Origin of the sequence: Streptomyces sp. SKN60 (genome assembly GCF_026236535.1) — a bacterium.
GTDB lineage: Bacteria > Actinomycetota > Actinomycetes > Streptomycetales > Streptomycetaceae > Streptomyces.
Genome location: NZ_JAHTMW010000001.1, coordinates 113,605 through 168,841, shown reverse-complemented (window position 1 = coordinate 168,841; position 55,237 = coordinate 113,605). Strand labels below are relative to the sequence as shown.

At 72.7% G+C, this 55,237-nt stretch carries 55 protein-coding genes and 4 tRNA genes (2 of these 59 running past the window's edge); 32 read left to right on the top strand and 27 right to left on the bottom strand.

Annotation, left to right across the window (positions count from 1 at the left end):
• Both KV205_RS00830 and KV205_RS00825 read left to right on the top strand, forming a co-directional pair.
• Window positions 1–96 carry the end of a S1C family serine protease gene (locus KV205_RS00830; RefSeq protein ID WP_265861294.1) on the top strand. The gene continues 1,374 nt to the left of window position 1, outside the view, so 96 of the gene's 1,470 nt are visible here — the last part of the coding sequence; its start codon lies beyond the left edge, outside the window; it ends in the stop codon at window positions 94–96.
• 91 nt (window positions 97–187) lie between these two features.
• Window positions 188–274: transfer RNA gene (locus KV205_RS00825), tRNA-Ser, on the top strand.
• An 84-nt stretch (window positions 275–358) separates the two neighbouring features.
• On the opposite strand, the gene KV205_RS00820 is transcribed toward KV205_RS00825, so the two are convergent.
• Window positions 359–1,231, bottom strand: coding sequence for a bifunctional DNA primase/polymerase (locus KV205_RS00820; protein WP_265861293.1), 873 nt, complete (start codon window positions 1,229–1,231; stop codon window positions 359–361).
• A 374-nt stretch (window positions 1,232–1,605) separates the two neighbouring features.
• On the opposite strand from KV205_RS00820, the gene KV205_RS00815 reads away from it, so the two are divergent.
• The 9 genes from KV205_RS00815 to KV205_RS00775 all read left to right on the top strand — a co-directional run bounded on the left by KV205_RS00815 (window position 1,606) and on the right by KV205_RS00775 (window position 10,518).
• Window positions 1,606–1,911, top strand: a complete 306-nt coding sequence (locus KV205_RS00815; protein WP_265861292.1) for a hypothetical protein — start codon at window positions 1,606–1,608, stop codon at window positions 1,909–1,911.
• Window positions 1,912–2,133: 222 nt separating this feature from the next.
• Window positions 2,134–3,309, top strand: a complete 1,176-nt coding sequence (locus tag KV205_RS00810; protein ID WP_265861290.1) for an acyl-CoA dehydrogenase family protein — start codon at window positions 2,134–2,136, stop codon at window positions 3,307–3,309.
• Window positions 3,306–4,268, top strand: a complete 963-nt coding sequence (locus KV205_RS00805; protein WP_265861289.1) for a bifunctional MaoC family dehydratase N-terminal/OB-fold nucleic acid binding domain-containing protein — start codon at window positions 3,306–3,308, stop codon at window positions 4,266–4,268. The genes KV205_RS00810 and KV205_RS00805 overlap by 4 nt, the downstream gene beginning before the upstream one ends.
• Before the next feature lie 8 nt (window positions 4,269–4,276).
• Complete coding sequence (locus KV205_RS00800) at window positions 4,277–5,284, top strand: acyl-CoA dehydrogenase family protein (RefSeq protein ID WP_265861288.1); 1,008 nt, start codon at window positions 4,277–4,279, stop codon at window positions 5,282–5,284.
• The gene (locus tag KV205_RS00795) at window positions 5,281–5,688 is read left to right on the top strand and encodes a MaoC family dehydratase (protein WP_265861287.1); all 408 of its coding nucleotides are present in this window, start codon (window positions 5,281–5,283) and stop codon (window positions 5,686–5,688) included. Before KV205_RS00800 ends, KV205_RS00795 begins: the two co-directional genes overlap by 4 nt.
• Window positions 5,685–6,851, top strand: coding sequence for a lipid-transfer protein (locus tag KV205_RS00790; protein WP_265861286.1), 1,167 nt, complete (start codon window positions 5,685–5,687; stop codon window positions 6,849–6,851). Before KV205_RS00795 ends, KV205_RS00790 begins: the two co-directional genes overlap by 4 nt.
• A gap of 52 nt (window positions 6,852–6,903) precedes the next feature.
• Window positions 6,904–7,791, top strand: a complete 888-nt coding sequence (locus tag KV205_RS00785) for a DUF1906 domain-containing protein (protein ID WP_265861284.1) — start codon at window positions 6,904–6,906, stop codon at window positions 7,789–7,791.
• A 341-nt stretch (window positions 7,792–8,132) separates the two neighbouring features.
• A complete protein-coding gene (locus KV205_RS00780; protein WP_265861282.1) occupies window positions 8,133–8,717 on the top strand; it encodes a SigE family RNA polymerase sigma factor in 585 nt (194 codons plus the stop codon).
• Window positions 8,718–8,865: 148 nt separating this feature from the next.
• Window positions 8,866–10,518, top strand: coding sequence for a long-chain fatty acid--CoA ligase (locus KV205_RS00775; RefSeq protein WP_265861878.1), 1,653 nt, complete (start codon window positions 8,866–8,868; stop codon window positions 10,516–10,518).
• A gap of 33 nt (window positions 10,519–10,551) precedes the next feature.
• Here the strand turns inward: KV205_RS00775 and KV205_RS00770 are convergent, their stop codons facing one another.
• Together KV205_RS00770 and KV205_RS00765 are read right to left on the bottom strand one after the other, a co-directional pair.
• Window positions 10,552–14,406: a PAS domain-containing protein gene (locus tag KV205_RS00770; RefSeq protein ID WP_265861281.1), complete on the bottom strand. Its 3,855-nt coding sequence runs from the start codon at window positions 14,404–14,406 to the stop codon at window positions 10,552–10,554.
• A gap of 165 nt (window positions 14,407–14,571) precedes the next feature.
• Window positions 14,572–15,009: an SSI family serine proteinase inhibitor gene (locus KV205_RS00765; RefSeq protein WP_265861280.1), complete on the bottom strand. Its 438-nt coding sequence runs from the start codon at window positions 15,007–15,009 to the stop codon at window positions 14,572–14,574.
• Window positions 15,010–15,227: 218 nt separating this feature from the next.
• Between KV205_RS00765 and KV205_RS00760 the strand changes: the two genes are divergently transcribed.
• Together KV205_RS00760 and KV205_RS00755 are read left to right on the top strand one after the other, a co-directional pair.
• Window positions 15,228–15,318: transfer RNA gene (locus tag KV205_RS00760), tRNA-Ser, on the top strand.
• 290 nt (window positions 15,319–15,608) lie between these two features.
• Window positions 15,609–15,681: transfer RNA gene (locus KV205_RS00755), tRNA-Arg, on the top strand.
• Between the two features lie 100 nt (window positions 15,682–15,781).
• On the opposite strand, the gene KV205_RS00750 is transcribed toward KV205_RS00755, so the two are convergent.
• Entirely contained in the window at window positions 15,782–15,946 is a 165-nt protein-coding gene (locus tag KV205_RS00750; RefSeq protein WP_265861279.1) for a hypothetical protein, read from the bottom strand.
• Window positions 15,947–15,990: 44 nt separating this feature from the next.
• Here KV205_RS00750 and KV205_RS00745 point away from each other — a divergent pair, with 44 nt between their 5' ends.
• From KV205_RS00745 to KV205_RS00695, 11 genes are all read left to right on the top strand, one after another.
• Window positions 15,991–16,572: a histone deacetylase gene (locus KV205_RS00745; protein WP_265861278.1), complete on the top strand. Its 582-nt coding sequence runs from the start codon at window positions 15,991–15,993 to the stop codon at window positions 16,570–16,572.
• Between the two features lie 187 nt (window positions 16,573–16,759).
• On the top strand, window positions 16,760–17,641 hold the full coding sequence (locus tag KV205_RS00740; RefSeq protein WP_265861277.1) for a BRO family protein: 882 nt from the start codon (window positions 16,760–16,762) through the stop codon (window positions 17,639–17,641).
• A 47-nt stretch (window positions 17,642–17,688) separates the two neighbouring features.
• Window positions 17,689–18,561 carry a DUF2797 domain-containing protein gene (locus KV205_RS00735; protein WP_265861275.1) on the top strand — a complete coding sequence of 291 codons (873 nt, stop codon included), beginning with the start codon at window positions 17,689–17,691 and terminating at the stop codon, window positions 18,559–18,561.
• A 91-nt stretch (window positions 18,562–18,652) separates the two neighbouring features.
• Window positions 18,653–18,988, top strand: coding sequence for an antibiotic biosynthesis monooxygenase (locus KV205_RS00730; RefSeq protein WP_265861274.1), 336 nt, complete (start codon window positions 18,653–18,655; stop codon window positions 18,986–18,988).
• Entirely contained in the window at window positions 18,969–19,931 is a 963-nt protein-coding gene (locus KV205_RS00725) for an amidohydrolase family protein (protein ID WP_265861273.1), read from the top strand. The genes KV205_RS00730 and KV205_RS00725 overlap by 20 nt, the downstream gene beginning before the upstream one ends.
• Window positions 19,932–20,003: 72 nt before the next feature.
• On the top strand, window positions 20,004–20,741 hold the full coding sequence (locus KV205_RS00720; protein ID WP_274709927.1) for a response regulator transcription factor: 738 nt from the start codon (window positions 20,004–20,006) through the stop codon (window positions 20,739–20,741).
• Window positions 20,738–22,240, top strand: coding sequence for a cell wall metabolism sensor histidine kinase WalK (locus tag KV205_RS00715; RefSeq protein ID WP_274709926.1), 1,503 nt, complete (start codon window positions 20,738–20,740; stop codon window positions 22,238–22,240). Before KV205_RS00720 ends, KV205_RS00715 begins: the two co-directional genes overlap by 4 nt.
• A gap of 77 nt (window positions 22,241–22,317) precedes the next feature.
• The gene (locus KV205_RS00710; RefSeq protein WP_306806226.1) at window positions 22,318–23,703 is read left to right on the top strand and encodes a bifunctional glycosyltransferase family 2/GtrA family protein; all 1,386 of its coding nucleotides are present in this window, start codon (window positions 22,318–22,320) and stop codon (window positions 23,701–23,703) included.
• A 137-nt stretch (window positions 23,704–23,840) separates the two neighbouring features.
• Window positions 23,841–25,718: an ArnT family glycosyltransferase gene (locus KV205_RS00705; protein WP_374214605.1), complete on the top strand. Its 1,878-nt coding sequence runs from the start codon at window positions 23,841–23,843 to the stop codon at window positions 25,716–25,718.
• An 88-nt stretch (window positions 25,719–25,806) separates the two neighbouring features.
• A complete protein-coding gene (locus KV205_RS00700) occupies window positions 25,807–27,366 on the top strand; it encodes an MFS transporter (protein WP_265861271.1) in 1,560 nt (519 codons plus the stop codon).
• Window positions 27,367–27,400: 34 nt separating this feature from the next.
• Window positions 27,401–28,186, top strand: coding sequence for a TetR/AcrR family transcriptional regulator (locus KV205_RS00695; protein WP_265861270.1), 786 nt, complete (start codon window positions 27,401–27,403; stop codon window positions 28,184–28,186).
• Between the two features lie 87 nt (window positions 28,187–28,273).
• On the opposite strand, the gene KV205_RS00690 is transcribed toward KV205_RS00695, so the two are convergent.
• Together KV205_RS00690 and KV205_RS00685 are read right to left on the bottom strand one after the other, a co-directional pair.
• Entirely contained in the window at window positions 28,274–29,872 is a 1,599-nt protein-coding gene (locus KV205_RS00690; RefSeq protein ID WP_265861268.1) for an MDR family MFS transporter, read from the bottom strand.
• 67 nt (window positions 29,873–29,939) lie between these two features.
• Complete coding sequence (locus tag KV205_RS00685; protein ID WP_265861267.1) at window positions 29,940–30,389, bottom strand: MarR family transcriptional regulator; 450 nt, start codon at window positions 30,387–30,389, stop codon at window positions 29,940–29,942.
• A gap of 213 nt (window positions 30,390–30,602) precedes the next feature.
• Between KV205_RS00685 and KV205_RS00680 the strand changes: the two genes are divergently transcribed.
• Window positions 30,603–30,833, top strand: a complete 231-nt coding sequence (locus KV205_RS00680; protein ID WP_265861266.1) for a hypothetical protein — start codon at window positions 30,603–30,605, stop codon at window positions 30,831–30,833.
• 54 nt (window positions 30,834–30,887) lie between these two features.
• Here KV205_RS00680 and KV205_RS00675 read toward each other — a convergent pair whose 3' ends face one another.
• The gene (locus KV205_RS00675; RefSeq protein WP_265861265.1) at window positions 30,888–32,114 is read right to left on the bottom strand and encodes a glycosyltransferase; all 1,227 of its coding nucleotides are present in this window, start codon (window positions 32,112–32,114) and stop codon (window positions 30,888–30,890) included.
• Between the two features lie 142 nt (window positions 32,115–32,256).
• Complete coding sequence (locus KV205_RS00670) at window positions 32,257–33,285, bottom strand: HEAT repeat domain-containing protein (RefSeq protein WP_265861264.1); 1,029 nt, start codon at window positions 33,283–33,285, stop codon at window positions 32,257–32,259.
• A 649-nt stretch (window positions 33,286–33,934) separates the two neighbouring features.
• Between KV205_RS00670 and KV205_RS00665 the strand changes: the two genes are divergently transcribed.
• Window positions 33,935–34,276, top strand: coding sequence for a DoxX family protein (locus KV205_RS00665; RefSeq protein ID WP_265861263.1), 342 nt, complete (start codon window positions 33,935–33,937; stop codon window positions 34,274–34,276).
• A 4-nt stretch (window positions 34,277–34,280) separates the two neighbouring features.
• Here KV205_RS00665 and KV205_RS00660 read toward each other — a convergent pair whose 3' ends face one another.
• From KV205_RS00660 to KV205_RS00650, 3 genes are read right to left on the bottom strand one after another with little or no spacing between them, the layout of a single operon-like run.
• Window positions 34,281–34,448 carry a DUF397 domain-containing protein gene (locus tag KV205_RS00660; RefSeq protein ID WP_265861262.1) on the bottom strand — a complete coding sequence of 56 codons (168 nt, stop codon included), beginning with the start codon at window positions 34,446–34,448 and terminating at the stop codon, window positions 34,281–34,283.
• Between the two features lie 12 nt (window positions 34,449–34,460).
• The gene (locus KV205_RS00655) at window positions 34,461–34,583 is read right to left on the bottom strand and encodes a DUF397 domain-containing protein (RefSeq protein ID WP_265861873.1); all 123 of its coding nucleotides are present in this window, start codon (window positions 34,581–34,583) and stop codon (window positions 34,461–34,463) included.
• Window positions 34,540–35,439: a helix-turn-helix transcriptional regulator gene (locus tag KV205_RS00650; protein WP_265861871.1), complete on the bottom strand. Its 900-nt coding sequence runs from the start codon at window positions 35,437–35,439 to the stop codon at window positions 34,540–34,542. Before KV205_RS00650 ends, KV205_RS00655 begins: the two co-directional genes overlap by 44 nt.
• Window positions 35,440–35,634: 195 nt before the next feature.
• On the opposite strand from KV205_RS00650, the gene KV205_RS00645 reads away from it, so the two are divergent.
• From KV205_RS00645 to KV205_RS00635, 3 genes are read left to right on the top strand one after another with little or no spacing between them, the layout of a single operon-like run.
• Window positions 35,635–36,060 carry a hypothetical protein gene (locus tag KV205_RS00645; protein WP_265861260.1) on the top strand — a complete coding sequence of 142 codons (426 nt, stop codon included), beginning with the start codon at window positions 35,635–35,637 and terminating at the stop codon, window positions 36,058–36,060.
• Window positions 36,061–36,109: 49 nt separating this feature from the next.
• Window positions 36,110–36,685, top strand: a complete 576-nt coding sequence (locus tag KV205_RS00640) for a TetR/AcrR family transcriptional regulator (RefSeq protein ID WP_265861258.1) — start codon at window positions 36,110–36,112, stop codon at window positions 36,683–36,685.
• Window positions 36,682–37,515: an alpha/beta fold hydrolase gene (locus KV205_RS00635; RefSeq protein WP_265861257.1), complete on the top strand. Its 834-nt coding sequence runs from the start codon at window positions 36,682–36,684 to the stop codon at window positions 37,513–37,515. Before KV205_RS00640 ends, KV205_RS00635 begins: the two co-directional genes overlap by 4 nt.
• On the opposite strand, the gene KV205_RS00630 is transcribed toward KV205_RS00635, so the two are convergent.
• From KV205_RS00630 to KV205_RS00610, 5 genes are all read right to left on the bottom strand, one after another.
• Entirely contained in the window at window positions 37,496–38,245 is a 750-nt protein-coding gene (locus KV205_RS00630; protein ID WP_265861256.1) for a hypothetical protein, read from the bottom strand. The two genes, KV205_RS00635 and KV205_RS00630, sit on opposite strands and share 20 nt — an antisense overlap.
• 61 nt (window positions 38,246–38,306) lie before the next feature.
• On the bottom strand, window positions 38,307–39,353 hold the full coding sequence (locus KV205_RS00625; RefSeq protein WP_265861255.1) for an RNA polymerase sigma factor SigF: 1,047 nt from the start codon (window positions 39,351–39,353) through the stop codon (window positions 38,307–38,309).
• Between the two features lie 236 nt (window positions 39,354–39,589).
• Window positions 39,590–40,462 (bottom strand): RNA polymerase sigma factor SigF, encoded by an 873-nt coding sequence (locus KV205_RS00620; RefSeq protein WP_374214592.1) that lies wholly within the window; start codon window positions 40,460–40,462, stop codon window positions 39,590–39,592.
• 192 nt (window positions 40,463–40,654) lie between these two features.
• Window positions 40,655–40,954 (bottom strand): Dabb family protein, encoded by a 300-nt coding sequence (locus tag KV205_RS00615; protein WP_265861253.1) that lies wholly within the window; start codon window positions 40,952–40,954, stop codon window positions 40,655–40,657.
• 9 nt (window positions 40,955–40,963) lie between these two features.
• Complete coding sequence (locus KV205_RS00610) at window positions 40,964–41,128, bottom strand: hypothetical protein (protein ID WP_164986384.1); 165 nt, start codon at window positions 41,126–41,128, stop codon at window positions 40,964–40,966.
• 360 nt (window positions 41,129–41,488) lie between these two features.
• Between KV205_RS00610 and KV205_RS36260 the strand changes: the two genes are divergently transcribed.
• Window positions 41,489–45,289 carry an AAA family ATPase gene (locus KV205_RS36260; protein WP_265861252.1) on the top strand — a complete coding sequence of 1,267 codons (3,801 nt, stop codon included), beginning with the start codon at window positions 41,489–41,491 and terminating at the stop codon, window positions 45,287–45,289.
• A 64-nt stretch (window positions 45,290–45,353) separates the two neighbouring features.
• Here the strand turns inward: KV205_RS36260 and KV205_RS00600 are convergent.
• The 4 genes from KV205_RS00600 to KV205_RS00585 form a co-directional block, all read right to left on the bottom strand.
• A tRNA-Ser gene (locus tag KV205_RS00600) sits at window positions 45,354–45,441 on the bottom strand.
• 91 nt (window positions 45,442–45,532) lie between these two features.
• Window positions 45,533–45,961 carry a tRNA adenosine(34) deaminase TadA gene (gene tadA, locus KV205_RS00595; protein WP_265861250.1) on the bottom strand — a complete coding sequence of 143 codons (429 nt, stop codon included), beginning with the start codon at window positions 45,959–45,961 and terminating at the stop codon, window positions 45,533–45,535.
• A gap of 152 nt (window positions 45,962–46,113) precedes the next feature.
• Entirely contained in the window at window positions 46,114–46,647 is a 534-nt protein-coding gene (locus KV205_RS00590) for a hypothetical protein (RefSeq protein ID WP_265861248.1), read from the bottom strand.
• A 283-nt stretch (window positions 46,648–46,930) separates the two neighbouring features.
• On the bottom strand, window positions 46,931–47,137 hold the full coding sequence (locus KV205_RS00585) for a hypothetical protein (RefSeq protein WP_265861247.1): 207 nt from the start codon (window positions 47,135–47,137) through the stop codon (window positions 46,931–46,933).
• A gap of 107 nt (window positions 47,138–47,244) precedes the next feature.
• Between KV205_RS00585 and upp the strand changes: the two genes are divergently transcribed.
• Window positions 47,245–47,880: a uracil phosphoribosyltransferase gene (gene upp, locus KV205_RS00580; RefSeq protein WP_073811943.1), complete on the top strand. Its 636-nt coding sequence runs from the start codon at window positions 47,245–47,247 to the stop codon at window positions 47,878–47,880.
• Window positions 47,881–47,959: 79 nt separating this feature from the next.
• Here the strand turns inward: upp and KV205_RS00575 are convergent, their stop codons facing one another.
• Together KV205_RS00575 and KV205_RS00570 are read right to left on the bottom strand one after the other, a co-directional pair.
• On the bottom strand, window positions 47,960–48,613 hold the full coding sequence (locus KV205_RS00575) for a LytR C-terminal domain-containing protein (protein WP_265861245.1): 654 nt from the start codon (window positions 48,611–48,613) through the stop codon (window positions 47,960–47,962).
• A gap of 180 nt (window positions 48,614–48,793) precedes the next feature.
• Entirely contained in the window at window positions 48,794–49,090 is a 297-nt protein-coding gene (locus KV205_RS00570) for a type II toxin-antitoxin system VapB family antitoxin (RefSeq protein ID WP_009067182.1), read from the bottom strand.
• A gap of 87 nt (window positions 49,091–49,177) precedes the next feature.
• Between KV205_RS00570 and KV205_RS00565 the strand changes: the two genes are divergently transcribed.
• Window positions 49,178–50,794, top strand: coding sequence for a helicase HerA-like domain-containing protein (locus KV205_RS00565; RefSeq protein ID WP_265861243.1), 1,617 nt, complete (start codon window positions 49,178–49,180; stop codon window positions 50,792–50,794).
• A 16-nt stretch (window positions 50,795–50,810) separates the two neighbouring features.
• Here KV205_RS00565 and KV205_RS00560 read toward each other — a convergent pair whose 3' ends face one another.
• The 5 genes from KV205_RS00560 to KV205_RS00540 all read right to left on the bottom strand — a co-directional run.
• A complete protein-coding gene (locus tag KV205_RS00560) occupies window positions 50,811–52,364 on the bottom strand; it encodes a M28 family metallopeptidase (protein ID WP_265861242.1) in 1,554 nt (517 codons plus the stop codon).
• A 115-nt stretch (window positions 52,365–52,479) separates the two neighbouring features.
• Window positions 52,480–53,100 carry an HhH-GPD-type base excision DNA repair protein gene (locus tag KV205_RS00555; protein ID WP_265861241.1) on the bottom strand — a complete coding sequence of 207 codons (621 nt, stop codon included), beginning with the start codon at window positions 53,098–53,100 and terminating at the stop codon, window positions 52,480–52,482.
• 41 nt (window positions 53,101–53,141) lie between these two features.
• Window positions 53,142–54,170, bottom strand: a complete 1,029-nt coding sequence (gene pip / locus KV205_RS00550) for a prolyl aminopeptidase (protein WP_265861240.1) — start codon at window positions 54,168–54,170, stop codon at window positions 53,142–53,144.
• Between the two features lie 10 nt (window positions 54,171–54,180).
• Complete coding sequence (locus KV205_RS00545) at window positions 54,181–54,786, bottom strand: alpha/beta hydrolase (RefSeq protein ID WP_265861239.1); 606 nt, start codon at window positions 54,784–54,786, stop codon at window positions 54,181–54,183.
• Window positions 54,787–54,830: 44 nt separating this feature from the next.
• Window positions 54,831–55,237, bottom strand: partial view of a TetR/AcrR family transcriptional regulator gene (locus tag KV205_RS00540; protein WP_265861237.1) — the 3' portion only. Its footprint extends 271 nt past the window's final position; the window shows 407 of its 678 coding nt (coding positions 272–678); its start codon lies beyond the right edge, outside the window; its stop codon occupies window positions 54,831–54,833.

Here is a 55,237-nt window from a genome sequence, read left to right as displayed (position 1 = left end):
CACAAGCCCGGCGACTCGGTCAAGATCACCTACGAACGCAACGGCAAGCCCACCACGACCACGGTCACCCTGGGCGAACGCACGGGCGACAGCTGACCGGTCTCACACCGCTTACGCCGCTCCTACAGCCCGGCCCCGCACAGCCGGTAGGCTGTAGCCCGCTCCGCGCCTGGTGAGGCGGGGCGAGGGTGGGTTGCCCGAGCGGCCTAAGGGAACGGTCTTGAAAACCGTCGAGGCAGCGATGTCTCCGTGGGTTCAAATCCCACACCCACCGCGCGAGATGCAGAACGGCCCCTGACCGGAAAGTCCCGGTCAGGGGCCGTTCTCCGTGGGGGCTCGACCTCGCGGCGGCGAGGGTTCAAGGGCCGATGGTCGTCCGCGCCGTGATCGAGGCCGCCGACGCGAGCGTCGCGCGGATCTCCGGCTCCGGGAGGCCGGTCGTCAGGGCGGCTGTCGTGAGGGCGGCCAGGATGGGTGAGGGGGACGGGGACTCGTAGGCGCGGCAGGCCGCCCAGAACAGGCGGGTGTTGCGCTGGCCGTGCGGGGAGGCGAGGACGAAGGACGTCAGGGAGGCGGCGGACGCGGTTCCGGTGCGGGCCGGGGGCGAGGGGGCCGGTGGGGACGCCAGGTTCAGGAGGGCCTCCGGGCACGGGGCCGGCGAGAGGTGCTCGGTGCCGGGGGCCAGGCGGTAGGTGCCGTGTGCGCCGAGCGAGCCCGGGCCCACCAGATAGCCGCCCGCGCCCCGGATGTCCACGCCGGGCGCGAGCCGGCTCGCCGAGTTCGGGACCACCGTCTCCGGCGGGCCCGTCAGCCAGAGGTGCCGGCCGCCGCCGGGCGTCAGGACCGTGACCGTGGGCGGGACGGCGAACTCGTGCCGCCGCGCCAGCGCGTCGAGCGCCGCCACCCCGTCCGGGCCGCCCTCCCGCACGTCCAGGTCCACCCCGATCAGCCGGTGCGGCGGGCGCCCGCACGCGATCCCGTACCCGGTCGCCCAGGGAGCCGCCGCGAACAGCGCCCGTACCGCTGCCGGATCCGTCGTCGCGTCGTACACACCGTGGCCCGGCCGCCCGCACTCGCCCCGGCAGGCCACCGACCGGGGTTCGCCCCGGTGCGGCGAGCGGAGCGCCGGGAGCTTGGTGCGGGACAGGGGGATGACGGGGAGCCCGCGCTCCGCCGCCGTCAGGGCGTGCGCGAGAGCCAGGGCGGCGGTCTGCCGGGCAGAAGCGGCCATGGATTCATTTTCGTACACAGGTTCGATAAAGGGAAGGGTGGATCGGCGATTCGGCCCCCGACTTGGAGGGTTGAAAAGCTGAGGGGCGGATTGACTGAAAAGTGCCGAAACGCTTCGCCTCTTGTCCTGCCTGCCCTCTCCGGCCCCACCCGGCTCCGTACCGGCTGAGCTGCGGCTTTCTTCTCCCTGAGGGGGTTTATCGACTTGTCCTCACGCTTGCGAGGGAATCGACCACTCCGGGGTGGTTCGCCGGGGATTCGGTGGGCAACTCTGGTCTCGCGACGTCGAGCACAACGACCGGGGCGGTCGGCCAACTGCCCAGGTCAGCACAGCAGTTGACGCACTTCAAAGCTTCAGTTCCTGGAGGAACAGACATGGCAAGCATCCGTACCGCCCGCGTTCTCGCCGCTGCCGCCGCCCTGCCCCTCGCCGCCGCGCTGTTCACGGGGGTCGCCCAGGCCGACAACGGTGGATTCGCGAACGACGGATCGAATGCGAGCGTCGCCACGATCATCGGCAGCGGTGTCGGTGGCAACAACCACGGCAACTCCACCACCACCCAGCAGGTGGCGACCGGTTCCGGCGCCTCCAACCAGAACAACACCGCCAGCGTGAACGGCTCCGCCTTCACCCACATCGACCAGTCCAACGCGGTGGTCAACTTCTTCCCGTGGTGGTGACCGGCCCGACGGGGGGACGTTCGACGGCAGGATGGACGGGGGAATGACGGCGGGGTGAACGACGGCCCGCACGGCGGTACTTCGGTACCGACCGTGCGGGCCGTTCCTGTTTGTCGCCCCGGTGGGCCGTGTGCGGTGTGCCGCGTGCCGTGTGCTTGACAGTGGGCCTTCGACTGAAGGAATCTGACGGGCAGTCAGAAAACTGGAAGAGAGGTCGTCGCCGTGCACCTCGCCCCGACCGAACGGCAGCTCCGGCTGCGCGCCGAGCTCCGCGTGTACTTCCGCGACGTGATGCCCGACGGGCCCCCGCCCGCCACAGCCACCGCTGACCAGCGCGCCTTGCTGCGCCGCATCGGCGCCGACGGATGGCTCGGACTCGGCTGGCCCGAGGAGTACGGCGGACAGGGCCGCGGGCCCGACGAGCAGTTCGTGTTCTTCGACGAGGCCTACCGGGCCGGCGCCCCCGTCTCCATGGTCACGCTCAACACCGTCGGCCCCACCCTCATGAAGTACGGGACCGAGGACCAGAAGGCCACCCTCCTCCCCCGCATCCTGCGCGGCGAGGCCGTTTTCGCCATCGGCTACAGCGAGCCCGAGGCCGGCACCGACCTCGCCTCGCTCCGTACCAAGGCCGTCCGGGACGGCGACTCCTGGGTGATCGACGGGCAGAAGATCTTCACCTCCAACGCCCAGAACGCCGACTGGATCTGGCTCGCCTGCCGCACCGCGCCCGACCCCGAGACCCCGCGCCACCACGGCATCTCGATCATCCTCGTGCCCACCGACGCGCCGGGCTTCTCCTGGACCCCCATCGAGACCGTCGGCGGGCTGACCACCACGGCTACCTACTACGACTCCGTGCGCGTCCCGGCCGGAAACCTCGTCGGGCCCGAGAACGGCGGCTGGGGGCTGATCACCAACCAGCTCAACCACGAGCGGGTCGCCCTCGCCGCGATCGGCATGCAGGCCGAGGACTTCTACGAGGTCGCGCTCAGCCGGGCCCGCACGCCCGACCCGGACACCGGCCGCCGCCGGATCGACGAGCCCTGGGTACGGCTCCGGGCCGCCGAGGCGCACGCCCGGCTCGCCGCCACCCGGCTGCTCAACTGGCGCCTCGTCGGCGACGTCGGCGCGGGGCGGCTCGCGCCCGGCGACGCGAGCGGCGTGAAGTTCGCCGGCACCGAATCGGCCGTCGAGGTCTACCGCATGTGCCAGGAGATCGCCGGCCCGGCCGCCCTGGTCCGCACCGGCTCGCCGGGCGCCTTCGACGGCGGCGAACTGGAGCGGATGAACCGGGCCGCCCAGATCAACACCTTCGGGGGAGGAGTGAGCGAGGTGCAGCGCGAGATCGTCGCCATGATGCGGCTCGGGATGAAGGGGAGGGGGCGGCGGCGATGAGCACCGACGACGTCGATGCGCTGTACGAGGCGCTCAAGGGCTTCGAAGGGCGTTCCACCTCCGCCGCCTCCATCGGCAAGGACCCGGTCAACGAGCCCATGATCCGGCATTGGTGCGAGGCCATGGGCGACGCCCACCCCGCCTATCGCGGGCCCGACGCCGTCGCGCCGCCCACCATGCTCCAGGCATGGACCATGGGCGGGCTCTCCGGACATCCGGATCGAGCGGGCGCGTACGAGGAGCTGTCCGCCCTCCTCGACGCCGCCGGCTGCACCTCGATCGTCGCCACCGACTGCGAGCAGGAGTACCTCCGCCCCCTCCGCCCCGGCGACACGATTACCTTCGACGCCGTCATCGAGTCGGTCTCGCCGCGCAAGACCACCAAGCTCGGCACCGGGCACTTCATCACCACCCGCATGGACATCCGCGCCGACGGCGAACTCGCCGGCACCCACCGCTTCCGCGTCCTCAAATACGCTCCCGCTCCCGCCCCCACCCCCGCCCAGCAGAAGCGCGAAGCGAAAGCGAAACCCCAACGGCCCCGGCCCGTCGTCAACCGCGACAACGCCGGCTTCTGGGACGGCGTGGCCGAGCATCGCCTCCTGGTCCAGCGCTGCGCCGACTGCGCGACCCTCCGTTTCCCCTGGCTGCCCGGCTGCAACGCGTGCGGCTCGCGCACCTGGGACACCGTCGAGGCGAGCGGCGCGGGGACCGTCTACTCGTACGTCGTCATGCACCACCCGCCCTTCCCGGCCTTCACTGTGTCTGATCATGCCGCTGACGCGGCGGGGCCGTACGCGGTCGCGCTCGTCGAACTCGCCGAGGGCGTACGGATGATCGGCAACGTCGTCGGCGTCCCGTACGACAAGGTGCGCATCGGCATGCCGGTCCGGCTGGAGTTCACGCGGGTGGACGAGGACCTCGAACTGCCCATGTGGCGAACAGAGAGCGGGAGTTGAGGGCGGACATGGACTTCGATCCCACCGAGGAGCAGGCCGCGGCCCGCGACCTGGCCGCCCGCGTCTTCGGCGACCTCGCCACCCCCGAACGGCTCGCCGCCGCCGGCACCGGCTCGGACGCCGAGCTGTGGAAGGCGCTGTGCGCGGCCGGGCTCGTCGAGGCCGTCGAGGAGACCGGACTGCTCGGCCTGGTGCTGCTCGCCGAGGAACAGGGGCGCACGACGGCGCAGGTGCCGTTCACGGCGAGCGCGGTGTACGGGCTGCTCGCCGTCGCCCGGCACGGCACGGACGAGCAGCGCGCCCGGCTGCTGCCCGGGCTGCGGGCCGGTACGACCGTCGTGACCGCGGCCTTTCCGCAGAAGGAGTGGGTCCCCTGGCTGCGGGACGCCACCCATGTCCTCGTACCCGACGAGACCCGTTCCCTCCACCTCGTCCCCGTCCCGGACACCGGCGACGCCGTCGAGCCCGTCGAACTCACCGCGCCCTGGGCCGCCGGACGGGCCGTCCGGGCCGCCGCCCTCGATCCCGGCTCCGGGGAGCGGATCGGCGGGCCCGGCCCGTACGCGTACGAGGACGTGCTCGCCGCCGCCCGGATCGCCTTCGCCGGGCTTCAGGCGGGGGTCTGCGCCGGGTCGCTGGCGCGCGCCGTCGCGTACACCTCCGTGCGCGAGCAGTTCGGGCGCCCGCTCTCCTCGAACCAGGGCGTCCAACTCCGGGCCGCCGACGCGTACATGGACACGGAGTCGATCAGGGTGACGGCGTACGAGGCGGCCTGGCGGTACGACCAGGCCTTGCCGGTCGCCGAGCACGCACTGACCGCCGCCTGGTGGGCCGCCGAGGCGGGCAAGCGGGTCGTGCACGCCGGGCAGCATCTGCACGGCGGCATGGGCGCGGACCTCGACCACCCGGTCCACCGGCATTTCCTCTGGGGGCGGCAGCTCGACGCGTATCTGGGCTGCGGCACCGAACTCCTCGCCGAACTCGGCGACGTGCTCGCGAAGGGGGACCCGGCATGAACGCGGGAGACGAGCTGGAGCCGCTCACCATCCCCATCACCCGCACCCTGATCGTCGCCGGCGCCATGGCCTCCCGCGACTACCAGGATGTGCACCACGACGCCGAACTGGCCAGGGCGAAGGGCTCCCCGGACATCTTCATGAACATCCTCACCACCAACGGCCTGGTCGGCCGCTACATCACCGACCGCCTCGGCCCGACCGCCGTCCTCCGCAAGGTCGCGATCCGGCTCGGCGCGCCCAATTACCCCGGGGACACCATGACGTTGACGGGAACGGTCACCGAGGTCGACGGCGAGATCCTCCACATCCGCGTCGTCGGCGCCAACGGCCTCGGGCACCACGTCACCGGAACCGTCGTGGCGGAGGTCCCTGCGGAGGTCCCTGCGGAGGTCACCCCATGAGCCTCCACTCCCCCGACGCGCTCGGCGGGCGCGCCGCCATCGCCGGTATCGGCGCCACCGAGTTCTCCAAGGACTCCGGCCGCAGCGAGCTCACCCTCGCCGTGGAGGCCGTGCACGCCGCCCTCGACGACGCCGGGCTCGTCCCCGCCGACGTGGACGGCCTGGTCACCTTCACCATGGACACCAGCCCCGAGATCACCGTCGCCCAGGCGGCCGGCATCGGCGAGCTGTCCTTCTTCTCCCGCGTCCATTACGGCGGGGGCGCGGCCTGCGCCACCGTGCAGCAGGCCGCGCTCGCCGTGGCCACCGGGATCGCCGAAGTCGTCGTCTGCTACCGGGCGTTCAACGAGCGCTCGGGCCGCCGCTTCGGCTCCGGCGTGCAGCGGCGCGAGCCGTCCGCCGAGGGTGCGGCGCTCGGCTGGCAGCTGCCGTTCGGGCTGCTCACCCCGGCCTCCTGGGTGGCGATGATCGCCCAGCGCTATCTGTACGCGTACGGGCTGACGCCGGAGGCGTTCGGGCACGTCGCCGTGACCGACCGGCGCCATGCCGCCACGAACCCGGCCGCGTACTTCCACGGGAAGCCGATCACCCTCGCCGAGCACGCCGCCTCGCGCTGGATCGCCGAGCCGCTGCGGCTGCTCGACTGCTGCCAGGAGACCGACGGCGGGCAGGCGATCGTCGTCACCTCCACCGAACGCGCCCGCGACCTGCGCCGCCCGCCGGCCGTGATCGTGGCCGCGGCCCAGGGTGCCGGGCGCAACCAGGAGGCGATGACCAGCTTCTACCGGGACGGGCTCACCGGCCTGCCCGAGATGGGCGTGGTGGCGCGCCAGCTCTGGCGGACCTCGGGGCTCGCGCCCGGCGACATCGACGTCGGCATCCTCTACGACCACTTCACGCCCTTCGTGCTGATGCAGCTGGAGGAGTTCGGCTTCTGCGGGCCGGGCGAGGCGGCCGACTTCGTGGCGGCGGACGCGCTGCCCCTGAACACCCACGGCGGCCAGCTGGGCGAGGCGTATCTGCACGGCATGAACGGCATCGCGGAGGCCGTCCGGCAGGTGCGCGGGACCTCGGTGAACCAGGTGCCGGGGGCGGCCAGGACGCTGGTGACGGCCGGCACCGGGGTTCCCACGTCCGGGTTGATCCTGGGCACGGACGGCTGACGGCAGGGCGTCAGCGGTGGCCGGGCGGGCCGGGGCGATCTTCACTCGCGCCATGAGGAACGTCCTGCCGCGCGCGGCCCGCCTGCCGCTCCGCCCCCGCCACCTCCGCCGGCCCCGCCGCCCGCTCGGCGCCACCGCCGTGGCCCTCCTGGCGGCCGCAGCCCTGCTCGCCGCGCCCGCCCACGGGGCCCCGGCGCGACACGGGGCCGCACCCGCCGCGCCGCGCTACTTCACCGGCCGTGCCTTCGACACCTGCGAGGCGCCGTCCCTCGCCGTGATGCGGGCCTGGCGCTCCTCCCCGTACCGCGCCGTCGGCGTCTACTTCGGGGGCCGCGGCCGGGGCTGCCGCGCGCAGCGGGAGCTGAACCGGGAGTGGGTGGCCGTCGTGCACGCGCAGGGCTGGCGGATGCTGCCGCTGTTCGTCGGCTCGCAGCCGCCGTGCGTGCTCGCCGAGGCCAAGCGGCGGTACGCGATCGGGCGCAGCCCCTGGCTCCAGGGCACCCGGGAGGGCGCGGAGGCGGTGCGGGCCGCCCGGGCCGTCGGCTTCGCGGCCGGCAGCCCGCTCTACCTGGACATCGAGGCGTACCGCCCGGGCGACGCCCGCTGCGCCGCGACGACCGTGCGGTTCGTCCGGGCGTGGAACCGCGAGGTGCGGCGGTTCGGCTACCTGCCCGGCTTCTACAGCAGCGCCGAGACCGGCATCCGGCAGATGGAACGCGAGCGGGCGGCCGGCACGAAGGACCTCCCGGCGGCCGTCTGGTTCGCCCGCTGGCGCGTCCCGCCCGCCCTCGACACCGAACGCACCCTCCACCCACGGGCCTGGCGCCCGCACGGCCGCATCCACCAGTACGCCGGCAACGTCACCGAGACCCACGGCGGCCGGCGCATGCGCGTCGACCGCAGCCTCGTCGACGCGCCGGTCGCACGCGTGGCGCGCTGAGGGCCTTTGGCCCGGCGCCGGCCCGACGGCCGGTGGCTCCGGGCCTCGGCCCGGAGCCCAGCGGCCGGAGCCCCGGCGGCCTTCCGGCCCGCCCCTCAGCCCGTCCTCAACCCCCGACCCCGCCCCCACCCCGCCCCCACCCCGCCCCGAGGGCTACCCCCGCCCCTCAGCCCCGTCCCCGCCCCCCATGCCCGGTCAGGGCACCGAGAGACCCTGACGCCGCCTCCCCGGGGCTCCACCCACAGGAGGTCCAGCCATCCCCACCCCTACAACCTGAGGGGGAGTGCGGTTCGGGACCTGGGGCCGATCCCCGGGCGGGGGGCCGCTCATAGCGTGGAACCATGACTCCGCCGCCTTCCGGCCCCGTCTGCGCCGGCGCCTCCACGGCCGCCGGCCGCCGGGCCGCCACCGGACCCGCGCCGTTCGCCGCGTACCCGTCGTTCACCTCGTACGTCCGGGCCCGCGGGCCCGTCCTCCTGCGTACCGCGCGCTCGCTGACCGCGAACCACTCGGACGCCGAGGACCTGCTGCAGACCGCGCTCGCCAAGACCTTCATGGCCTGGGAGCGGATCGAGGACCACCGCGCCCTGGACGGCTACGTCCGCCGCGCGCTGCTGAACACCCGTACCTCGCAATGGCGCAAGCGCAAGGTCGACGAGTACGCGTGCGGCGACGACCTGCCGGAGCCGGCCGGGCTGCCGGAGGGCGACCCGGCGGAGCGGCAGGTGCTGCACGACGCGATGTGGCGGGCGGTGATGAAGCTCCCGGACCGCCAGCGGGCGATGGTCGTCCTCAGGTACTACGAGGACCTGAGCGAGGCGCAGACCGCCGAGGTGCTCGGGGTCTCGGTCGGGACGGTCAAGAGCGCCGTCTCGCGGGCGCTCGGCAAACTCCGGGAGGACCCGGAACTCTCCCCCGTACGGTGACCCGGATCACCCTCGTCAGGGCGTTACCCTCAGTTACGCCAGTAATCACTGGCAATTTCAGTACTCTCGGGTAGTGACATACCGCACGGTACGGGCGCAGAATCTGGGCACCATTCTTCTGCCACGTAGCGCCCACCGGGAGGACGCCGTGCTGAGCACCATGCAGGACGTACCGCTGACCGTGACCCGCATCCTGGAACACGGGACGAGGATCCACGGAAAGTCCGTCATCACCACCTGGACCGGGGAGGCGGAGCCGCAGCGCCGCACCTTCGCCGAGACGGGCGCCCGCGTCGGACAGCTGGCGAACGCCCTGCGCGACGAACTCGGCGTGACCGCCGACGAGCGGGTCGCCACCCTCATGTGGAACAACGCCGAGCACGTCGAGGCGTACTTCGCGATCCCCGCCATGGGCGCGATCGTCCACACCCTCAACCTACGCCTGCCCGCCGAGCAGTTGACCTTCATCGTCAACCACGCCGCCGACCGCGTCGTCATCGTCAACGGCTCCCTGCTGCCGCTCCTCGCGCCGCTGCTGCCGCACCTGCCGACCGTCGAGCACGTGGTCGTCGCCGGCCCCGGCGACCGCACCGTCCTCGACGGCGCCGCGCCGCGCGTGCACGACTACGAGGAGCTCATCGCCGGCCGCCCGACCACGTACGACTGGCCCGAGCTCGACGAGCGCAGCGCCGCCGCCATGTGCTACACCTCCGGCACCACCGGCGACCCCAAGGGCGTCGTCTACTCCCACCGCTCCATCTACCTGCACTCCATGCAGGTCAACATGACGGAGTCGATGGGTCTCACCGACAAGGACACGACCCTGGTCGTGGTCCCGCAGTTCCACGTGCTCGCCTGGGGCCTGCCGCACGCCACCTTCATGACCGGCATCAACATGCTGATGCCGGACCGTTTCCTCCAGCCCGCCCCGCTCGCCGAGATGATCGAGCGCGAGAAGCCGACCCACGCGGCCGCCGTCCCCACCATCTGGCAGGGCCTGCTCGCCGAGGTCACCGCCAACCCCCGTGACATCAGCTCGATGTCCCAGGTCACCATCGGCGGCGCCGCCTGTCCGCCCTCCCTCATGGAGGCGTACGACAAGCTGGGCGTCCGCCTCTGTCACGCCTGGGGCATGACCGAGACCTCCCCGCTCGGCACCATGGCCCACCCGCCGGCCGGGCTCACCCCGGAGGAGGAGTGGCCCTACCGCGTCACCCAGGGCCGCTTCCCGGCCGGCGTCGAGGCCCGCCTGGTCGGCCCCGGCGGCGAGATCCTGCCCTGGGACGGCGAGTCGGCGGGCGAGCTGGAGGTCCGCGGCAACTGGATCGCCGGCGCCTACTACGGCGGCGCGGACGGCGAACCCTTCCGCCCCGACGACAAGTTCAGCGCGGACGGCTGGCTCAAGACCGGCGACGTCGGCGTCATCAGCACCGACGGCTACCTCACCCTCACCGACCGGGCCAAGGACGTCATCAAGTCCGGCGGCGAGTGGATCTCCTCCGTCGAGCTGGAGAACGCCCTCATGGGCCACCCGGCCGTCGCGGAGGCCGCCGTCGTCGCCGTCCCCGACGAGAAGTGGGGCGAGCGCCCGCTCGCGACCGTCGTCCTCAAGGAGGGCGCCGGCGCCGACTACGAGGAGCTGAAGGCCTTCCTCGCCACCGAGGGCGGCATCGCCAAGTGGCAGCTCCCGGAGCGCTGGGCGATCGTGCCGGCCGTCCCGAAGACGAGCGTCGGCAAGTTCGACAAGAAGGTGATCCGGAAGCAGTACGCGGACGGCGACCTGGACGTCACGCAGCTCTGATGCCGGTACGCGGCACCAACCGGCCCTTCGGGGCTAGTTGGTGCCGATCTTCGCGAGCAGGTCCACGATCCGGGCCTGCACCTCGTCGCTCGTCGAACGCTCGGCGAGGAACAGCACCGTCTCGCCCGAGGACAGCGTCGCCAGCTCCGCCTCGTCGAGGTCGGTCGAGGTGTAGACGACCAGCGGAGTGCGGTTCAACTGCCCGTTCGCACGCAGCCAGTCGATGATCCCGGCCCGGCGGCGGCGTACCTGCATCAGGTCCATCACCACCAGGTTCGGGCGGATCTGCTGGGCCAGCGCGACCGCCTCGGTGTCGGTCGCCGCCCGCGCCACCTGCATCCCGCGCCGCTCAAGGGTCGCCGCGAGCGCCTGCGCGATGTCCTCGTGCTCCTCGATGACCAGGACCCGCGACGGGTGCTGCTCGCTGTCCCGGGGCGCCAGGGCCTTGAGCAGGACGGCCGGATCGGCGCCGTACGCCGCCTCCCGGGTCGCCTGCCCGAGCCCGGCCGCGAGCAGTACGGGCACCTCGGCCGCCACGGCGGCCTGCCGCAGCGACTGCAGCGCGGTCCGGGTGATCGGCCCGGTCAGCGGGTCGACGAAGAGCGCGGCCGGGAAGGCGGCGATCTGCGCGTCGACCTCCTCGCGGGAGTGCACGATCACCGGCCGGTAGCCGCGGTCGCTCAGCGCCTGCTGCGTGGAGACGTCCGGTGCGGGCCAGACGAGCAGCCGGCGCGGGTTGTCCAGCGGCTCCGGGGGCAGTTCGTCGTCGACCGGCTGCGGCAGCGGCTGGTTCGACACCTCCACCGCGCCCCCCGGCCCGTCCAGCGGCTCCGGCCCCTCCGCCGAGCCCTCGGCGGGCGCCTCTATGGCGTACGCGCGCCCCTCGGACGCCTGCGCGGGAGCAGGCACCGGTACGGATACGGGTACGGGTACGGGTACGGGCATGGGTACGGGAGAGGGCACGGGCGGCTCCACCGGCGGGTGGGCCGTCGCCGCCTCGGGCGCGGGCTGCCGGCCCTCCGCCGCCGGGTTGCCGAGCTTGCGCCGCCGGCCCGAGGGCGTGGCGGGCGTGGCACCGGCCGGTACGGGCGGGGTGGCCGGCGCGGGCAGCGGCGCGGCGGGCGTCGGCGCGGCGGAGGTCGGCTTGGCGGGTGTCGGCACGGCGGACGCCGGCTTCGCGGACTGGACGAAGGGCACGCCCTGACCGAGCGTCCGCACGCTGAACGCCCGCCCCTGCGTTCCGCCGTCACGAGTCGTCGGCCCTGCGGGTGCCGCGGGTGCCGCGGGTGCCATGGGCACCTCGGGCGGCAGCGGTACGGAGCCGGTGCCGGTCGCGGAGGGCGCGGGAGGCGCGGTGGGAGCGGTGGGCAGCGGGTGCGGCTGCGGCGGGGTGTGGTCGTCCTCCGGGAGCGTCCGTACGGCCTCGTGCGTGCTGTCCTGCGCATCGCCCGCGTGCGGTTCGGCGCGGTCGGCGTCGGCGGGCGGCAGCGCGAACGGCGTGCGCGGTCCCGCCTCGGCCGCCGCCGCACGCTCCTGCGCCGCCGCGAGCGCCCGGCGGCGCCGGCCGGTCGGCTGCGGGGCGGCCTGCTCGGCCCCGGGCGCCTCCTGCGGCGCGGACGCGACGGCGGGCAGCGCGAGGGCGGCCGGAGCCTGGGCCGGTGCCGGGGCGGGGGCGTCCACCGGGACGCCCTGGGGCGGCACGGCGGCGCCGAGCGCCGGACGGCCCTGCGCGCTCTCGGCGGCGGTCATGACGGCGCCTTCGGCGGGCCGGCCGCGCCGCCGGCCGGTGCCGGAGGCGGCAGCGGCCGCCGGCGGGGCGGGGGCGGGGGTGCTCTGCGCGGGGATCAGCTCGGCCGGGGTGCCGGTGGCGGGGGTGTCCCCGGCGCGGCCGCGCCGACGGCCGGTCGGCTGCGGCACCGGTGCGCCCTCGGGCGCCATCGGGCTCTCCAGGAACGCGTCCGTGGACGCCCGGCGCGCCCGCCGCCGTCCGCCGCCGCCCTGGGTGTCGGTGGGGGCGTCGGCGGGAGCGCCGGTGGGCGCCGGCTGCGCGGGCAGCGCCGGGAGTTCACCGGCTACGTGCTGTTCGGCGACGTGCTGTTCGGCGACGTGCGGGGCCGGTACGGGTACGGGCTGCCCGACCGCCGGCGTGAGCACCGGCTCGGCCTCGTTCGCCTTCGGGCTCTCCGGCCGAAGCTCCGCCGACCGAAGCTCCTCCGGGCGAGGCTCCTCGGGGCGCTCGGACAGGACCGGCGCCTCGGGGACGGTGCCGCGCCCGGCGCCGAGCGGCAGCTCGACGACGTACGCGCCGCCCGTCGTCCCCGGCACCTCGTGGGTCTGCAGCACACCGCCGTGCGCGGCGACGATCCCGCGCACGATCGGCTGGTGGACCGGGTCGCCGCCCGCGTACGGGCCGCGGACCTCGATCCGTACGACGTCACCGCGCGGCGCGGCGGCGACCACGATCGTCGAGTCGGCGTAGCCGCCGCCCTGCGGCGGCGCGGCCTTGCTCTTGCCGGTGGCGCCGACCCCGGCCACGTCGGCGACCAGGTGCGCGAGCGCGGTGGTGAGGCGGGTGGCGTCGACCTCGGCCTCGATCGGCGGCGCGTGGACGGCGAACTGCGCCCGCCCGGGGCCGATCAGATCGACGGCCCCGTCGATGCCGCCGGTGACGATCCCGGAGAGCAGCACGACGTCCTTGTCGAGGTGCTCGGCGCCGGCGTCGAGCCGCTGGTAGCCGAGGACGTTGTCGACGAGGGTGGTCATCCGGCCGTAGCCGGCGGAGAGGTGGTGGAGCAGCTGGTTGGCCTCGGGCCAGAGCTGTCCGGCGTCGTCGGCGGCGAGGCTGCCCAGCTCGGCGCGCAGCTCCTCCAGGGGGCCGCGCAGCGACTCCCCGAGGACCGCCGTCAGCTGCTCGTGCCGGGCGGTCAGCGCGGCGACCCGCCGCTTCTGCTCGGCGAGCTCCTCCTCGTACCGCTGCCGCTGCTCGGCGGCCTCCGCCTCGTACCGCTCCTTCTGTTGTTCGAGCTCGGTGGTGAGCCGCTCGGTGAGGTCGGCGAGCTCGGTGGCGTGCGACTCGACGAGCTGCTCGTGCGGCCGGCGGTCGGAGAAGGTCATGACGGCGCCGACGAGCTGGTCCCCGTCCCGTACCGGCGCGGTGGTCAGGTCGACCGGGACCCGGTCGCCGTTCTTCGCCCACAGCACCTGCCCGCGGACCCGGTGCTTGCGGCCCGACTTGAGGGTGTCGGCGAGCGGGGACTCCTCGTACGGGAAGGGCTGGCCGTCGGCGCGCTTGGGGAGGATGAGCGGGTGCAGCTCGGCGCCGCCGAGCTCGCCGGCCCGGTAGCCGAGGATCTGCGCGAAGGCGGGGTTCACGAGGACGACCCGGCCGTCGGTGTCGGTGCCGACGACGCCCTCGGACGCGGCGCGCAGGATCATCTCGGTCTGGCGCTGGGAGCGGGCGAGTTCGGCCTCGGTGTCGAGGGTGCCGGTGAGGTCGCGGACGACGAGCATGAGGAGCTCGTCGCCGGTGTAGCCGCTGTACGAGTCGTAGGCCTCGCGCCCGTCCTCCAGGCTGGCGCTGGTCACCTCGACGGGGAACTCGCCGCCGTCGGTGCGCCGGGCCATCATCCGGGTCGGCCGGGTCCGGCCGCGGTCGTCGGCCCCCTCGGGGCGGCGCATGGAGCCGGGGATGAGGCGCGAGTCGAAGTCCGGCAGGAGGTCGAGCAGCCCGCGCCCGACGAGGGCGGTGCCGGGCGTCTCGAACATGCCGAGGGCGATGGTGTTGGCGTTGACGACCGTGCCGTTGCAGTTGACCAGCACGAGGCCGTCGGGGAGGGCGTCGAGTATGGCTGCGAGGCGAGCAGCGCCTCGGGACGGCCTGCTGCTCACGAGACGCTTCCTCCCTGAACCCACTGCCACCGCACGTGCCCGTCCATCTTGCCGTTCGGGCCGCGGCCTGTCACGGAGGGAGTCTAAGGGAGGGAGCGCCTCCGCCTCTGGAGACGGGGTGGAGGTTCGGTGACCCGGTCATGCCGCGATCACTCCTTGACGTGCTCACCCCTTGACGTGGGGGAGGACGGGCCGCAGGTTCTCCCAGCGGTCGATCTCGCAGCCGTTGGCGCGGGAGAACCGGGCGTCGACGCTGCGGCCCTGCCACGTCCCGGTGATGTGCGCGGTGGCCGGCCCGCCGTACTGCTGGGTGCAGAACCCGTCGGCGGGCACGGCCGCGAAGGGGTCGGCGCCGGCCTGCGCGAGCTGGTCGAGCCGCTTGCAGGCGTTCGCGGCGGCGGGGTGCGTCCCGCCGGGCGTGCCGTCGCACTCCAGCCGGAAGGTCCCGTCGGCCTCGGCGTGCCCGGTCTTCTCGATGCTCACGGTGAGCGAGTCGGCCCCGGACAGCAGCGGCAGCGGCGGCAGCGGCCCGAGCCCGCCGAGGCCGGTCATGCCGGTGAGGGCGCTGGATGCGACGGTCGCGAGGAGGAGGGGGCGCAGCATGACGGACTCCCGTGGGTGATGCGTGCGGTGGTGGTGCGTGCGGTGGTGTCTCCCTGACTAACGCTCCGGGCCCCGACGCGTTGCGCAACGCGGACTGCGCCGGGCGGGGGCTTTGCCCTGGCCCCCCGGGTCCTAGTACGGTGATAAGCGATTGGTGGCACGCACCTCGTCTGTGTCATCATCTCCACGCAGCACCCGCGCCCGCGCGGGAGTGTGAAGGAGGCGTCGCCTAGTCCGGTCTATGGCGCCGCACTGCTAATGCGGTTTGGGCCTTAAAGCCCATCGAGGGTTCAAATCCCTCCGCCTCCGCCCCACCGAAGCCCCGGTCCTCAGGACCGGGGCTTCGCCCGTTCCCGGGCACCTCAGCCCCCTCGCCACCTTCGGATGTGACCCCGGTCTCTTTTGGCGCGATCCGGGGCCCCCGAGCGCCCCGGGCCGCCCGGCCGGGCCCCGCCCGGCAACCGTGATCGTTTGGCGTTTCCGCAGGTCACAAGGGGTGGACCCAATGGATTTCACATGACGGCGGCAGTCATGTAATGTTCTTCCTGTCGCCGCGAGCGGGCCGAAAGGCCGGGGAGCGAAGACAAAAAACAAAACAAGCACTCGTAGCTTAACGGATAGAGCATCTGACTACGGATCAGAAGGTTGCAGGTTCGAATCCTGCCGAGTGCACAGAGTCGAGAGGCCCGGACGAGAGTCCGGGCCTCTCGCGTTGTGGGGCCGTACGCAGACAGGCGCCGCAGCACCGGTGATCGCGGGGCGGGGCTGGGGGTCAGCCCAGCAACTGCGCGAAGAGTGCCAGGACCTGGGTCGCTCGGTACTTCGCCCGGTGTCCGTGGCCGCAGAAGCGCTTCGGTGTCCACCAGCGGCGCTGTTCGAGCGGCCGGCGGCACCATTTGCACGGCAGTGGGTCGAACTCGATCTCTATGGCCCCCATGCCGCGAATCTAGCGGGGCGGGCGGCGGCGGTAGCGTCCGGGGCATGGACGTCTGGTACGCCGCATACGGGTCCAACATGCATCTCGAACGGCTGGGGCGGTATCTCGCCGGGTGCCGGGATCGGACGCCGCCGCGGGAGTCGCGGGCGGTCGAGTTGGGGGGAGTGCTGTATTTCGCCACCGAGTCGGCCGTGTGGGGCGGGGGGCGGGGTTTCTACGATCCGGATGGGGAGGGGCGAACGCTCGGGCGGGCGCATCTCATCAGTGGCGGGCAGTTCTCGGACATCGCCGCGCTGGAGATGTACCGGGAGCCCGGCCTTGGCACCGGGCTCGACCTGGACGAGGCCGTCGCGCGCGGGCGGCTCGCGTTCGGGCCCGGGCGGTACGAGACGGTGGTGTGTGCCGGTGAGGTCGACGGGTTGCCGTTGCTCACGTTCACCGCGCCCTGGGCCGTCGCCGATGTCGAGCTGCGCGCGCCCTCGGTGCCGTATCTGCGCCATCTCGCCGCCGGACTGCGGGAGTCGGGGGCCTGGAGCGACCGGGAGATCGCCCGTTACCTGGCCGGCAGCCCCGGTGCCGCCGGGACCTGGACCGAGGCGGATGTCCTGAGCCTCTTCCCGTCCTGAGCCTTTTCCCGGAGGACTCCTGACATCGGCAACCCCGGCGCGGGCGGCCCGACTACCCCGAATCACCCCACCCACACCCACATCACCCCCGAATCGGGCTTTTCCCACACCTTCGGGTGAACCGGACTGATTTCCATGTCAGTTGAATATGCCCTCGGCTTAGCGTGCAGGTGGAGGTGACGCCAAGATGACCGCCATCGACGCCATCGACATCGACGACTTCGTGCACGCCGCCACGGGGGCGCGGCTGCGCAGGCTCACGCTGCCGGACGGCACGCACTGGTTTCCGGCCGTGGACGCGGCACGCCAACTCGGGTACGGGAGCGCGCGGCAGGCGCTGCGCGCGTATGTCGGGGACGGGTTGCACGCGACGGTCGACGAGCTGCCGATCGAGCTGGCGGGCAACCGCGGCCTGCGCAACGGGCTGCGGAAGTCCACGCGGATGGTGTGTCTGGAAGGGCTCGTGCAGCTGGTGAACGCCTCCCGGCGGGCGGCCGCCGGGCCGTTCCGGGCCTGGGTCGCCGACCTGGTCGTCGGGGTGCAGCGGGACGGGTCCTACGGGCTCGACCCCGCCCCCGCGGCCGCCGGGTTCGTCCTTCCGCAGCCGCTCCTCGACGTGCTCGTCCGTCTTGAGGAGGCCGCCCTGCGGCCCGAGGCCGAGTGGGGCGAGCTGCTGCGCGAGGCCGGGCAGGACCTGCACCGGCTCGCCGAGTCCCTGGACCGGCTCTCCCTCCCCGTCCAGCGCACCGGCCCGGACCCCACCGTCGGTTCCGCCGCCGGGTCCGGCACGGAGGCGACGGTCCCCGTCGCCCGCACCCCGCAGGAGCTGCTCGACTCCTGGTGCGCGCGGAACGCCGTCGTCGGCGCCGACGTGCACGCCGTCGCCGCCTACCTCGCGCCCGCCCTCGTCCGCGGCGGGGTCCGCTACCGCCTGGAGGAGGTGGCCCGCCGCACCGGACTCACCGCCGAGCGGGTCCGCGACTGCGTCCGCACCCTCGTCGAACGCGGCTGCATGCGGCACGCCGGCGGCGCCGGCTCGGACGGCGGACTCCTCTACGCCCTCCCCTGAGCAGCACACATCGGAGTGTGTCAGTGGGGGGTACGACACTGGGGGGCATGGTGTGGCGAAGCAGCGGCGTCTCCTGGCAGGGCGGCGCGCCCCGGCTCCGCTGGGCGGGGGCCGGCGGGCGCGTCAGCCCGCTGCCGTACGGGCGGGAGCTCGGCTTCCGGGCCGTCGGCGAGCGGCGCTGCTCCGGCGCGCGCGGCAACCCCTGCCCCCTGGCCGCCGCCGTGCCCGGGCGCAGCACGGGCGGGCGGTGCGCGGAGTGCGCGCGCCTGGACCGGGCGCACTCGGTGGCCGCCGACACGATCGCCGACGACCCCCGCCCGTACCGCGTGTACCTCGCCTGGTTCGGGCCCGGGATGGTGAAGGTCGGCATCACGGGCGAGGAGCGCGGCTCCGCCCGCCTGCTCGAACAGGGCGCGATCGCCTTCGCCTGGCTCGGCCGCGGCCCGCTGATGGCCGCCCGCCGCACCGAGGAGGTGCTGCGGCACGCCCTCGCGGTCCCCGACCGCATCCCGTACGCCCGCAAGCGCGCCGTACGGTACGCGCTGCCGCCCGCCGAGGAACGCGCCCGCGAGCTCACCGAGCTGTACGGGCAGGCCGCCGGCGTGCCCGCCTGGGCCGAGACCCTCCAGGCACTGCCCTGCCAGGTGCAGGACCATGCCGAAGCCTTTGCGTTGCACGCCCTGGCGTCCTCGCCGCCCGGCCACGTCGTCACCGAGCTCGTCGCCGGCCGGCTCGTGGCCGCCGCCGGGCCCGATCTGCACCTCCTCGACGCCGACGACCGGCCCCTGGTCCTGGACACCCGGCTGCTCACCGGCTGGGAGCTGGCCGCCGCGCCCGCCGGGCACCCGGTGACCGTGCCCACCGCCGCGGCACCCGCCCCGACCTGCGCGGACGCCGCCGCCCAGGCCCCCCTCTTCTGACCGGCGGCCCCAAGCTCTGAACCGTAAAGTCTTGGATCCCTTCGGGCGTGATCCATGGACAGCCCGGGCCGCGCCCCCGCAGGGTGATCACATGACCCCGAACCTGGTGGGCGGCTTCGAACCGCCCTACTACACCGCTGTCTTCACCTCGATCCGGCCGGACGCACCCGAGGGCTACGCCGAGACCTCGGCCCGGATGCAGGAGCTCGTCCAGGACATCCCCGGCTACCTCGGTTACGAGTCGGCCCGCACCCCCGGCGGCATCGGCATCACCGTGGCGTACTTCCGCGACCTGGACGGACTCGCCGCATGGCAGCACCACCCTGAGCACATGGCCGCCAAGCGGTACGGGCGCGAGCACTGGTACGACAGCTACCGCGTGCACATCGGGAAGGTCGAGCGGACTTATGGCTCCGAGCGAGGCTGACGCTGGGGCCGAGGCTGGGGCCGAGGCCGAGGCTGAGGCTGAGGCTGAGGCTGAGGCCGAGCACATCCGGGGCTTCGCGGCTCGCCTCGGGCTGCCCGGGCTCGTCGACGTCCACACCCACTTCATGCCGCGCAACGTCCTCGACAAGGTGTGGGCCTACTTCGACTCCGCCGGGCCGCTCACCGGCCGCCCCTGGCCCATCACGTACCGGGAGGAGGAGCAGCGGCGGGTCGAGCTCCTGCGGGAGTTCGGCGTCCGGGCCTTCACCTCGATGCTCTACCCGCACAAGCCCGGCATGGCCGGCTGGCTCAACGACTGGGCCGCCGACTTCGCCGCCCGTGTCCCCGACTGCCTGCACACCGCGACCTTCTTCCCCGAGCCCGGCGCCGCCGACGACGTCCGCCGTGCCCTCGACCGGGGCGCCCGGGTCTTCAAGGCGCACGTCCAGGTCGGTGCCTACGACCCCAACGACCCGCTGCTCGACGCCGTGTGGGGCACGCTGGAGGAGGCCGGCACCCCGGTGGTGATCCACTGCGGCTCCGGGCCGGCCCCGGGCCCGTACACCGGTCCCGGCCCGATCGGGCGGCTGCTCGCCCGCCATCCGCGGCTGCGGCTCGTCGTCGCGCACATGGGCATGCCGGAGTACGGCGACTTCCTCGACCTCGCCGAGCGGTACGAGCACGTCCACCTCGACACCACCATGGCCTTCACGGACTTCAGCGAGGGCCTCGCGCCCTTCCCGGTGACAGCGGCGGGGACGGAGCTCAAGCGCCTTGACGGGCTGCGCGAGCGGATCCTGCTCGGGACCGACTTCCCCAACATCCCCTATCCGTACGGGCACCAGCTCGACGCCCTCGAACGGCTCGGGCTCGGCGACGACTGGCTCCGGGCCGTCTGCCACGACAACGGCGCCCGGCTGTTCCGCCTCCGCACGCCTGAGTGAGCACGCTCCTTTCTCAGGGAATTCACAGACAAGGGAAAGGCGGGTCTCACCCGGACCCGGTTCCGTGGTCCCATGACTGCGACCACCCCCCGTTCGCGTACCGAACTGCTGCGGCCCGACGGCACCGCCGTCCGCGTCCTCGTCGTCGACGACGAGGCCTCGCTCGCCGAGCTGCTCTCCATGGCCCTGCGCTACGAGGGCTGGCAGGTGCACAGCGCGGGCGACGGGGCCGGCGCGCTGAAGCGGGCCCGGGAGTTCCGGCCCGATGTCGTCGTGCTCGACATGATGCTGCCCGACATGGACGGCCTGGCCGTCCTCGGGCGGCTGCGGCGCGAGCTGCCCGAGGTGCCGGTGCTCTTCCTGACCGCGAAGGACGCGGTCGAGGACCGGATCGCCGGGCTCACGGCGGGCGGCGACGACTACGTCACCAAGCCGTTCAGTCTGGAGGAGGTCGTGGCCCGGCTCCGCGGCCTCATCCGGCGTTCCGGCGCCGCCGCGGCGCGCGCCGAGTCGCTGCTCACGGTCGGCGACCTCACCCTCGACGAGGACAGCCACGAGGTCACCCGCGGCGGGGACTCGATCCACCTCACCGCGACCGAGTTCGAGCTGCTGCGCTTCCTGATGCGCAACCCGCGCCGGGTGCTCAGCAAGGCACAGATCCTGGACCGGGTGTGGTCGTACGACTTCGGCGGGCAGGCGAACGTCGTCGAGCTCTACATCTCCTACCTGCGCCGGAAGATCGACGCCGGGCGCAGCCCGATGATCCACACCCGGCGCGGGGCGGGATATCTGATCAAGCCCGGGGAATGAGCGCAGTGCGCACGCGTCGGCCGTGGTCGCGGCCGTGGTCCCTCCGTACCCGGCTCGTGGTCTCCGCCGTCGCGCTGATCGCCGTCGTCTGCGCGGTGATCGGGACGGTGACGACGATCGCGTTCCGGTCCTATCTGTACGACCAGGCGGACACCCGTCTGCAGGAGGTCGCCAACCGGGCCGCCGGGCCGCCGCCGAGCTTCGCCGGGCCGTCCCCGGGCGGCTTCGACACGCCCCTCGGCTTCGTCATCGGGCCGGGTGCCCCGTTGGGGACCGTCGGCGGCCGGGTGGTGGACGGCGAGCTCACGTCGGCGGACCGCTCCGTGCCGCCGGAGGACGGGGTGTACGGGCCGAGGTACCAGTCGATCAAGCTCGACGCCGCCCAGAGCGCCGCCCTCGCCGCCGTCCCCCGCGACGGCGACCCGCACACCGTGTCCCTGCCGGGCGGCCTCGGCGACTACCGGGTGCAGTACGCCACCGGCAAGAACGGCGACTTCCTCATCGGGATACCGCTCGCCGAGCTCCAGGACTCCCTCTCCACCCTGGTCGTCGTGGAGTTGAGCGTGACGGCCGCCGGCCTGGTCGCCGCCTCGCTCGCCGGAACGGTGCTCGTACGGGTGGCCCTGACGCCGCTGCGCCGGGTCGCCGTGACCGCCGCGCAGGTGTCCCGACTGCCCCTGCACAGCGGGGAGGTGGCGCTCGACCACCGGGTGCCGGAGGCGCAGGCCGATCCGCGTACGGAGGTCGGACAGGTCGGCGCGGCGATCAACCGGATGCTGGACCACGTCCATTCGGCGCTCGACGCGCGGCAGCGCAGCGAGACCCGGGTGCGGCAGTTCGTCGCGGACGCCAGCCATGAGCTGCGCACGCCGCTCGCCTCGATCCGGGGGTACGCGGAGCTGACCCGGCGCGGCCGGGAGGAGTGCGGGCCCGACACCCGGCACGCCCTCGGGCGGATCGAGTCCGAGGCGACCCGGATGACGGGGCTGGTGGAAGACCTGCTGCTGCTCGCGCGGCTCGACACCGGACGCCCGCTCTCGTACGAGAGCACCGATCTCTCCCTCCTCGTCCTGGACGCGGTCTCCGACGCCCGCGCGGCCGGGCCCGAGCACCGCTGGCGCCTCGAACTCCCCGAGGGCGACCGCGCGGTGAAGACGGACGCCGACCCCGCCCGTCTGCACCAGGTGCTCGTGAACCTCCTGGCCAACGCCCGTACCCACACCCCGCCCGGTACGACCGTGACGGCACGGCTGTACGAACAAGGTGCCCACGCGGTCATCGAGGTCGAGGACGACGGGCCGGGCATCCCGCCCGACCTCCTGCCGTCCGTCTTCGAGCGCTTCGCGCGCGGCGACGCCTCGCGGGCGCGCAGTACGGGCAGTACGGGCCTCGGCCTGGCCATCGTCCGGGCGGTCACCCTCGCCCACGGCGGTGAGGTGACCGTCGACAGCGTGCCGGGCCGCACCCTCTTCTCCGTACGGCTGCCGAAGCAGCGCTGAACTCGCAGCCCTGACTCACAGCCCCGCCACAGCCTCACCACACCGCCGTGACAGCGCGCCCGGCGAGCGTCTGTGTCATGCGAACGCTTCCCGCGCGGGAACACCTCCCGGTGGGCGCGGCCGGCCCCCGCCGGCCCGTCCTCGACGTGGTGATTCCCGTCTACAACGAGGAGAAGGACCTGGAGCCGTGCGTGCTGCGGCTCCACGACCACCTCTCCCGCACCTTCCCGTACGCCTTCCGGATCACGGTCGCCGACAACGCGTCCACCGACACCACCCCCCACGTGGCCCGGGCGCTCGCCGCCCGCCTCCCCGACTCCGTGCGCTCCGTGCGCCTGGAGGAGAAGGGCCGGGGCCGGGCGCTCCGTACGGTCTGGTCGGCGTCGGACGCCCCCGTCCTCGCGTACATGGACGTGGACCTGTCCACCGACCTCAACGCGCTCCTTCCGCTCGTCGCCCCGCTGATCTCCGGGCACTCCGACCTCGCGATCGGCTCGCGGCTCGCCCGCTCCTCCCGGGTCGTCCGCGGCCCGAAGCGGGAGTTCATCTCCCGCGCCTACAACCTGATCCTGCGCGGCTCGCTCGCCGCCCGCTTCTCGGACGCCCAGTGCGGCTTCAAGGCGATCCGGCGGGACGTGGCCGAACAGCTGCTCCCGATGGTCGAGGACACGGGGTGGTTCTTCGACACGGAGATGCTGGTGCTCGCCGAGCGGGCCGGGCTTCGGATCCACGAGGTGCCGGTGGACTGGGTCGACGACCCGGACTCGACCGTGCACATCGTCCGTACCGCCACCGACGACCTGAAGGGCGTGTGGCGGGTGGGGCGGGCGCTGGCGACCGGGTCGCTGCCGCTCGACCGGCTCGCCCGGCCCTTCGGCGACGATCCGCGCGACCGCGAACTGACCGGCGTACCGGGCGGGTTGGCCCGCCAACTGGTCGGCTTCTGCGTGGTCGGCGCCCTCTCCACCCTCTTCTACCTCGCGCTCTACTCCCTCTTCCGGCTCGGCATCGGCCCCCAACTCGCCAACGCCGCAGCGCTGCTCGTCTCCGCCGTCGCCAACACGGCCGCGAACCGCCGGCTCACCTTCGGCGTACGGGGCCGGGAGCGGGCCGCCCGCCACCAGGCGCAGGGGCTCGTCGTCTTCGGCATCGGCCTGGCCCTCACCAGCGGCTCGCTCCTCGCGCTCACCGCCGCGACGGGCGATCCGGCCCACTCCACCGAACTCGCCGTACTGATCGTCGCCAACCTCGCCGCGACCGTCGTGCGCTTCCTCCTCTTCCGTCTCTGGGTCTTCCCGGCCCCGGAGCGCTCCAACGGCACAAGGACCTCTCGATGGCCTCCCCGAACGCGCTCGTCCGTGTACGGCGCTCCTGGCGCGGGCGGGCCGAGGACGCACCCTGGGTGCGCCCCGCCCTCCTCGGCCTGCTGCTCGCCACCGCCGTCCTCTACCTCTGGAACCTGAGCGCGAGCGGCTACGCCAACTCCTTCTACTCGGCGGCCGTGCAGGCCGGCGGCGAGAGCTGGAAGGCCTTCTTCTTCGGCTCGCTCGACTCCGCCAATGCCATCACCGTCGACAAGCCGCCGGCCGCGCTGTGGCCGATGGCGCTGTCCGTCCGGCTCTTCGGGCTCGGCTCGTGGCAGATCCTGGTGCCCGAGGTGCTGATGGGCGTGGCCACGGTCGCGGTTCTGTACGCGGCCGTCCGGCGCCGGTTCGGCGCGGGCGCCGGCCTGATCGCGGGCGCGGTGCTCGCCCTCACGCCGGTCGTCGCGCTGATGTTCCGCTTCAACAACCCGGACGCGCTGCTCGCGCTGCTGACGACGGTCGCCGTCTACTGCGTGCTCCGGGCCCTGGAGCTGGACGAGGGCGCGGGGCGGTGGCTGGTGTGGGCCGGGGTGGCGCTCGGGTTCGCGTTCCTCGCGAAGACCCTGCAGGCCTTCCTGATCCTGCCGGTGCTCGCCCTGGTGTACGTGGTGTGCGCGCCGGGCGGTCTGGGGCGGCGGCTCGGCCGGCTGGGCCTGGGCGGGCTCGCGCTGCTCGTGTCGGCGGGCTGGTGGGTGGCCCTGGTCGAGCTGTGGCCGAAGTCCTCCCGGCCGTACGTCGGCGGCTCGCAGAACAACAGCTTCCTTGAGCTGACCTTCGGCTACAACGGCCTGGGCCGCATCAACGGCAACGAGGTCGGGAGCGTCGGCGGCGGTGGTGCCGGCGGGGGTCGCATGACGATGGAGCTCCCGGCGGGCGTGGAACTGCCCGGCGGCGCCGGCGGTCCGGGCGGCGGGCGCGGGGCCGGAGGCGGCGGTGGCGGCTGGGGCGAGACGGGCCTCGGCCGGATGTTCAACGAGCAGATCGGCGGCCAGATCTCCTGGCTGCTCCCGGCCGCGCTGATCCTCCTCGTCGCCGGGCTCGTGGTCACCTGGCGGGCGGCGCGCACCGACACGGCGCGCTCGGCGTTCCTGGTGTGGGGCGGCTCGCTGCTCCTGACGACGGGCGTCTTCAGCTTCATGGCCGGCATCTTCCACGAGTACTACACGGTGGCGATGGCCCCGTACATCGCGGCCCTCATCGGCATGGGCGCGGCCGTGCTGTGGGAGGAGCGGGCGCATCTGCTCGCCTCGGCGGCGCTGGCCGGCACGGTCGTGGCGACGGCGGTGTGGGGCTGGGTGCTGCTCGGCCGTACGCCGGAGTGGCTGCCGTGGCTGCGCTGGGCGGTGCTCGTCGCCGGGTGCGCGGCGGCCTTCGGGCTGCTGCTCGCGGGGCGGCTCGACCGGCGGTTCGGGCTCGCCCTGGCGGGCCTCGGTCTCGCGGCCGGTCTCGCGGGCCCCTTCGCGTACACCCTGGCGACGGTCGCCGACGGGCATCAGGGCTCGATCGTGACGGCGGGGCCGAGCGGCGCGGCGCGCGGCGGCCCCGGCGGCATGGGCGGCAACGGCCGGATGTTCGTCCTGTACGGGCCGGGGCCGGGGCTGGGCGGCGGGCAGGCTCCGGGCGGCGGGCAGGGCATGGGGCGGGCTCCCGGCGGCCAGGGCGGCCAGGGCGGCCAGGGCGGCCAGGGCGGTCCGGGCATGGGCCAGGCCCCCGGCGGTCCTGGTGAGACCCGGGGCGGTCCCGGCGGCGGCATGGGCGGTCTCCTCAACGGCGCGAGCGTCGGCACCGAGGCCAAGGAGAAGCTCCTCGCCGACGCCGACTCCTACACCTGGGTCGCCGCCGCCATCGGCGCCCAGAACGCAGCCAGTTACCAGCTCGCCACCGAGAAGCCGGTGATGGCGATCGGCGGCTTCAACGGCAGCGACCCGTCGCCGACCCTCGCGCAGTTCAAGCAGTACGTGGCCGAGGGGAAGATCCACTACTTCATCGCGTCCGGCGGCGGCATGGGCGGAGGAACGGGCGGCGGCAGCGAGATCTCGTCCTGGGTCGAGGAGACCTTCGAGAAGGTCACCGTCGGCAACACCACGTTCTACGACCTGACCGGCCGAAAGTAGTCGGCCGAAAAAAATCCCTATACAGCGTACGAGCGCTCCTTTACGGTGTACGAGAACTGATCCTCGTACACCGTAAGGGAGTCTCTACATGACGGCGACGACCGCCGCGAACGACCAGGCCGCCCCCACCGGCGGCCACCCGCAGCGCTGGCTGATCCTCGGCGTCATCTGCCTCGCCCAGCTCACCGTGCTGCTCGACAACACCGTCCTCAGCGTCGCCATCCCCTCGCTGACCTCGGAGCTCCGCGCCTCCACCAGCGACATCCAGTGGATGATCAACGCGTACTCGCTCGTGCAGTCCGGTCTGCTGCTCACCGCGGGCAACGCGGCCGACCGCTACGGGCGCAAGAAGATGCTCGCCATCGGCCTCGCGCTCTTCGGCCTGGGCTCGCTCACCGCCGGACTGGCCGACTCCACCGGGCAGTTGATCGCCGCCCGCGCGGGCATGGGCATCGGCGGCGCGCTGCTGATGACCACGACCCTCGCCGTCGTCATGCAGATCTTCGACGACTCGGAGCGGGTCAAGGCCATCGCGCTGTGGGCCACGGTCGGTTCGCTCGGCTTCGCGGCCGGGCCGCTGATCGGCGGCGCGATCCTCAACCACTTCTGGTGGGGAATGATCTTCCTGATCAACATCCCGGTGGCCGTGATCGGTCTGGTCGCCGTCCTCAAGCTGGTCCCCGAGTCCAAGAACCCGCAGGGCGAGCGCCCCGACATGGTGGGCGCGCTGCTGTCCACCATCGGCATGACCTCCGTCGTGTACGCGATCATCACCGGCCCGGAGCACGGCTGGATCTCCGCCCAGGTCCTGCTCCCGGCGGTGCTCGGCATCCTCGTCCTGGGCGCCTTCGCGCTGTGGGAGCTCCGCGTCCCGTACCCGATGCTCGACATGCACTTCTTCCGCAACCAGAAGTTCGTCGGCGCGGTGGCCGGCGCGATCCTGGTGATGTTCGGCATGGGCGGTTCGCTGTTCCTGCTGACCCAGCACCTGCAGTTCGTGCTCGGGTACGAGCCGCTTGAGGCGGGTCTGCGGATGGCGCCGCTGGCGCTGACCGTGGTCGTCCTCAACCTCTCCGGTGTGGGCCCGCGGATCGTGATGAAGCTCGGCACGCCGCTCACCGTCGCGGTCGGCATGACGCTGGTGGCGGGCGGTCTCACCTCGATCGCGCTGCTCGGCGGAGGCACCGAGGGCACCTACTGGGGCATGCTGCTCGGCCTGGTCCTGATGGGCATCGGCCTCGCGGTCTCCAACCCGGCCATGGCCAACGCGATCATGAGCGCCATCCCGCCGGAGAAGGCCGGTGTCGGCGCCGGTGTGAACGGCACCCTCGCGGAGTTCGGCAACGGCCTCGGCGTCGCCGTCCTCGGCGCGGTCCTCAACGCCCGCTTCGCCGCCCTCGTCACCGTCACCGCGACCTCCCTGCCGGCCGCCCTGGCCGCGGCGGGCAGCGACGCCGAGCGCGGGCAGATCTCCGACGCCTTCGCCAGCGGACTGCAGACCAGTCAGGTGGTCGGCGCGATCGCCGTCTTCGCCGGCGGGCTGCTCGCGGCGGCCCTGCTCCGGCGGGCCGAGCGGGCCGAGGCCCGTACGGCCGTCGCACCGGCCGCGGAGCCGGTGGAGGCGGCCCGCATACCGGCTGCTGAATAGCATGGGAGGAACGACGGACAGGCGGAGGAGCGCGATGGTCAAGGCAGCCGACAGGGCCAAGAATCCGGCGCGTTCCAGCGTCTGGCTGGAGAGTCGGGCCGCCCGCAGCGGCGGCGGCCCGACCGGGCTCGACCGGGCCCGGATCGTCGGCACCTCGATCAAGATGCTCGACGACGAGGGTCTGGCCAAGCTGTCCATGCGCAAGCTGGCGACCGAGCTGAACGTCACCGCGATGTCCCTGTACTGGTACGTGGACACCAAGGACGACATCATCGAGTACGCCGTCGACACCTGCTACGGCGAGGTCGACCTGGGCGCGGTCGACGCGGCCGGCGACTGGCGGGAGCGGATCCGCGTCCTCGCCCAGGACTACCGGCAGATGCTCGTGCGGCACCCGTGGATGTCGCCGTGCGCCGGCCAGTACCTGAACATCGGCCCGCACGCGATCGCCGTCGGGACCAAGATCCAGGAGGCGATCCGGGACACCGGACTGCCGATCTCCCGCCAGCCGAGCGCGATGTCGGCGGTCTTCCAGTTCGTCTACGGCTACGGCACGATAGAGGGCCAGTTCGGCCGGGTCGCGCAGCAGGCCGGGATGTCGCAGGACGCCTTCTACGCCGACTCGATCAAGGCCTTCCGCGAGGACGAGCAGTTCATGGGCGCCCTGGACGGGATGACCGAGATCCTCGACGAGCGGGCCTCGCACGGCAGTGTCGACGAGATCTGGGACCGCGACTTCGACTACGCGCTCGACGTGCTGATCGCGGGCATCGAGGTCATGGTCGAGCGCAGCCGTACGGAACAGGCTTCGGACGCATGACGGAGCGGCGGGCCGTCCCCTGCCCGCCGCTCCGTTCCGTACCCGGCCGCGCCTCCGCTCGAAGCGCGCCCGGGAGTCCTGTGGCCGTTACTTGGCGACCTTGTCGGTCACCTCGTCGGCCTTCACCGTGGTGTTGCTCTTCAGCGCGACCTCCTTGATGAACAGCGTCACGAGGAAGGCGAGCAGCGCGAAGGGCGCGGAGTAGAGGAACACGTCGCCCACGCCGTGGCCGTACGCGCTCTCCATGACCGTACGGATCGGGGCCGGCAGCTTGTCCATGTCGGGGATGCCGCCGCCGCCCTGGCCCATGGCCGCCGCGGCCTTGGGGCCGAGCTCGGTCAGGCCGTCCTTGACGTAGTCGGTGACCCGGTGGGCCATGACCGCGCCGAGCGCCGAGACACCGATCGCACCGCCGAGGGAGCGGAAGAAGGTGACCGTGGAGGAGGCGGCGCCGAGGTCGGAGGGGGCGACCTGGTTCTGGGTGCAGAGGACCAGGTTCTGCATCATCATGCCGAGGCCGAGGCCGAGGACCGCCATGAAGATCGCGATGTGCCAGTACTCGGTGTCGTAACGGATCGTGCCGAGCAGGCCGAGGCCGCCGGCAGCGAGGGCGCCGCCGCTGACCAGCCAGGCCTTCCAGCGGCCGGTCTTGGTGATGATCATGCCGGAGACCGTCGAGGAGACGAACAGGCCGCCGATCATCGGGATGGTGAGGACGCCGGACATGGTCGGCGACTCGTTGCGGGCCAGCTGGAAGTACTGGCTGAAGAAGACCGTGCCGGCGAACATCGCGACGCCGACGAAGAGGGAGGCCGTGGAGGCCAGCGCGATCGTGCGGTTGCGGAACAGGCGCAGCGGGATGATCGGCTCGGCGGCGCGGGACTCGACGAGGAGGAAGAGGGCGCCGAGGAGGACGGAGCCGCCGACCATGGCGATGGTCTGCCAGGACATCCAGTCGTACTTGTCGCCGGCGAAGGTGACCCAGATGAGGAGCAGGGAGACGGCGGCGCTGATGAAGAAGGCGCCGGCCCAGTCGACCTTGACCTGTCGCTTCACGACGGGGAGCTTGAGGGTCTTCTGCAGGACGAACAGCGCGATGAGCGCGAAGGGCACGCCGACGTAGAAGCACCAGCGCCAGCCGAGCCACTCGGTGTCGGTGATGACGCCGCCGAGCAGCGGGCCGCCGACGGTGGCGACGGCGAAGACGGCGCCGAGGTAGCCGCTGTACCGGCCGCGCTCACGCGGGGCGATCATGGCGGCCAGGATGATCTGGGAGAGGGCGGTCAGACCGCCGACGCCGATGCCCTGGACGACGCGGCAGGCGATGAGCATGCCGGTGTTCTGGGAGAGGCCGGCGACGACCGAGCCGGCGACGTAGATGATCAGGGCTATCTGGACCAGGAGCTTCTTGGAGAAGAGGTCCGCGAGCTTGCCCCAGAGCGGGGTGGTCGCCGTCATCGAGAGGAGGGCGGCGGTGACGACCCAGGTGTAGGCGGACTGGCCGCCGCCGAGGTCGGTGATGATCTGCGGGAGGGCGTTGGAGACGATCGTCGAGGACAGGATGGCGACGAACATGCCGAGCAGGAGCCCGGACAGCGCCTCCATGATCTGCCGGTGCGTCATCGGGGCGCCGGAGCTGTCGGCCCGGCCCTCCCGTGCACCCGTGGCAGGTGCGGTGGTAGCCATGAATTTCCTTTGCGTGAAGTCGTCGCGGGCGTCGGTCGTCGCGGTCGGGCGTCGGTCGCGGCCGTCGTCAGTCGCGGGCGTGGTGGGCCCGGCAGTCCCCGAAGGAGTCGCGGAGGCGGGCGAGGAGAGTGGTCAGCCGGGCGACGTCGTCGTCGGACCAGTCCGCCAGGTGGCGGGCGAAGGCATCGGTGACCCGCTGGTCGAGCTCGCCGAGCATCGCCTCGCCTTCGTCGGTGAGCCGCAGGATCCGGGAGCGCTTGTCGTCGGGGTCGGGCAGTCGCTCGACCCAGCCGTGGTCCACGGTGTGCGCCACATGACGGCTGCACACGGACATGTCGACGGCCATCAGTTCGGCCAGCCGGCTCATCCGCATGTCGCCGTGGTGCTTGATGAGGGCGAGCACCGCCGCCGCTCCGCCCTGGCACTGGACGGGCAGCGCGCGGGCGAGGCCGCGCTTGACGGCGCCGATGGCGCTCACCGCGCGGGCGAGTTCCTCGTACCGGTTCAGCGTCTGCATCGAGGCGTCTCCATCGATCTTGTTGCTTAGAGCAACCATAGAGATGGATGGTTGCTTCAGGCAAACTAATTCGGTCAAAGCAGACTAAAGAATCGGCAAAGCGGAAGCCGGACGCGGGTACGGGCACAGAACCGGCGGTCGGGTGAGCGCCCTGTGAAACCCCCTGCGCCCCACTGGACCCGGAGGGGGCCGGGTTCGCTAGGGTCTGGGGCCATGGCACACAACCCCCAAGCACCGTACGGCCAGGGCCCGGCGAACGACGGCGGCTACGACCCCGCCGGCAGCACGCAGATGTTCCGCGCCTTCGTCGACGAGGGCACCCCGCAGCGCCAGCAGCAGCACCAGACCGCCGCGCCGTCCTCCGGCCCCCGCGTCGGCGTGATCGTCGGCGTGATCGTCGCGATCGCCGTCCTGGCAGGCGTGGCCTGGCTGGCGCTGGGCTGACAGCCGCGCGGGAGAGGGCGGTCGGACCGCCCTCTCACTCACTGACTCACTGAGTCACGCCGGTTCGCCGAAGCCGTCCAGGAGCAGCTTCGCGGTCCGCTCGGCCCCGTCGGTACGGATCCGCCCCGCGAGCTCCCGCGCCGCGGTGCCGGTCTCGGGCGCGAGGGCGGTGGCCAGGGCGGCCGACAGGGAGGCGACGCTCGGCACCGGGCCGTCGTGGGCGGCGCCGACGCCCAGACCGGCCAACCGGCTCGCCCAGTACGGCTGGTCCACCAGCTGCGGAACCACCACCTGGGGCACACCGGCCCGGGCGGCCGTCGTGGTCGTGCCCGCGCCGCCGTGGTGGACCACCGCCGCGACCCGGGGGAACAGCGCCTGGTGGTTGGCCTCGCCCACCGCCAGGCAGTCGTCGGCGTCGTCGATCAGCCCGAGCTCGGCCCACCCCCGCGACACGAGCACCCGACGCCCCTGTCCCCGTACCGCCTCGATCGACACCCGCGCCGCGTGGGCCGACCCCTGCATCGACATGCTGCCGAAGCCCACGTACACCGGCGCCTCCCCGGCCTGCAGGAACCCCTCCAGGTCATCGGAGAGCGGGCGCTCGTCCGCCTGGATCCACGCACCCGTCTGTACGACATCGAGCTCGGCCGGCACCTCCCACGGCCCCAGCACCGGATCGGCCGCGAGCAACGGCCGCCCACCGATCGCGTAGTCGCGGACGCTCTCCAGCGGCGCCAGCCCGACCGACGCGCGGAAGGCGGCGAGCCCGGGCCCGTACACCGCGTTCTGCCCCTCGACGTCCAGCTCCCACAGCGTCCGGTTGTCGGTCACGCCCTCCGGCAGCGGACGGCCCGGCAGCGGATACGGCGGGTGGTGCGGCGACGGCAGCATGCCGGGGAAGTACGACACGTACGCGTACCGCAGCCCCCGCTTCCCGGCCGCCGACCGCGCCCCGGCCACGGCCGGGAACAGCCCGGTCGCGACCACCACGTCCGCCCCCTCGCCGGCCACGGCCACCGCCTCGTACTGCGCCGCCGCCACCATCGTCACCCGCTCGGTCATCGACGGCGCCGCCCCGCCGTTCACCCCGGCCACCAGCGCCCGGATCGACAACCGCACCGGCACGAACTCCACCCCGACCCCGGCCAGCCGCCCGGCGAACTCCTCGTCCTCCGGCGCACACACCCGCACCTCGGCCCCCAGCCCCCGCAGCGCACCCGCCAGCGCCACCATCGGCTCGACGTCCCCCCGCGACCCGTACGACGACAGCACCACTCGCATGCCACTTCCCCCTCACTCCGACCAGCAACGGTCGCCGATTCTGCGCCACCGAGGGGGCCTTGCCGCAAGACCCCCCGTGCGCTATACGTTGACCATGGCGAGGAGCGGGCTCCTCGCCTTTCGCATGTCCCGCAGCCGCTCCTCAGGGGCGAGGGGCCCACGGGTCGTCGGACCGCGCCGGATCGGGCTGCTCGGGATGGAGCATCTTCCGCACACAGCGCCGCAGTCCCGTCTCCCCGGACCCGCCGGCAGCGGTCATCCAGGGCAGGGCCTCCATGGCGTCGGCCAACTCCTTGGTGGCGAGGTCTTCGACCGCCGTGACCAGGTCGTCGGGGGCGGGTTCGTCGGTGAGGCAGAGCCAGCCGATCGCGGCGGCCAGCCGGACCTCGGACACCTGTGTCTGGTCCCGCCACCGCTCCCGCATCCAGGCAGTGGTCGGCGGGTGGGGGTGAGAACGGGTGGCTTCGGCGGTGGCGAGGACCAGGGCGGCGCGGACGATCGGGTCCTGCTCGACTGCGAGCCGGGCGACGAAGGCGCCACGGACAGAGCGTTCGAGGTCGGTGACGGTGGCCAGGGCGTAGGCGGCGCGGATCCGGATCGCAGGGTCGGGGTCGTCGAGAAGGTTCTGCAAGAGGGTGGCGTCGGCGGTGATCGCGGCCCGGGCGGCGCCGACCGACCAGCCTGCCGGATAGCCGGTCACCTCGACGCCGTAGCCGTCGTAGAGGTCGTCGTCCTGGGCACGGCGGTGGAGCAGCAGTTCGTCCCGGGAGGCGATGCCGAAGTGGCGGGCGCGGGCCGGGCAGGGGATCTCGCCAAGCGCGTCGACACGACGGGGGTGGCCGGTGTCGGCGGCGATCCGGATCAGGAACGGCACGGCGAGCGCGGCTGCGGCCCGCATGTCATTGGCACACATGCCGCTCACCACGCCCGCCCCGGCGTCAACGGGCGAGTCGCCGGAGTGCAGCAGGCGCACGGCATCCCTCACACGGTGGCCCTGCGGGAAGTGCTCCCACGGCACTTCGTCGAGCAGAAACCCGTCCTTGGCCTCGGGCCGGATGCTTGCCACCACCGCCCGCACGTCGAACGGCCCGCCCGTGAACGAGGACAGCTCCGCCCCGTCCACCAAGGCCCGACACATCGCGTACGCCGGATCGGTCCGCCAGTCGCCCACGTCACCCCACCCCGCCGCTGGGTCCGACCGGAGCCGATCCTGCCCGAGAGGCCCGCCGCTTTCGAGGCCGGCTGCTCGTCGGACGGCGTGCAAAGTCGGTTGGGAACGCGTTCGGATCGCCTCACCAGTCACATGAGTCCCACTCACCCCAACCCGGCCGGGGATTGCGGACTTTGCATCATCTGGAGGCCACAGGCGGCGCCGGAGCCTTGGGGCGAGCGTGCATACGGCGACTGACCTCCACGAGTCATCCCCGACAACCCCCGCCGCGAACCGAGCCCCTACCCACCGGCCCGCTGCCCGCCCATGGCGCGGAGCGATACCCGGGCCTGTCCGCGTGGCCGGGCCCCCCGGCCGCCCTCCGAGTGGTTAAAGGCCCCCGGAGACACCGGGTCAAGGGTGGCCGTAGGCCATCGCTTGCGACGCGACCGCAGGGAGCGCCCTTGAGGCGGTGGTGGAGGGGGCCACGCTCGGAGAGAGGGCGGCCGCACCAGAAGCCTGCCGGGACCTCGGGCCGGAGGGCCCGAGCCCCGCCCCGAGAAACGGCTCCAGAAAAAACTTCCCGGGGCGGTCACACGTACCGCCTGGGCGGTGTCAGTGCAGTGCGAGCGCGGGAAACGCCCGTCGCCGCACGAGCGAGGAGCCAGAGATGTCCACCACCGCCACCGTCGTGACCGCCGTCGCCGCCTTCATGGCGGGTTTCTCGGGAGCGGCGATCTTCTTCCGCGCGAAGTTCGTCGTGGAGCCGCTCGCGGAGTACGGCGTCCCGCGCTCCACCTGGAACCTGCTCGGCGTCGCCAAGCTGGCCGGCGCGGTGGGGCTCCTCGTCGGGTACGCGATCCCGGCGATCGGGATCGCCGCCGCGATCGGACTCGTCCTGTACTTCGCGGGCGCGGTCATCACCGTCCTCCGCGCCCGCGCGTACGGGCACATCGCCTTTCCGCTGATGTACATGGCACCGGCCGTCGCCGTCCTGGCGCTGGCGGCGTGACGATTCACAGGCTGTGGACGAACATCTCCCACGCGGCGCGGTCGAAGACGACAGCGGGGCCCTCCGGGGCCTTGCTGTCACGTACGGGGACGAGGCCGGGGAATCCGGGGGCGACTTCGATGCAGTTTCCGCCGTTGTCCCCGCTGTAGCTGCTCTTGATCCACGTCACCATGGCGGCGTCCTCTCAGCTGCGGACGGAGTCGACGAACGTCGCCCAGGCCGGGGCGGAGAGCACGAGCACCGGGCCGGTGGGCGTCTTGCTGTCACGTACGGGGACGAGGTCGGGGAATCCGGGGGCGACTTCGATGCAGTCGCCGCCGTTGGCCCCGCTGTAGCTGCTCTTGATCCAGGTTGCCGCTGACAGATCGTGCTTCCGCATGGTGCCCGTACCTCTCCATCATGTCGCTGATCAGGGCGGCAGATTCGTGGCCCGACAAGCAGTCAGCCCTCAGCACATCATAGGTCTGGCTGTGTCGAGTGAAGAGCGCCGGATCATCGCTGAAATGGCCGCTGTCGAGCGATTCCGAGTAGACCCACTGGTGCCCGTCGGGCAGTTGGATCAGCGACATGGACGTGTCTGGACGGTCGATTCCGCGCTGGCCGAACGGCACTACCTGTACCCGGATGTTGGGGAGCTGACCCACCTCCAGCAGATGGGCGCACTGCTCCCGCATGACGGTGGCGTCTCCGACCAGGTTCTGCAGACAGCTCTCGTCCAGCACAGCGATGTACGTCGGGCCGCCCGGTGCGAGGAAGCGCTGCTGGCGGCTAAGTCGGGCGCGGACGCGCTCCTCCACCTCCTCGGCATCGCGGAGCCGCTGTGTGTACAGGGCGTGGGCATAAGCCGAGGTCTGCAAGAGGCCAGGCACGACCTGGACTTGGTACGCGCGGATCGCGGTGGCCTTCGCGTCCATCTCCGCCCTGCGCTCGAACCAGTCCGGGTGCTGCACCTCCGGGTACCAGTCGATCCGCTCCCACAGGTGGAATAACTTCTGACCCGTCCCCAGCACCCTGTCGCACGCCTTCGCGAACGTGTCCGTCGGCACCCTCTTCGCCGCCTCCACCTTCGCCACCTGCGACCGGTCGCACGGCACCTGCCGCGCCAGCGCCTCCTGTGTCAGGCCCGCTGACTCCCTGTAGTGCCTGAGCAGTTCGCCGAACATCTCCGCCGTCGTCGCGAGCTCCACGCCCGCCTTCCCGCCCCGCTCGATCACCTGAACTCCCCCCTCGTGACAGCAGCCTTTGCCACGCGATCAGCGTTGTGGCCGCCCTCTCCATTGAGCAACGCTGGGAGCACACAGAGTAATCGCCCGATCGGGTGATCGAGTGAGCAAGCGAGTCCTGGGAGGAACGGCGACATGGCTGGGTGCACGGGCGGCGGCAGCGCGTACGAGGGGCCGGAGCGGGGGGACTTTCTGTATGACGTGGTGGCGCGGAAGGTGGGGGAGTACCGGGGGGTGGCCGGGCCGTATGCGATGTTGCGGCCGATCGGGGGCGGGCGGGAGTGGCAGGCGGATCCGGAGAAGGTGCGGCCGGCCACGCGGGACGAGCGGATCACCGCCGGGGTGCGGGCCGTGAACGAGCGGGCGAGTGCGACGTACGAGTTGATGCGCCCGCCCGCGCCCGTGCCGAGCTGTGCCGAGTGCGACGAGCTCGCGCTCTCCCGGGCCGCCGCCCGGGAGCGGTTCGACTGGAGCGCGGAGACCGACGCGAACGTCCTCCTTCGCCGTCACCAATCCGACCTGCATCCACTTCGGGAAAATCCCGTGCCTCCGCTTCCCTAAGGGTGTTAGCTTCCTTCCTAGGAGTCCTAGGAAGGAGCCCACGCAAGCCATGGTCCGAGCCGGAATCACCCCCGACCTCCTCGTCCGCGCCGCCGCCGAACTGGCCGACGAGGCCGGGGGGATCGAGAAGGTCACCGTCTCGGCGCTCGCGCGCCGCTTCGGGGTCAAGGACGCGAGCCTGTACTCGCACATCAAGAACCTGCGCGACCTGCGCGTCCGGCTCGCCCTCCTCGCCTCGCACGAGATGAACGAGGCGATCGGCGCCGCCGTGGCCGGCCGCTCCGGGCGGGACGCGCTGGTCGCCTTCGCCGACGCCTACCGGGACTACGCGCTCGCCCACCCCGGCCGCTACGCGGCCACCCAGCAGCGGATCGAGCTCGACGAGGTCCAGGAAACCGCCGTCTTCCAGCGCGCGGTCGAGCTGACGTACGGGATGCTGCGCGGCTACGGCCTCGGCGAACCCGACCTCACCGACGCGGGACGCCTTCTCCGTGCCACCTTCCACGGGTTCATCCACATAGAGCTGAGCGGCGGCTTCCAGCACACCCGGCCCGTCGCCGCGTCCTGGGCGCGCTCGCTCGACGCCCTGCACACCACACTCGAGAACTGGGGGAGCCAGAAATGAACGACATCGGCCATGTGAAGGTGCCCGGCGCCACCCTCCGCTACGAATCCCGCGGCAGCGGGCCCGTCCTCCTCCTCATCCCCGGCGGCGCGGGCGACGCCGGGATGTTCGAGGGGATGGCCGACCTGCTCGCGGACGCCGGGCACACGGTCGTCTCCTACGACCAGCGGGGACTCTCACGCAGCCCGCTGGACGGGCCGCTCACCGACCAGCGGGTCGAGGAGTGGGGCAGGGATGCGCTCGCGGTCCTGGACGCCGTCACACCCGACCAGCCCGCGTACGTCTTCGGCAGCAGCTCCGGCGCCATCGTCGGGCTCGCGCTGCTCGCCGCCCGGCCCGACCGGGTGCGCCGGCTCGTCGCCCACGAGCCGCCGCTCGTGGAGCTGCTCGCCGACCCCGCCCCGTACCGCGACCACTTCGCCGAGGTGCGCGAGCTGCACCGTACGAAGGGGCTCGCAGCGGCCATGGCCCGGTTCGCGGAGACGCCGGACGGACGGAAGCCCGAGAGGGAGCAGGAGACGGCCGAACTGCCTCCCTCCATCCGGCCGATGGCCGCTCGCATGGGCGCCAACATGCCCGTCTTCCTGGAGCACGTGCTCTGCCCCTTCTCCTCCTCCGCGCCCGACCTCGCCGGGCTGCGCGCCGCCGCCGGGACGATGATCCTGGGCCTCGGGCGGGAGTCGGCGGGTCAAGAGGCCCTGGTCGGGCCGTCCCGGAGGATCGCGGAGCTGACCGGGGCGGAGATCGTCGAGTTCCCCGGCGGGCACATCGGCTGCGTCGAGCACCCGGAGGAGTTCGCGGAGCTGCTGCTCACTGCCATGCGGCGGTGACCTTCTGCGTGTCCACGTGCATGCCGAGCGGCACCCGCCACGAGTCCACACAGACGGTGTACGTCTGGGTGCGGGTGGCCCCGGCCTGGATCGGCGCGGGGAGTGACTGGCTCGACGTGAGGGTCGCCCAGTCGATGCCGAGCGCGCCGATGACATGCGTCGCGAAGGTGACCGTGCCCGAACGGGCCGCCGTGCCACCGGTGTTGCGGAAGGTGAGGGTGACGTTCTCGCACCAGCGCTTGTCGGTGTCGGTGAGGACGGGCGCGGAGAGCGTGAGCAGGGCGGGCGCCGGGGCCGGCGCATGAGCCGGGGGCTTGGTGGGAGGCGGCGCCGTGCTCGTCGGTGCGGGGGACGGCGCTGACGTCGTCGGCGGCTTCGCGGGCGTGGTCGCCGGGCTTCCCGGGGTACGGGGCGGGGCCGGCGCGCCGCTGACCGGGGGCGGCGCCGTGGCCGTACCGCCCGGAACCGTACCCGTACGACTTCCTGTGCCGCCCGACGGTCGTGGCGACGGGCGGGAGGTGCTGGAGGTGAGTTCCGGGCCGGTGGCCTTCGGGTCCAGGGGGACGAGGGTGACCGTGCCGGAGGGCGGCACCGCGCCCTTCGGCACGGTCTGGCCGGCGCCGACCGCCGCGTAACCCTCGCCGTCGTCGCTGCCGCCGCACGCGGTCAGCGCCCCGCCGAGGCAGAGCGCGACCACCACGAGTCCCGGCTGTCGCTTCCGTCGCCACATGGCGTCAGTGTGTCTGACCCTGTGTCAGCGAGGAAGGGAAACGCGGAACTTCAGTCCGCGATCAGTCGGCGATCAGGCCCTCGCGCAGCTGCGCCAGCGTCCGCGTCAGCAGCCGGGAGACGTGCATCTGCGAGATGCCGACCTCCTCGCCGATCTGCGACTGCGTCATGTTGGCGAAGAAGCGCAGCATGATGATCTGCCGCTCCCGGGGCGGGAGTTTGGCGAGCAGCGGCTTCAGCGACTCGCGGTACTCGACGCCCTCCAGGGCCGTGTCCTCGTAGCCGAGGCGGTCGGCGAGGGAGCCCTCGCCGCCGTCGTCCTCGGGGGACGGGGAGTCGAGGGAGGAGGCGGTGTACGCGTTGCCGACGGCGAGGCCGTCGACCACGTCCTCCTCCGACACCCCGAGCACCGCGGCGAGTTCGGGCACGGTCGGGGAGCGGTCGAGCTTCTGCGAGAGCTCGTCGCTGGCCTTGGTGAGGGCGAGCCGCAGTTCCTGGAGCCGGCGCGGCACGCGCACCGACCACGAGGTGTCGCGGAAGAAGCGCTTGATCTCGCCGACGACGGTCGGCATCGCGAACGTCGGGAATTCCACGCCGCGTTCGCAGTCGAAGCGGTCGATCGCCTTGATCAGGCCGATGGTGCCGACCTGGACGATGTCCTCCATCGGCTCGTTGCGGGAGCGGAAGCGGGCCGCCGCGTAGCGCACGAGAGGGAGGTTGAGCTCGATGAGGGTGTCGCGGACGTAGGTCCGCTCGGGGCTGTCCGCGGCGGCGCCCTCGTCGTCCAGGGCGCGCAGCCGCAGGAAGAGGGAGCGGGAGAGGGTGCGGGTGTCGAGGGCCTCCGGCGCGACGGCGGGCTGCGTGACGGCGTTCTCCGCGACGGGAGTTGAGCCCGTGGCCGGGTCGGCGGCCACGTCCGTCGTGGTCGCGTCCGTCATGGCCACCTCCGTCGCGCCCGCCGTGCCCGCCGCGTCCGGCGTGGCCTCGGCCGTCGTGAGGTCCTCCGCCGTCGAGCGGTCGGCGGCGGTCGGCGCCGTCGTCTGCGTGGGCATGGGCGTGAGCGTGGGCGTGAGCGTGAGCACCTTCGAGCTGCCCTGTTCTGCGGACATGCCACCCCCTTTGAGGTCGCGGACGGTCGTGGTGGCCACGACCATCTGAGGAACGCAGCCTCCACCTGAATACCGGAGGCGGGGCTGCGCCAAACGCGGTTCCAGCAGAATGTCACATGTCGGCAACGCGCTGTAGTGACTTGTCGACATGACGCCGGTGAATATCCGCAGGAAACAAGGGGTGTGCGGCATTTGGGATGGTGCAAAACCGCCCGGAAACGGTCTACCCGTTCTGGTTACGCCTCGATCCGATTTGCGGATCTCAACCGGGCGAAGCTGCGGGCGAGGAGCCTTGACACGTGCATCTGCGAGACGCCGAGCTCCTGGCTGATCTGAGACTGGGTCAGGTTGCTGTAGTAGCGCAGCATCAGGATCCGCTGCTCGCGCTCGGGGAGCTGGACGAGCAGATGCCGTACGAGATCGCGGTGTTCGACGCCGGCGAGCGCGGGGTCCTCGTACCCGAGGCGGTCGAGCAGGCCGGGCAGCCCGTCGCCCTCCTGGGCCGCCTCCAGGGAGGTGGCGTGGTAGGAGCGGCCGGCCTCGATGCAGGCGAGCACCTCGTCCTCGCCGATCTTGAGGCGTTCGGCGATCTCGGCGGTGGTGGGGGACCGGCCGTGGGCCGTGGTCAGGTCCTCGGTGGCGCCGTTGACCTGGACCCACAACTCGTGGAGCCGGCGCGGGACATGGACGGTGCGGACGTTGTCCCGGAAGTAGCGCTTGATCTCGCCGACGACGGTCGGCATCGCGAAGGTCGGGAACTGGACGCCGCGGTCCGGGTCGAAGCGGTCGATCGCGTTGATCAGGCCGATGGTGCCGACCTGGACCACGTCCTCCATCGGCTCGTTGCGGCTGCGGAAGCGGGCGGCGGCGTAGCGCACGAGGGGGAGGTTGGCCTCGATCAGGGCCCCGCGGACGCGGTGGTGCTCGGCGGTGCCCGGCTCCAGCTTCTTGAGCTCGCCGAAGAGCACCTGGGTGAGGGCGCGGGTGTCGGCGCCGCGGGTGCTCTGGGGGCGGGGGCGCGGGGGTTCCGGGGGGTGGGGAGCCGTCTCCGCGGGCCCGGCCTCGTTCTGGGGCTGGGGCGGGACTTGAGGCGCTGTACTGGCCGGCACGTTCACGCCACCCCTTCACGTCAACTTCGGTCGACTCATCCGTCAAAAGCGGTCATAGCATCACAAGACATGTCCACTGTGTGCAAGCACCGCATAGCGACGTGTTGGGGGTGGGTGTGCGGGGTAAGCATCCGGGCCCCCCGCCGGTGTCGGCGAGGGGCCCGAATGGGGGGCGAAGCGGGGGCGAGGAGGTCAGCCCTCGATCTCGTAGTCGGCGATGACCCACGTGGAGAACTCGCGCCACATGCCCACGCCCGCCTGGTGTGCGGGGTGGTCCAGGTAGCGCTGCAGGGCGTCGCGGTCGGCGACGGCGGAATTGATGGCGAAGTCGTACGCGATCGGCCGGTCGGTGATGTTCCAGTCGCACTCCCAGAACTTCAGCTCCGGAATCTGCGTACCGAGGGCGCGGAAGGCCTCGACGCCGGCGACGACGCGCGGCTCGTCGCGCTGCACGCCGTCGTTGAGCTTGAAGAGGACCAGATGGCGGATCACTGTCGTCTCCTAATTCACGAGCTCGGTCATGAACTGACCCACTCCTTGAGCGGCGCTCGATATTCCCTCGAACCCTACCTGGACGAGGTCCGCCGCCCGGGCCGGAGACGTGATGATCGTGTACAGCACAAAGACCACGACCGCATAGAGCGCGATCTTCTTCGCCTGCGCCATCCGTCTGCCCTCCCCTAGAGCCGCCCCTGAGCGGTCGCCGAGTCTAGCCGAGCGGTTGTTTGCGCGGCCTTTATGGACCAAGGGCCCGTGGATCGGGGTCTTTCGCCGACCCCCGGAAGGGTGGCGGAGGCGCAGGATGGATGTCGAGCCCGGCGGATCTGGCAGGAATCCGCGGGGCTGAGGAACCGGCCCTCACTGCGGGGTCCCGCGCCGCGAGCTTCCCCCTGACTGCGGCGCAGGACTTGCAGGGACGGTTCTCATCGGGGGGAGCGGCTTGTCCCCCCGATGCCGCTCCCCCCGGCCGAACCTCTCCGGCGCAGCCCTTTATGCATGGCATGTGCATGGCTACGCTCCGGATGTGTGACGAGCACTCCTGAGGACGACGAGTACGGGTACGGGTACGGGTACGAGGGCGAGGAGCCCGCCCGCGCGTACGCCTCCGGCCGCGACATGTACGTCGCCGAGGGCGACTTCCACCTCTACGTCCAGGACCCCGACGGCTCCGAGACGCACCTCACCGACGGGCCGGTCACCGACGACGACTGCCCCTACCCCGGACTCGCCGCCTTCACCGCCGACCGGGCCGACCACTACTTCGGCCGCACCCGGCTGCGTACCGAACTCTGCGAACGGCTCGCCGAGTGCCATGCCGCCCGCACCCCGCTGGTCGTCGTCGCCCCCTCCGGCGCCGGCAAGACCTCGCTGCTCCAGGCCGGACTGTGGCAGGACCTCGACCGCGCCCGCGTCCCGGTGCCCGGCGCGCGGCGCTGGCCCCGGCTGCTGCTCACCCCTACGGCCCACCCCGTACGGGAACTGACCACCCGGCTCGCGGAACTCGCGGAACTCGCGGGCCTGGATCCGTCTGCTCCGAGCCCGGACCTCGACTTCGGCGCGTTATCCGAGAGGTTACGGAAGAAGCTCGGCCCCGGCGGGCGCGTCCTGCTCGTCGTCGACCAGGCCGAGGAACTCTTCACCCTCTGCACCGACCCCGCCGAACGGCAGGCCTTCACCGATCTCCTCTCCCGTCTCGCCGACCCGGGCGGACGGGACACCGCCCCGCTCGCCCTCGTCGTGCTCGCCCTGCGCGCCGACTTCTACGCCCACTGCGCCGAGCTGCCCTGGCTGCGCGCCGCCGTCCAGAACGGGCAGCTGCTCCTCGGCCCGCTGTCCCGCGAGGAGCTCCTCGACGCCATCCGCCTGCCCGCCCGCGCGGCCGGCCTCCGGCTCGAACCCGGCCTGGTCGACCTCCTCGTCTCCGACTTCGGCGCCCGCCGCGGCCTCGTCGAGCCCGGCGCGCTCCCGCTGCTCGCGCACGCCCTGCGCGCCACCTGGCAGAACCGGCAGGGGCGGCTGCTCACCGTCGCCGGCTACACCGGCACCGGCGGGGTCGCGCACGCCCTCGGCAACAGCGCAGAGCAGGTGTACGAGGGGCTCGACGCGGCCGCCCAGGGCATCGCCCGGCGGCTCTTCCTCGGCCTGGTCGCCATCGGCGATGACGGGGGCGACGGTGACGGCGGATCCGGCGGCGGCTCCGGCGATGGCGGATCCGGCGGCGTCCTGGCCGACGGGCGGCGCCGGATCCGCCGCGACCAGCTGCTCGCCGGGGTGCCGGACCGGGAGGCGGCCGAGGAGGTCCTCGCCGCGTTCACCGCGCGTCGGCTCCTGGTGCAGGAGCGCGAGACGGTCTCGCTCACGCACGAGGCGCTGCTCACCGCCTGGCCCACCCTGCACGGCTGGATCAACGACGACCGGCCCCGCAACCTGCTCCTCCAGGACCTCGACGCCGCCGCCCGCGCCTGGCACGGCGCCGGCCGTGAGCCCGACGCGCTCTACCGGGGCAAGCCGCTCGACCGGGCCCTGGCGGCGGCGCCCGAGCCGCCGGACCCGGCCGAGGACGACCTGCTGCGGCGGGACTTCCTGAACGCCTCCGTCCGGCTGCGGAGACGTTCCGCACGGAAGCAGCGCCGGCTCGTCGCGGTCCTGGTCGCCTTCGCGCTGGTCGCCGGGACGGCCGTCTTCCTCGCCGTACGCCAGCAGGGCACGGCCGAGACCGAGCAGCGCGCGGCCCTCGCCGCCCGCATCACCACCCAGGCCGACGGCCTCCGCACGGCGGACCCGGCGCTCGCGGCCCGGCTCGACCTGGTGGCGCACCGGCTGGCGCCGCGGCCGGCCACGACGATGAACCTGTACGCGGACGCCGGCCTGGTGCTGCCGCGGCAGCTGGGCGGGTTCCGGCGCCAGGTGCTCGACACCGCCTTCCGCCCGGACGGCCGGGTGCTCGCCGCGGTGGATGTCGGGGGTGTGGTCAGGCTGTGGGACGTTGCCGATCCGACCCGGGCGCCCAGAGAGCTCGGGAAGCCGCTCGAAGCCGGTCTCGGGGGTGAGGTCGGCTTCAGTCCGGACGGTCGGCTCCTGACTGCCACTTCCCGCTTCTTCCCGGCCAAGCTGTGGAACGTCACCGACCCTGCCCGGCCCGTCCCCGTCGAGCTGCCGCGCGGCGCCGCCGGCCGCGGCGGAGGCACGCTCGCCTTCGGCCTCGACGGCCGCACCCTCTTCGGCAGCGGCCCCCAGGGCCGGATGCTCGCGTGGAACGTGACCGACCCGGCGCGCCCTGTGCTGCTGCCCCGCTCGCCCATTCCTGTGAACGGCGCTCCCAGGGCCTTCGGCCCGGACGGCCGCACCCTCGCCGGGACCAGCGGCGATTCCACCGTACGGATCTGGGACCTGGCTCACCCGGACCGCGCGCCCGCCGCGCTCGTACCGCCGAATGCGAGGGGCAATCACCACTGGACGGCCTACCGGCCGGACGGACGCTATTTCGCGCTCTCCGACAGCGGCCAGGTGTGGGTGTGGGACCTCGCGGACCCCGCCCACCCCCGGCGGCTGCGGTACTACCTCCCGGGCAACGGACCCGAGGTCACGTCCCTGGCCTTCAGCCCCGACGGGCGGACGCTGGCTGTCGCCGACGGCCAGCGGACCGTGCACCTGTGGAACTTCACGGACCCGGAGGCCCCGAAGGGCCGGCCGTCCCTGCCCCTGTTGCCGGCGATGATCCGGGGACTGGCGTTCGCGCCGGACGGGCGCACCCTGACCGCGGGTACGGACAGCGGTCCCGTCATGCTCTGGCGGTTCCCCGATGCGAGCCTGCCGGCTGCCGCGGACGACACCCGGACGCTCGCCTACGCCCCGGACGGGAGGCGCCTCGCCACCGGCGGCGGCGACGGCACAGTCCGCCTGTGGAGCCTCGCCGGTCCGGACCGCCGCCCCCGGGTCGTCGGCACCCTCTCCGCCGGTACGGAAAAGGTGACCGGCTTGGCCTTCGCGCCGGACGGGCGCACCCTCTCCGCAGGCTCGTGGAACAGCGACGACTACCGCGTGTCGCGCTGGGACGTCACCGATCCCGGCCGGCCCCGGCGGCTCGCCGAGCGCGCCGTCGACGACGACGGAGGGGCGCCCGCGCTCAGCCCGGACGGGCGCACCGCCGTCGTGCAGGGAAAGGACGGGGTGGCGGTGTGGGACTTGGCCGGTGCCTCGGCGCCCGACCGGCCGTTGAAGACCGGTGACGGCGATGTCGAGTCACTGGTCGTCAGCTCTGGGGCGCGTGTGATCGGGGCCGGGCACGACGACGGCGACTTCTCGCTGTGGACGGGCGGCTCAGGGCCGTCCCCGGTCGTCCGGGTGCCGGGCATCGACCCCGGCGGGTCGGCCCCCCAGGTCCTGGCGCTCTCCCCGGACGGGCGGGCGCTCGCCAAGGCCGACCGCGCCACCCTCACCACCTGGGACCTCGCCGATCCGGCGCGACCGGTCGCCCGTGGCTCCGTCACCGGCGGCGGTGACGTGGAGTCCCTGGCCTTCGGCCCGGGCGGCGGCGTGCTCGCGGTGGGGGACGCCGACGGCGCGGTCCGCTTCGCCGACCCGGCGAACGCCACGGCCCTCACTCGCCCGCTGTCCGGCGGTGTCGGCCGGGTCACCGCCCTCGCCTTCGCCCCCGACGGGCGTACCCTCGCCTCGGGCGGCCCCGGCCTGCCCGTACGGGTCTGGTCCACGGACCCGCAGGCCGCGGCCCGTTGGATCTGCGCGAGCACCGACGTCCTCACTCCGGCCCAATGGGCCCAGTACGTCCCGGGATTGCCCTACGACCCGCCCTGCCGCGAGGAATGAGGAGGGCTGAGGAGGCATGAAAAAACCTCCCCGAACCGCGTTTCCGCAGTTCGGGGAGGTTTTCTGGCGGTAGCGGAGGGATTTGAACCCTCGGTGAGTTTCCCCACACTCGCTTTCGAGGCGAGCTCCTTCGGCCGCTCGGACACGCTACCGAGAGAGAGCTTAGCCCAAAGGCGCCGTGGACTGAAATCCGTATCCCGCAGCAGGTCGGAGGGCAGGTCGCAGGGTGGGTACGGGGCGGTGTCAGCGCTCCCGGAAGAAGCGGGTCAGGCGGTCCGAGCACTCCGTCTCCAGGACGCCGTGGATCACCTCGGGGCGGTGGTTGAGACGCCGGTCGCGGACCAGGTCCCAGAGGGAGCCGGTGGCGCCGGCCTTCTCGTCGAAGGCGCCGAAGACCACCCGTTCGACCCGCGCCTGGACGAGCGCGCCCGCGCACATCACGCAGGGCTCCAGGGTCACGACGAGCGTGCAGCCGGTCAGCCGCCACTCGCCGGTCGCCGCCGCGGCCCGCCGCAGGGCGAGGATCTCCGCGTGGGCGGTCGGGTCGCCGGTGGCCTCGCGCTCGTTGTGGCCGCGGGCGAGGACCGTGCCGTCCGGGGCCAGGACGACCGCGCCGACCGGCACGTCACCGCCCGCCGCGGCCAGCTCGCCCTCGGCGAGGGCGAGCCGCATGGACTCCCGCCAGGGGTCCCGTACGGGATCCTCTACGGAATCCAGGTCCCGTACGGGATCCGAGCCCCCTACGGGATCCAGGTCCCCTACGGGGTCCGAGCCGTCCCCTACGGGGTCTGCGCCCGCGCCCGGGCCACGTACCGCGAACGCCACTAGCGCACGGCCTCCAGGATGTCCGAGGCGCCGATGGCGTCGGCGATCTCGCCGAGGGCGTCCTCGGTCAGGTCGATCAGGTCGCGCTCGGTCATGCCGAGGTCGGCCAGGATCCGTCCCTCGCCGAGCGGGCCGGCCGGGGCGATCCCGGCGGTGGCCGCCGCGTCGTCCTCGTCGTCGTCCTCGTGCTCCGGCTCGCCGTCCTCGGTGCCGTCCAGGTCGGTGAGTTCGTCGAGCGCGCCGTCCCGGTCGTCGTCACCGAGGAGTTCCGAGGTGAGGATCTCCCCGTAGGAGGAGCGGGCCGCGGCGGCCGCGTTCGAGACGAAGACCCGGGGGTCGTCCTCGCCGTCGACGCGGACGATGCCGAACCACGCGTCCTCCTGCTCGATGAAGACGATCACCGTTTCCCCGTCGTCGGCGGCGGACTCACGGGCCAGATCGGCCAGGTCCGCCAGCGTCTCCACGTTGTCGAGCTCGATATCGCTCGCTTCCCACCCGTCTTCGGTGCGCGCGAGCAGTGCGGCGAAGTACACCTGACTCTCCCACTGATCAGAGGTGTGATGATCCGGCGGCGCGCTCCTGATGCCCCGCCCAATCGGCATCGTGACAGAAACCTCGCCGTCAGGAGAGGTCTTCGGCTCTTGCGTCGTGCATCAGTCTGAACGACGCCCGGTTCGGGCGGGCGTGCGACCCCGGCGCACGAAGGGGGCGCACGGTGACCGCCGCCCGGGGGCCACCGGCCCTTCGCCGTACGGCCACCACCAGGCTGTACGAGTGGTGTACGCGTCGCCCGACCAGCACCGGCCTACCACCGGCCTACCACCGGAAGGTGCGCATCCGCATCGCCTGCCGCATCCGCGCGGCCCGGGCGCGCCGCGGCTGCACGCGGTCGCGCAGCGCCTTGGCCTCGTTCAGCTCGCGCAGGAACTGCGCGCGGCGCCTGCGGCGCTCCGCGTCCGTCTCCGGCCTGTCCGGTCCGTCCGGTCCGTCCGGTCCGGCTGGTCCAGCTTGTCTGTCGGGCATGGACACACCACCCACCACCGCGTGACACGGGTCCCTGTAGCCCCCACCTTCCCCCTCTCGCCCAGGTTGACGCCAGTCCTCGGCCAGGTCCCGGCTACTGTTGGGGCATGCGTCTCCACGTCGTCGACCACCCGCTGGTCGCCCACAAGCTCACCACTCTGCGCGACAAACGCACGGACTCCGCGACCTTCCGCCGGCTCGCCGACGAGCTGGTCACCCTGCTCGCCTACGAGGCGACCCGGGACGTGCGGACCGAGCAGGTCGACATCGAGACCCCCGTGACGCCGACGACCGGCGTGAAGCTGTCGTACCCGCGGCCGCTGGTGGTCCCGATCCTGCGCGCCGGTCTCGGCATGCTTGACGGCATGGTGCGGCTGCTGCCCACCGCCGAGGTCGGCTTCCTGGGCATGATCCGCAACGAGGAGACGCTGGAGGCGTCGACCTACGCGACGCGGATGCCGGAAGACCTGTCCGGCCGCCAGGTGTACGTGCTCGACCCGATGCTCGCGACCGGCGGCACGCTCGTCGCGGCCATCCAGGAGCTGATCAAGCGCGGCGCCGACGACGTGACCGCGGTCGTGCTGCTCGCCGCCCCGGAGGGCGTCGAGGTCATGGAGCGCGAGCTGGCGGGCACGCCGGTGACCGTCGTGACCGCCTCGGTCGACGAGCGGCTCAACGAGCACGGCTACATCGTGCCGGGCCTCGGCGACGCGGGCGACCGCATGTACGGCTCGGCCGAGTAGCAGCCGTACGGGAGTGCCCTCAGCCCCCTAGGGCCTGTCCGACCCTGATCCGCCGGACAGGCCCTAGGGGCCCTGCGGCTCAGCAGCGGCCCGGCACCGGCTTCGGCTTGTTGAGCGCGACGAGCGCCGCGTCCGCGGCCGCCTTCGGGTCGAGCGTCTTGAAGGCCGTGCCGATGATCAGGTCGACGTCCGCCGTGGTGCGGGCGTCGACCTTCGTCGTCGCCGCCTTCAGCTGCGTGCCGACCACGGAGAAGGCGCCCTTGGTGGCCCCGGGGGAGCCGAGCAGCAGTGCGGAGCCGGGGACCTTCTTGTCGTAGGCGACCGGCGCGTTGCCCACCTTGCCGATGACGAAGCCGCGCTTCTTCAGCTCGTCCGCGGTCGTCTTGGCGAGCCCGGCGCGCGGGGTCGCGTTGTAGACGTTGACCGTGATCTGGGCGGGCTTGGGCAGCGGGGCGCCGCCGGCGGTCCGCGCGCCCGGCGTGGCCGTGGGCTTCGCCTTGGGTGCGGCCTTGCAGTCGGCCTGTTTGCCGGCGGCGTTGGTGGTCTTCTCGTCGCCGCCGGAGAAGACGTCGACGAGCTGCAGCGTCCCCCAGCCGGCCGCGCCGAGCACGAGCACGGCGGCCGCCGCCCCGAGGACGATCCTGCGCCGGCGGTGGGGGCGGCGCATGCGGGGATAGACATCCCCCGTGATGCGGTACTTTCCGCCCATTCCGGGGGGAGTGAGCATGCTCATGAACGCAGCGTAATGCCGCCCGCGGAGGATGCCTACTGGATGATCATGTGATCGCGTCCGGATGGGCGCGAAGAGGCCCCGAAAGGATCACCCCGCAAGAGGCGTCCGAGGGCTCCCGAGGGGCGCCGGAGGGGTGTCCGAGGGCTCCCGAGGGGGCGGGCCCGGCCTGCAGGGCGGGCCTCAGTCCATTTCGAGCACGCGCGCGTGCAGCACCTGCCGCTGCTGGAGCGCGGCTCGGACCGCGCGGTGCAGCCCGTCCTCCAGATAGAGATCGCCCCGCCACTTCACGACATGCGCGAAGAGGTCGCCGTAGAACGTCGAGTCCTCGGCGAGCAGCGTCTCCAGGTCCAGCTGGCCCTTGGTGGTCACCAGCTGGTCGAGGCGGACCGGGCGCGGTGCCACGTCCGCCCACTGCCGGGTGCTTTCCCGGCCGTGGTCGGGATACGGCCGGCCGTTTCCGATGCGCTTGAAGATCACACGGAAAGCCTACCGGGCAAGCGGCTCCCGGCGCAGCCACGCGGACCCGGTGCGATGCTGGGACAAATCGTGACGAAGGGGCACATGATGAGCGAGCGTGAGCAGCTGATGAGCGAGCGCGAGCGCGAACAGCCCTGGGCGGAGATCGCCGCCGGGTACGCCTTCGACGGGCCCGCGCTCGATCTGGGCGCGCTGCTCTGGGACGGCACGTGCCACCCGGACGCGCAGGTCCGCATCCCGCTCCCGATGCTCAACCGGCACGGGCTCGTGGCCGGCGCGACCGGCACCGGCAAGACCAAGACGCTCCAGCTGATCGCCGAGCAGCTGTCCGCGAACGGCGTGCCCGTCTTCCTCGCCGACATCAAGGGCGACGTCTCCGGGATCTCCGCGCCCGGCGCGGACGGCGAGAAGGTGCGCGAGCGGGCCGGGCAGGTCGGCCAGGAGTGGGCGGCGACCGGCTTCCCCTGCGAGTTCTACGGGCTGGGCGGGACGGGCCCCGGCTCCGTCCCGCGCCCCGGGATTCCGATCCGGGCCACCGTCACCAGCTTCGGCCCGGTGCTGCTCTCCAAGGTCCTCCAGCTCAACCAGACCCAGGAGCAGTCCCTCGGCCTGATCTTCCACTACGCCGACAGCAAGGGCCTCGAACTGGTCGATCTGAAGGACCTGCGGGCCGTCGTCGCCTTCCTGGTCTCCGACACCGGCAAGGCCGAACTGAAGGGGATCGGCGGCCTGTCGACGGTGACGGCCGGGGTGATCCTGCGCGCCATCACCGCCTTCGAGCAGCAGGGCGCGGGCGCGTTCTTCGGGGAGCCGGAGTTCGACACGGCCGAGTTCCTGCGCACCTCGCCGGACGACGGGCGCGGCATCGTCTCCGTACTCGAACTGGCCGCCGTACAGGACAAGCCGCAGCTGTTCTCGACCTTCCTGATGTGGCTGCTCGCCGATCTGTACGGGGACCTGCCGGAGGTCGGCGACGTCGACAAGCCCAAGCTGGTCTTCTTCTTCGACGAGGCGCATCTGCTGTTCAACGGGGCGTCGAAGGCGTTCCTGGAGTCGATCACGCAGACGGTGCGGCTGATCCGGTCCAAGGGCGTCGGGGTGTTCTTCGTGACGCAGACCCCGAAGGACGTGCCGGGTGACGTCCTGGCCCAGCTCGGCAACCGGGTGCAGCACGCGCTGCGCGCCTTCACCCCGGACGACGCCAAGGCGCTGAAGGCGACCGTACGGACCTTCCCGAACTCGGCGTACGACCTGGAGGAGGTGCTCACCGGCCTCGGTACGGGCGAGGCGGTGATCACCGTCCTTAGCGAGAAGGGCGCCCCGACCCCGGTGGCGGCGACCCGGCTGCGCGCCCCGCAGTCCCTGATGGCGCCGGTCCCGGCGGCGGAGCTGGAGGCGGCGGTGAAGGGCTCGCCGCTGTACGGGCGGTACGCGGAGGCCGTGGACCGCGAGTCGGCGTACGAGAAGCTGACAGCCGAGCAGCAGGCGGCGGAGGCGGAGGCGCTGCGTGCGGCGGAGCGGGCCGCGGCGGAGAAGGAAGCGGCGAGGGCTCCTCGGGCCGGATCACGGCAGAAGGAGGAGCCCTCGCTCGCCCAACAGGTCGTCGGGAGCGGTCTGTTCAAGTCGCTCGCGCGATCGGTCGGCACCCAGCTGGGCCGGGAGATCAGTCGCTCGATCTTCGGTACGGCGAAGCGCCGGCGCTAGTCACGGACGGCGCTGGTTACTCCGTGACCTCGTCGTGGTCGCCGTGCAGGCCGCCGCCGCTGCCCGCGTCACCGGTCGTCGGGACGGAGACGACCGGCTTCTTGAGGGAGCTGATGTCGTGGGCGTAGGTGCCCACGGCGTTGGCGATGACGTCGATGTTGATGTCGAACGCCGTCATGTCGATGTTCGTGATGTCGTCACCCGCGGCGTGGTAGTTCACGTCGTACGCGACGCCCGCCTCGCCGCCGAACTTCTCGGCCTGGCCCGCGGTCTTGATGCCCTCGGCGCCGGTGAAGGTGCCGCCGGAGGGGATGCCGGCCTCGACGAACGGCCCGTAGTCGGAGCGGCCGGTGAAGTCGGTGCCCTCGTGCGGGGCGCCGGTCTTGTCCATGAAGTTCGTGATGTCGCGCTCCAGCTGGGCGGAGCCCTCGGGGCCGGCCCCCGAGCCGACGCCGTCGGAGTCGTCGCCGTCGTAGACGAAGAGTCCGTAGTTCGGCGAGGCGATCATGTCGAAGTTGAGGTAGAGCTTGATCTCCTTCTTGCCGAGGGAGCTCAGGTTGGTGACGTAGTGGTCGGAGCCGAGCAGGCCGACCTCCTCGGCGGACCACCAGGCGAAGCGCACCTTGTTGCGGACCTTGTCCTTGGACTTGGCGAGCTCCAGGGCGGTCTGGAGGAGGCCGGCGGAGCCGGAGCCGTTGTCGTTGATGCCGGGGCCCGCGGTGACGGAGTCCAGGTGGGCGCCGAGCATCACGGTGTTGGCGGCGTTGCCGCCCTTGGTCTCCGCGATGACGTTGTTGGTGGACCGCTTCTCCTGGAACTGGCGGATCTCGAAGGAGAGGTTCACCGGCCCCTTGGCGAGGTCGGCGGCCAGCTTCTCGCCCTCCGCCTGGGTGATGCCGCCGGTCGGGATCTTCCCGGCGGTCGCGTCGCCGAGGGTGCCGGAGAGCACGCCCTCGACGTTGTTGTAGACGATCGCGCCGACGGCGCCGGCCGCGGCGGCGTTCTCCTGCTTGACGGCGAAGGTGCAGCCGCCGCGCTTGATCAGGGCGATCTTGCCGGTGAACGCGCCGGCGGCGAAGTCGCCCGGCTCGCAGCCGGTGGTGCCGTCCGCGTCGACCGGGGCGGCGGCCAGGTCGGCCTTGACGCCGCCGACCGGGGTCGACTTCGTGTACGTCATCGCCCTGATCGGCAGGTCGCGCGGGGCGGGGGTGACGACGGCGGCCTTCTCGGCGAGCGTCTTGATGTAGATGAAGTCGAACTTCTGGTACGTGACGGCGTAGCCGGCCTTCTTCAGCTGCGTGTAGACGTACGCGGCGGAGGCGTCGTGGCCCAGGGTGCCGGCCGCGCGGTTGCCTTCGGCCGAGTCGGCTATCGCCTGGAACTTCTGCAGGTGCTTGAAGGCGTCCTGGGCGCTCGTCTCGCGGACCAGCTTCTTGGCCAGCCTTGCGGCGTCCCTGGCCTCGGCCGCGCCGGGCGCGGGGGTGGCGGTGGCGGGCGCGGCGAGCACCAGCGGGGTGGCGAGTGCGGCGGCGGCCAGAGCTGCGGCGGCTCTGCGCTGGGATGCGTTCACAGAAGTCCTTCCCGGTGCGGACGAGGTTGAGGGGAAGTTAGCGATCCGCGGGGGTCTCTGTGAACACATCACACGCAATTCCTGTCAGGTCGAACAGGATTGACATGGGGAGTTCTCAATTCCCTTTGTGGGGAGACGTCTTCGCCGCCTTGGCGGCGGCCTTCATCTCCTGCTTGTGGGCGCGCACCTTCGCCAGGGACTCCGGGCCGGTGATGTCGGCGGCCGAGCGGTAGCAGTCCTTCTCGCCGTACGGGCCCGCCGCCTCCTGCCAGCCCTTCGGCCCGACCCCGTACTGCTTGCCGAGCAGCGCCAGGAAGATCTGCGCCTTCTGCTTGCCGAAGCCGGGCAGCGCCTCCAGGCGGGCGAGCAGCTCCTTGCCGCTCGCCGCGTCCCGCCAGACCGCCTCCGCGTCGCCGCCGTACTCGTCGACGAGGAAGCGGCACAGCTGCTGGATCCGCTTGGCCATGGAGCCGGGGTAGCGGTGCACGGCCGGTTTCTCGGAGAGCAGGGCGGCGAAGGCCTCCGGGTCGCGGGCGGCGATCTCGTGCGCGTCCAGGTCGTCGTGGCCCATGCGGGTGGCGATCGTGTACGGGCCGGAGAACGCCCACTCCATGGGCACCTGCTGGTCGAGGAGCATGCCGACCAGCGCGGCGAGCGGGGAGCGGGCGAGGAGCGCGTCGGCGTCCGGCTGCTGGGCGAGGTGGATCACGGGGCTCTTGGGGCTCACGGGGCTCATGTCTCGATGATCCGGCGGGACGGCCGCGCCCGCCCGGTGGCTCACCCCGTCGGACCACCGATCCCGCTCCTGCCGCCCTCCGCGAAGCGTTCGAGGGCGGCCATGACGAGACGGCGGGTCTCGCCTCCGCCCAGGTGTCCGGCGTCCTCCACGACGTGCAGCTCGGCGTCGGGCCAGGCCTTGGCCAGTTCCCAGGCGGTGGTCAGCGGGCCGCCCATGTCGAAGCGGCCGTGGACCAGGACGCCGGGGATGCCGGCGAGCCGGTGCGCGTCGCGGATCAGAGCGCCCTCCTCCAGGAAGGCACCCTGCGAGAAGTAGTGCGCGCAGATCCGGACGAAGGCGAGCCGGGCGTCGTCGACCCGGTCGGTGTACGGGGTGCCCTGGCCCTCGCCGGACAGGACGGCGTCCTCCCAGGCGCACCAATCGGCTGCGGCCCGCTCCCGTACGGCGGGGTCCGGGTGGTTCATCCGGGCCGCGTAGGCGGCAAGCAGGTCCTCGGCGTGGTCGACGCCCGCGCGGAAGCGCTCGTGTGCCTCGGGGAAGAACCGGCCGACGCCCTCGTACAGCCAGCCGGTCTCGGAACGGCGGGTGGTCGTCACGGCCGCGATGACGATCTCGGTGACCCGGGCCGGGTGCGCCTCGGCGTAGGCCAGGATCAGGGTCGAGCCCCAGGAGCCGCCGTGGAGCAGCCAGCGGTCGACGCCGAGGTGCTCGCGCAGCCGCTCCATGTCGGCGACCAGGTGGGCGGTGGTGTTGGTGGCGAGGTCGGCGGCCGGGTCGTCGGGGTCCGGGGCGCTCGCGTGCGGGGTGGAGCGGCCGCAGCCGCGCTGGTCGAACTGGACGATCCGGTAGACGGCCGGGTCGAAGACCCGGCGCGCGTGCGGCGAGGAGCCGGAGCCGGGGCCGCCGTGCACGATCAGCGCGGGCTTGCCGTCGGGGTTGCCGGCGACGGACCAGGCGATGCGGTGGCCGTCGCCGACGTCGAGCAGGCCGGAGTCGTACGGGGCGAGCTCGGGGAAGAGCGGGCGGGGTTCGGGAGCGCTGGTTGCGGTTGCGGTTGCGGTGGCCATTCGGCCGACGCTACTGGTTGCCGCGTACCCGTACCGCCGGGTTTTCGGACCACTCCAGGATCGAGGGCCACGCCCCGTACCCGTGGTCGGGGTTGAGGTGCCCGCCGTCCGGTACGTGGTCGAGGTCGAGCCCCAGGGGAATCCCGTAGGGGAGATCGGCGCCCTCGGGGCAGTACGGGTCGCCGTCGCCGTACACGAGCCGGGTCGGCACCGTCAGCCGGGTGCGTACGCCGTCGAGGTCGAGGCCGTCCGCGAACTCGGCGATCTCCGGGATGGAAGCGGTGACCTGCGGCGACGGCGGTGCGACGAGCAGCACCCGGTCGGCCTCGGGCGCCCGTCCGGCGGCGACGGCGCGCAGCCACAGCAGGACGCCGAGGCTGTGCGCGAGCACGACGAACTCGCCCTCGGCCCGGATTCCGGTGGGCCGCTTCCCGTGCTCCTCCAGGGCCGCCAGCCAGTCCGCGAGGCGCGGCGCGTCGGGCTCGGGCAGCTGCGGGTACCGCACCTCGTGCCCGCGCTCGGCGAGGGCGCCGGCCAGCCAGTGCTGCCAGTGGCCGGGCGGGCGGTGGTTCTGGAAGCCGTGAAGGACGAGGTAGGTGTTCCTGGCTCTGCTCATGGTTCCGATCGTGGCGCCGGGCGGCGGGCGGGGTCCAGGGTGTTTCAGGGGCTGGACGGGGGAGCTGGCGCCGGTTCGCCACCGGGTGCGCGGAGGCTGAGCAACTGCCGTATCCCCGCCTTCAGTTCGGTGGCGGAGAGCTGCTGCTCCTCCGACAGGTGGTGCATCAGGCTCGGCGAGAAGGGCGCGAGGAGGAGGTGCGCGAGGAGGGCGGCGTTGGTGTCGGGGTGGGCCTGGGAGACCAGCAGGGCGACGTGGGTGTGCATCGCCAGGTAGGCGCCGCTGGTGTAGCGGGCGACGGGGGCGGCGCTCTGCGCGGCGAGCAGGATCGCGCGCTGCTCGACCACCCGGTCGACCAGGGCGTCGAGGAAGGCGTCGAGGCGTTCGGCGGCGGGCGCGCCGGGGCCGAGCGGCGGCGGGCCGCCCAGATACGCCTCCTGGAACTGCCGCT

Coding starts and splice junctions, on each gene's coding strand:
- KV205_RS00820 (WP_265861293.1), bottom strand. CDS start 1,231: ATGGCCGCTTCTGCCCGGCAGACCGCCGCCCTGGCTCTCGCGCACGCC.
- KV205_RS00815 (WP_265861292.1), top strand. CDS start 1,606: ATGGCAAGCATCCGTACCGCCCGCGTTCTCGCCGCTGCCGCCGCCCTG.
- KV205_RS00805 (WP_265861289.1), top strand. CDS start 3,306: ATGAGCACCGACGACGTCGATGCGCTGTACGAGGCGCTCAAGGGCTTC.
- KV205_RS00800 (WP_265861288.1), top strand. CDS start 4,277: ATGGACTTCGATCCCACCGAGGAGCAGGCCGCGGCCCGCGACCTGGCC.
- KV205_RS00795 (WP_265861287.1), top strand. CDS start 5,281: ATGAACGCGGGAGACGAGCTGGAGCCGCTCACCATCCCCATCACCCGC.
- KV205_RS00790 (WP_265861286.1), top strand. CDS start 5,685: ATGAGCCTCCACTCCCCCGACGCGCTCGGCGGGCGCGCCGCCATCGCC.
- KV205_RS00785 (WP_265861284.1), top strand. CDS start 6,904: ATGAGGAACGTCCTGCCGCGCGCGGCCCGCCTGCCGCTCCGCCCCCGC.
- KV205_RS00780 (WP_265861282.1), top strand. CDS start 8,133: ATGACTCCGCCGCCTTCCGGCCCCGTCTGCGCCGGCGCCTCCACGGCC.
- KV205_RS00765 (WP_265861280.1), bottom strand. CDS start 15,009: ATGCTGCGCCCCCTCCTCCTCGCGACCGTCGCATCCAGCGCCCTCACC.
- KV205_RS00750 (WP_265861279.1), bottom strand. CDS start 15,946: ATGGGGGCCATAGAGATCGAGTTCGACCCACTGCCGTGCAAATGGTGC.
- KV205_RS00745 (WP_265861278.1), top strand. CDS start 15,991: ATGGACGTCTGGTACGCCGCATACGGGTCCAACATGCATCTCGAACGG.
- KV205_RS00740 (WP_265861277.1), top strand. CDS start 16,760: ATGACCGCCATCGACGCCATCGACATCGACGACTTCGTGCACGCCGCC.
- KV205_RS00735 (WP_265861275.1), top strand. CDS start 17,689: ATGGTGTGGCGAAGCAGCGGCGTCTCCTGGCAGGGCGGCGCGCCCCGG.
- KV205_RS00730 (WP_265861274.1), top strand. CDS start 18,653: ATGACCCCGAACCTGGTGGGCGGCTTCGAACCGCCCTACTACACCGCT.
- KV205_RS00725 (WP_265861273.1), top strand. CDS start 18,969: ATGGCTCCGAGCGAGGCTGACGCTGGGGCCGAGGCTGGGGCCGAGGCC.
- KV205_RS00720 (WP_274709927.1), top strand. CDS start 20,004: ATGACTGCGACCACCCCCCGTTCGCGTACCGAACTGCTGCGGCCCGAC.
- KV205_RS00715 (WP_274709926.1), top strand. CDS start 20,738: ATGAGCGCAGTGCGCACGCGTCGGCCGTGGTCGCGGCCGTGGTCCCTC.
- KV205_RS00710 (WP_306806226.1), top strand. CDS start 22,318: ATGCGAACGCTTCCCGCGCGGGAACACCTCCCGGTGGGCGCGGCCGGC.
- KV205_RS00705 (WP_374214605.1), top strand. CDS start 23,841: ATGGCGCTGTCCGTCCGGCTCTTCGGGCTCGGCTCGTGGCAGATCCTG.
- KV205_RS00700 (WP_265861271.1), top strand. CDS start 25,807: ATGACGGCGACGACCGCCGCGAACGACCAGGCCGCCCCCACCGGCGGC.
- KV205_RS00695 (WP_265861270.1), top strand. CDS start 27,401: ATGGTCAAGGCAGCCGACAGGGCCAAGAATCCGGCGCGTTCCAGCGTC.
- KV205_RS00690 (WP_265861268.1), bottom strand. CDS start 29,872: ATGGCTACCACCGCACCTGCCACGGGTGCACGGGAGGGCCGGGCCGAC.
- KV205_RS00685 (WP_265861267.1), bottom strand. CDS start 30,389: ATGCAGACGCTGAACCGGTACGAGGAACTCGCCCGCGCGGTGAGCGCC.
- KV205_RS00680 (WP_265861266.1), top strand. CDS start 30,603: ATGGCACACAACCCCCAAGCACCGTACGGCCAGGGCCCGGCGAACGAC.
- KV205_RS00675 (WP_265861265.1), bottom strand. CDS start 32,114: ATGCGAGTGGTGCTGTCGTCGTACGGGTCGCGGGGGGACGTCGAGCCG.
- KV205_RS00665 (WP_265861263.1), top strand. CDS start 33,935: ATGTCCACCACCGCCACCGTCGTGACCGCCGTCGCCGCCTTCATGGCG.
- KV205_RS00660 (WP_265861262.1), bottom strand. CDS start 34,448: ATGGTGACGTGGATCAAGAGCAGCTACAGCGGGGACAACGGCGGAAAC.
- KV205_RS00650 (WP_265861871.1), bottom strand. CDS start 35,439: ATGTTCGGCGAACTGCTCAGGCACTACAGGGAGTCAGCGGGCCTGACA.
- KV205_RS00645 (WP_265861260.1), top strand. CDS start 35,635: ATGGCTGGGTGCACGGGCGGCGGCAGCGCGTACGAGGGGCCGGAGCGG.
- KV205_RS00640 (WP_265861258.1), top strand. CDS start 36,110: ATGGTCCGAGCCGGAATCACCCCCGACCTCCTCGTCCGCGCCGCCGCC.
- KV205_RS00635 (WP_265861257.1), top strand. CDS start 36,682: ATGAACGACATCGGCCATGTGAAGGTGCCCGGCGCCACCCTCCGCTAC.
- KV205_RS00630 (WP_265861256.1), bottom strand. CDS start 38,245: ATGTGGCGACGGAAGCGACAGCCGGGACTCGTGGTGGTCGCGCTCTGC.
- KV205_RS00625 (WP_265861255.1), bottom strand. CDS start 39,353: ATGTCCGCAGAACAGGGCAGCTCGAAGGTGCTCACGCTCACGCCCACG.
- KV205_RS00610 (WP_164986384.1), bottom strand. CDS start 41,128: ATGGCGCAGGCGAAGAAGATCGCGCTCTATGCGGTCGTGGTCTTTGTG.
- tadA (WP_265861250.1), bottom strand. CDS start 45,961: ATGCGGCTCGCCCTCGCCGAGGGCGAGCTGGCCGCGGCGGGCGGTGAC.
- KV205_RS00585 (WP_265861247.1), bottom strand. CDS start 47,137: ATGCCCGACAGACAAGCTGGACCAGCCGGACCGGACGGACCGGACGGA.
- upp (WP_073811943.1), top strand. CDS start 47,245: ATGCGTCTCCACGTCGTCGACCACCCGCTGGTCGCCCACAAGCTCACC.
- KV205_RS00575 (WP_265861245.1), bottom strand. CDS start 48,613: ATGAGCATGCTCACTCCCCCCGGAATGGGCGGAAAGTACCGCATCACG.
- KV205_RS00565 (WP_265861243.1), top strand. CDS start 49,178: ATGAGCGAGCGTGAGCAGCTGATGAGCGAGCGCGAGCGCGAACAGCCC.
- KV205_RS00555 (WP_265861241.1), bottom strand. CDS start 53,100: ATGAGCCCCGTGAGCCCCAAGAGCCCCGTGATCCACCTCGCCCAGCAG.
- pip (WP_265861240.1), bottom strand. CDS start 54,170: ATGGCCACCGCAACCGCAACCGCAACCAGCGCTCCCGAACCCCGCCCG.
- KV205_RS00545 (WP_265861239.1), bottom strand. CDS start 54,786: ATGAGCAGAGCCAGGAACACCTACCTCGTCCTTCACGGCTTCCAGAAC.